This is a genomic window from Mucilaginibacter sp. P1_A3 (assembly GCF_056406855.1).
Genome location: NZ_JBFTZJ010000001.1, coordinates 346,029 through 403,699 on the forward strand (window position 1 = coordinate 346,029; position 57,671 = coordinate 403,699).

The 57,671-nt window shown below is 42.4% G+C and carries 46 protein-coding genes and 2 riboswitches (2 of these 48 cut by a window edge); of the genes, 18 read left to right on the top strand and 28 right to left on the bottom strand.

The genetic code is table 11. From position 1 onward, the window contains the following. Positions 1-36: the start of a RagB/SusD family nutrient uptake outer membrane protein gene (locus tag AC1D0K_RS01475; RefSeq protein ID WP_477462981.1), read on the bottom strand. The gene continues 1,902 nt to the left of window position 1, outside the view; 36 of the gene's 1,938 nt are visible here — the first part of the coding sequence; it begins with the start codon at positions 34-36; the stop codon falls past the left edge of the window. A 20-nt stretch (positions 37-56) separates the two neighbouring features. Next, on the bottom strand, positions 57-3,233 hold the full coding sequence (locus tag AC1D0K_RS01480; protein WP_477441673.1) for a SusC/RagA family TonB-linked outer membrane protein: 3,177 nt from the start codon (positions 3,231-3,233) through the stop codon (positions 57-59). Positions 3,234-3,429: 196 nt separating this feature from the next. On the opposite strand from AC1D0K_RS01480, the gene AC1D0K_RS01485 reads away from it, so the two are divergent. Further along, positions 3,430-3,684, top strand: a complete 255-nt coding sequence (locus tag AC1D0K_RS01485; protein ID WP_477399565.1) for a hypothetical protein — start codon at positions 3,430-3,432, stop codon at positions 3,682-3,684. Between the two features lie 251 nt (positions 3,685-3,935). On the opposite strand, the gene AC1D0K_RS01490 is transcribed toward AC1D0K_RS01485, so the two are convergent. From AC1D0K_RS01490 to AC1D0K_RS01505, 4 genes are read right to left on the bottom strand one after another with little or no spacing between them, the layout of a single operon-like run. Further along, positions 3,936-4,541 carry a flavodoxin gene (locus AC1D0K_RS01490; RefSeq protein ID WP_477399567.1) on the bottom strand — a complete coding sequence of 202 codons (606 nt, stop codon included), beginning with the start codon at positions 4,539-4,541 and terminating at the stop codon, positions 3,936-3,938. Positions 4,542-4,570: 29 nt separating this feature from the next. Continuing rightward, the gene (locus AC1D0K_RS01495) at positions 4,571-5,050 is read right to left on the bottom strand and encodes a nuclear transport factor 2 family protein (RefSeq protein WP_477399569.1); all 480 of its coding nucleotides are present in this window, start codon (positions 5,048-5,050) and stop codon (positions 4,571-4,573) included. 4 nt (positions 5,051-5,054) lie between these two features. After that, positions 5,055-5,516, bottom strand: coding sequence for a cupin domain-containing protein (locus tag AC1D0K_RS01500; RefSeq protein WP_477399571.1), 462 nt, complete (start codon positions 5,514-5,516; stop codon positions 5,055-5,057). A gap of 42 nt (positions 5,517-5,558) precedes the next feature. Further along, positions 5,559-6,521 (bottom strand): aldo/keto reductase, encoded by a 963-nt coding sequence (locus tag AC1D0K_RS01505; RefSeq protein ID WP_477399573.1) that lies wholly within the window; start codon positions 6,519-6,521, stop codon positions 5,559-5,561. Positions 6,522-6,564: 43 nt separating this feature from the next. Between AC1D0K_RS01505 and AC1D0K_RS01510 the strand changes: the two genes are divergently transcribed. The 4 genes from AC1D0K_RS01510 to AC1D0K_RS01525 all read left to right on the top strand — a co-directional run bounded on the left by AC1D0K_RS01510 (position 6,565) and on the right by AC1D0K_RS01525 (position 10,901). Further along, on the top strand, positions 6,565-7,461 hold the full coding sequence (locus AC1D0K_RS01510; RefSeq protein WP_477441677.1) for a helix-turn-helix domain-containing protein: 897 nt from the start codon (positions 6,565-6,567) through the stop codon (positions 7,459-7,461). Between the two features lie 145 nt (positions 7,462-7,606). Further along, positions 7,607-8,080 carry a (2Fe-2S)-binding protein gene (locus AC1D0K_RS01515; RefSeq protein WP_295718963.1) on the top strand — a complete coding sequence of 158 codons (474 nt, stop codon included), beginning with the start codon at positions 7,607-7,609 and terminating at the stop codon, positions 8,078-8,080. After that, positions 8,077-8,712 (top strand): hypothetical protein, encoded by a 636-nt coding sequence (locus AC1D0K_RS01520; RefSeq protein ID WP_477441679.1) that lies wholly within the window; start codon positions 8,077-8,079, stop codon positions 8,710-8,712. Before AC1D0K_RS01515 ends, AC1D0K_RS01520 begins: the two co-directional genes overlap by 4 nt. Positions 8,713-8,744: 32 nt before the next feature. After that, positions 8,745-10,901: a molybdopterin cofactor-binding domain-containing protein gene (locus tag AC1D0K_RS01525; protein WP_477441681.1), complete on the top strand. Its 2,157-nt coding sequence runs from the start codon at positions 8,745-8,747 to the stop codon at positions 10,899-10,901. Positions 10,902-11,032: 131 nt separating this feature from the next. On the opposite strand, the gene AC1D0K_RS01530 is transcribed toward AC1D0K_RS01525, so the two are convergent. Then, positions 11,033-12,313, bottom strand: a complete 1,281-nt coding sequence (locus AC1D0K_RS01530; protein ID WP_477398185.1) for an epoxide hydrolase family protein — start codon at positions 12,311-12,313, stop codon at positions 11,033-11,035. Between the two features lie 538 nt (positions 12,314-12,851). On the opposite strand from AC1D0K_RS01530, the gene AC1D0K_RS01535 reads away from it, so the two are divergent. Further along, complete coding sequence (locus tag AC1D0K_RS01535) at positions 12,852-13,559, top strand: adenylate/guanylate cyclase domain-containing protein (RefSeq protein ID WP_477398187.1); 708 nt, start codon at positions 12,852-12,854, stop codon at positions 13,557-13,559. 90 nt (positions 13,560-13,649) lie between these two features. Here AC1D0K_RS01535 and AC1D0K_RS01540 read toward each other — a convergent pair whose 3' ends face one another. From AC1D0K_RS01540 to AC1D0K_RS01580, 9 genes are all read right to left on the bottom strand, one after another. After that, positions 13,650-15,005 carry a hypothetical protein gene (locus tag AC1D0K_RS01540; protein WP_477398189.1) on the bottom strand — a complete coding sequence of 452 codons (1,356 nt, stop codon included), beginning with the start codon at positions 15,003-15,005 and terminating at the stop codon, positions 13,650-13,652. Continuing rightward, the gene (locus AC1D0K_RS01545; protein ID WP_477398191.1) at positions 15,005-15,739 is read right to left on the bottom strand and encodes a superoxide dismutase; all 735 of its coding nucleotides are present in this window, start codon (positions 15,737-15,739) and stop codon (positions 15,005-15,007) included. Before AC1D0K_RS01545 ends, AC1D0K_RS01540 begins: the two co-directional genes overlap by 1 nt. A 109-nt stretch (positions 15,740-15,848) precedes the next feature. Next, entirely contained in the window at positions 15,849-16,679 is an 831-nt protein-coding gene (locus tag AC1D0K_RS01550; RefSeq protein ID WP_477441683.1) for a DUF4397 domain-containing protein, read from the bottom strand. 10 nt (positions 16,680-16,689) lie between these two features. Continuing rightward, positions 16,690-19,455 (bottom strand): TonB-dependent receptor, encoded by a 2,766-nt coding sequence (locus tag AC1D0K_RS01555; RefSeq protein ID WP_477398195.1) that lies wholly within the window; start codon positions 19,453-19,455, stop codon positions 16,690-16,692. A 105-nt stretch (positions 19,456-19,560) separates the two neighbouring features. Further along, the gene (locus AC1D0K_RS01560; RefSeq protein WP_477398197.1) at positions 19,561-20,523 is read right to left on the bottom strand and encodes a cytochrome-c peroxidase; all 963 of its coding nucleotides are present in this window, start codon (positions 20,521-20,523) and stop codon (positions 19,561-19,563) included. Positions 20,524-20,720: 197 nt separating this feature from the next. Beyond that, positions 20,721-21,389 carry a YceI family protein gene (locus tag AC1D0K_RS01565; RefSeq protein ID WP_477398199.1) on the bottom strand — a complete coding sequence of 223 codons (669 nt, stop codon included), beginning with the start codon at positions 21,387-21,389 and terminating at the stop codon, positions 20,721-20,723. 67 nt (positions 21,390-21,456) lie between these two features. Next, entirely contained in the window at positions 21,457-22,785 is a 1,329-nt protein-coding gene (locus tag AC1D0K_RS01570; RefSeq protein WP_477398201.1) for a peroxiredoxin family protein, read from the bottom strand. A 26-nt stretch (positions 22,786-22,811) separates the two neighbouring features. Next, a complete protein-coding gene (locus AC1D0K_RS01575; RefSeq protein WP_477441685.1) occupies positions 22,812-24,131 on the bottom strand; it encodes a peroxiredoxin family protein in 1,320 nt (439 codons plus the stop codon). Positions 24,132-24,350: 219 nt separating this feature from the next. After that, a riboswitch (SAM riboswitch) is annotated at positions 24,351-24,463 on the bottom strand. Positions 24,464-24,877: 414 nt separating this feature from the next. Further along, on the bottom strand, positions 24,878-25,324 hold the full coding sequence (locus AC1D0K_RS01580) for a protein-disulfide reductase DsbD domain-containing protein (protein ID WP_477391820.1): 447 nt from the start codon (positions 25,322-25,324) through the stop codon (positions 24,878-24,880). Between the two features lie 227 nt (positions 25,325-25,551). Continuing rightward, a riboswitch (SAM riboswitch) is annotated at positions 25,552-25,667 on the bottom strand. A gap of 381 nt (positions 25,668-26,048) precedes the next feature. Between AC1D0K_RS01580 and AC1D0K_RS01585 the strand changes: the two genes are divergently transcribed. The 4 genes from AC1D0K_RS01585 to AC1D0K_RS01600 are packed head-to-tail and all read left to right on the top strand — an operon-like array spanning position 26,049 to position 30,967. Then, a complete protein-coding gene (locus tag AC1D0K_RS01585) occupies positions 26,049-26,969 on the top strand; it encodes a family 2A encapsulin nanocompartment shell protein (RefSeq protein WP_477391821.1) in 921 nt (306 codons plus the stop codon). Next, positions 26,953-28,878 (top strand): family 2A encapsulin nanocompartment cargo protein cysteine desulfurase, encoded by a 1,926-nt coding sequence (locus AC1D0K_RS01590; protein WP_477391822.1) that lies wholly within the window; start codon positions 26,953-26,955, stop codon positions 28,876-28,878. The genes AC1D0K_RS01585 and AC1D0K_RS01590 overlap by 17 nt, the downstream gene beginning before the upstream one ends. Before the next feature lie 9 nt (positions 28,879-28,887). Next, entirely contained in the window at positions 28,888-29,706 is an 819-nt protein-coding gene (locus AC1D0K_RS01595; protein WP_477391823.1) for a serine acetyltransferase, read from the top strand. A 10-nt stretch (positions 29,707-29,716) separates the two neighbouring features. Next, positions 29,717-30,967, top strand: a complete 1,251-nt coding sequence (locus AC1D0K_RS01600) for a cation:proton antiporter (protein WP_477391824.1) — start codon at positions 29,717-29,719, stop codon at positions 30,965-30,967. Positions 30,968-31,030: 63 nt separating this feature from the next. Here AC1D0K_RS01600 and AC1D0K_RS01605 read toward each other — a convergent pair whose 3' ends face one another. From AC1D0K_RS01605 to AC1D0K_RS01625, 5 genes are all read right to left on the bottom strand, one after another. Further along, a complete protein-coding gene (locus tag AC1D0K_RS01605; RefSeq protein WP_477391825.1) occupies positions 31,031-33,085 on the bottom strand; it encodes a histidine kinase dimerization/phosphoacceptor domain -containing protein in 2,055 nt (684 codons plus the stop codon). Between the two features lie 451 nt (positions 33,086-33,536). Then, a complete protein-coding gene (locus AC1D0K_RS01610) occupies positions 33,537-34,469 on the bottom strand; it encodes an alpha/beta fold hydrolase (protein WP_477391826.1) in 933 nt (310 codons plus the stop codon). Positions 34,470-34,501: 32 nt separating this feature from the next. Beyond that, positions 34,502-35,509, bottom strand: coding sequence for an MBL fold metallo-hydrolase (locus AC1D0K_RS01615; protein ID WP_477391827.1), 1,008 nt, complete (start codon positions 35,507-35,509; stop codon positions 34,502-34,504). 28 nt (positions 35,510-35,537) lie between these two features. Next, positions 35,538-37,340, bottom strand: coding sequence for an amidohydrolase (locus tag AC1D0K_RS01620; RefSeq protein WP_477391828.1), 1,803 nt, complete (start codon positions 37,338-37,340; stop codon positions 35,538-35,540). A gap of 13 nt (positions 37,341-37,353) precedes the next feature. Next, complete coding sequence (locus tag AC1D0K_RS01625) at positions 37,354-38,130, bottom strand: alpha/beta hydrolase (RefSeq protein WP_477391829.1); 777 nt, start codon at positions 38,128-38,130, stop codon at positions 37,354-37,356. 450 nt (positions 38,131-38,580) lie between these two features. Between AC1D0K_RS01625 and AC1D0K_RS01630 the strand changes: the two genes are divergently transcribed. Beyond that, a complete protein-coding gene (locus AC1D0K_RS01630; RefSeq protein WP_477391830.1) occupies positions 38,581-39,954 on the top strand; it encodes an alginate export family protein in 1,374 nt (457 codons plus the stop codon). Positions 39,955-40,000: 46 nt separating this feature from the next. Here AC1D0K_RS01630 and AC1D0K_RS01635 read toward each other — a convergent pair whose 3' ends face one another. Together AC1D0K_RS01635 and AC1D0K_RS01640 are read right to left on the bottom strand one after the other, a co-directional pair. Continuing rightward, on the bottom strand, positions 40,001-41,950 hold the full coding sequence (locus AC1D0K_RS01635; protein WP_477391831.1) for a sigma 54-interacting transcriptional regulator: 1,950 nt from the start codon (positions 41,948-41,950) through the stop codon (positions 40,001-40,003). 358 nt (positions 41,951-42,308) lie between these two features. Further along, entirely contained in the window at positions 42,309-43,361 is a 1,053-nt protein-coding gene (locus AC1D0K_RS01640) for an alpha/beta fold hydrolase (RefSeq protein ID WP_477391832.1), read from the bottom strand. 472 nt (positions 43,362-43,833) lie between these two features. Between AC1D0K_RS01640 and AC1D0K_RS01645 the strand changes: the two genes are divergently transcribed. Then, complete coding sequence (locus tag AC1D0K_RS01645; RefSeq protein WP_477391833.1) at positions 43,834-46,527, top strand: GH116 family glycosyl-hydrolase; 2,694 nt, start codon at positions 43,834-43,836, stop codon at positions 46,525-46,527. A 132-nt stretch (positions 46,528-46,659) separates the two neighbouring features. Here AC1D0K_RS01645 and AC1D0K_RS01650 read toward each other — a convergent pair whose 3' ends face one another. Next, the gene (locus tag AC1D0K_RS01650) at positions 46,660-47,250 is read right to left on the bottom strand and encodes a DUF4202 domain-containing protein (protein ID WP_477391834.1); all 591 of its coding nucleotides are present in this window, start codon (positions 47,248-47,250) and stop codon (positions 46,660-46,662) included. 256 nt (positions 47,251-47,506) lie between these two features. Here AC1D0K_RS01650 and AC1D0K_RS01655 point away from each other — a divergent pair, with 256 nt between their 5' ends. Together AC1D0K_RS01655 and AC1D0K_RS01660 are read left to right on the top strand one after the other, a co-directional pair. Further along, the gene (locus AC1D0K_RS01655) at positions 47,507-48,568 is read left to right on the top strand and encodes a sensor histidine kinase (protein WP_477441691.1); all 1,062 of its coding nucleotides are present in this window, start codon (positions 47,507-47,509) and stop codon (positions 48,566-48,568) included. Positions 48,569-48,590: 22 nt separating this feature from the next. Further along, a complete protein-coding gene (locus AC1D0K_RS01660) occupies positions 48,591-49,316 on the top strand; it encodes a LytR/AlgR family response regulator transcription factor (protein ID WP_477391836.1) in 726 nt (241 codons plus the stop codon). 58 nt (positions 49,317-49,374) lie between these two features. On the opposite strand, the gene AC1D0K_RS01665 is transcribed toward AC1D0K_RS01660, so the two are convergent. Beyond that, entirely contained in the window at positions 49,375-50,232 is an 858-nt protein-coding gene (locus tag AC1D0K_RS01665) for a phosphatase PAP2 family protein (protein WP_477391837.1), read from the bottom strand. A gap of 289 nt (positions 50,233-50,521) precedes the next feature. Between AC1D0K_RS01665 and AC1D0K_RS01670 the strand changes: the two genes are divergently transcribed. Further along, positions 50,522-51,109, top strand: coding sequence for an HD domain-containing protein (locus AC1D0K_RS01670; RefSeq protein WP_477391838.1), 588 nt, complete (start codon positions 50,522-50,524; stop codon positions 51,107-51,109). Between the two features lie 87 nt (positions 51,110-51,196). On the opposite strand, the gene AC1D0K_RS01675 is transcribed toward AC1D0K_RS01670, so the two are convergent. The 3 genes from AC1D0K_RS01675 to xth form a co-directional block, all read right to left on the bottom strand. Further along, entirely contained in the window at positions 51,197-52,213 is a 1,017-nt protein-coding gene (locus AC1D0K_RS01675) for an LLM class flavin-dependent oxidoreductase (protein WP_477391839.1), read from the bottom strand. 112 nt (positions 52,214-52,325) lie between these two features. Continuing rightward, complete coding sequence (locus AC1D0K_RS01680; protein ID WP_477391840.1) at positions 52,326-53,492, bottom strand: metallophosphoesterase; 1,167 nt, start codon at positions 53,490-53,492, stop codon at positions 52,326-52,328. A gap of 169 nt (positions 53,493-53,661) precedes the next feature. Continuing rightward, entirely contained in the window at positions 53,662-54,432 is a 771-nt protein-coding gene (gene xth, locus AC1D0K_RS01685) for an exodeoxyribonuclease III (protein ID WP_477391841.1), read from the bottom strand. A 331-nt stretch (positions 54,433-54,763) separates the two neighbouring features. Between xth and AC1D0K_RS01690 the strand changes: the two genes are divergently transcribed. The 3 genes from AC1D0K_RS01690 to AC1D0K_RS01700 all read left to right on the top strand — a co-directional run. Further along, positions 54,764-56,092, top strand: coding sequence for a GntP family permease (locus tag AC1D0K_RS01690; protein WP_477441696.1), 1,329 nt, complete (start codon positions 54,764-54,766; stop codon positions 56,090-56,092). 6 nt (positions 56,093-56,098) lie between these two features. Then, on the top strand, positions 56,099-57,247 hold the full coding sequence (locus AC1D0K_RS01695) for a glycerate kinase (protein WP_477391843.1): 1,149 nt from the start codon (positions 56,099-56,101) through the stop codon (positions 57,245-57,247). Between the two features lie 130 nt (positions 57,248-57,377). Then, a protein-coding gene (locus AC1D0K_RS01700) for a class I SAM-dependent methyltransferase (RefSeq protein ID WP_477391844.1) crosses the window boundary here: on the top strand, positions 57,378-57,671 show its beginning. Its footprint extends 309 nt past the window's final position; the window shows 294 of its 603 coding nt (coding positions 1-294); it begins with the start codon at positions 57,378-57,380; its stop codon lies off the right edge, out of view.

Sequence of the window (57,671 nt, forward strand, 5' to 3'; positions counted from 1 at the left end):
GATAAGAAACCGGTTATATATGTTTAAAAAATTCATATGATTATATTTTACCAGGGTTAAAATTGGATGTTAGCACCTATATTGAATACTTTTTGTACAGGATAGCCAAGACCGTTGCTCCCTTGTTCGGGGTCCCAAAGCTTAAAGCTGCTGAGCAGGAACAGGTTGGTGCCGTTAGCATAGATCCGCAGACCAGAGATATGGTATTTTCTTAACGTTTTTTCCTTAATGTTATAACCTAACTCGGCTGTTTTCATCCTCAGAAATGAACCGTTGCGCATCCACCAGTTGGAAGATTGATTATTGTTATTATTCTGATTCAAACTAAGCCTCGGCCATAGGGAATATAAATTCCGGTTATCTTCTGACCAATGGTCTTTAGCAATGGCATCAAGCAATCCGTGCTGACCGCCACCATTGGTTACAAATGGCGATATTTTGGATGGGTCAATAAAGAAAGAAGATCTGGCTGATCCCTGGAAAAATGTACTGATATCAAAATTTCCGTATCCGAATGAAAAGCCAAAACCATAGATAATTTCCGGCGTGGTTGGGTATCCCAGGCCGTTGATCATATCAAGGTTGGTAATCTGTCCGTCGCCGTTCAGGTCGCGATACTTGATGTCGCCTCCCCTTACCTCACCAAAGTTTTGTTTGGGCGAATTCTTCACATCTGCATCATCAACAAATAACCGTTCAGCTACCAGTCCAAAAGCTTCATTGATAGACTGCCCTACCCTCGACAGGTATCGCATATTTGCAGGATAATTGGGTTCTTCATTAACCAGCAACTTACTGGCCGCGTAGGTAAAGGTGCCCCGCATTTGTAGCCAGGTTTTCCCGAAATTCTTATTATAATCCATCGACAGATCCACACCTTTGCCCTCGGCTATGCCAACATTGGCACTTACAGGCGCGGTAAGCCCCATCGTTGTTGGAATATAGGCACGTTGCATCAAAATATTGGTGCGTCGTTCTTTGTAGGCGTCTACGGTAATATCTAAGGCATTAAATAGGCCAAGGTCCAATCCAAAATTGGTTTTCTTTGCTTTTTCCCAGGTAATACTGGTGTTGGCATATCTTGAAATAGAAACCAATGGCCTCGAATAACCATAGTTTTCTCCAAATACATATGTATTACTTGCATCATTCAGCGATACATTAGACAGGTAGAAGAACCCGTCGTTGGGGTTACCGATCTGGTCATTACCCACTAATCCGTAAGTGGCGCGCAATTTAAGCTTTGACACCACTCTGGATATTGGTTCGAAGAATTTTTCGTTGCTTACATTCCAGGCCACACCTACAGAAGGGAAAAACCCAAACCTGTTATTCTGAGCAAAGCGTTCAGAGCCGTTATAGCCAAAATTACTTTCAAGCAGGTAGCGGTTGTCATACCCATATGTTAAACGGCCGGATACTCCCTGGTTTCTGAAAGGCAATGATGCCTGGAGGTTGCCGGCATTACCGTTTACGTAATTCCGCTGAATACCGATCAGTAAGCCGCTGATATTATGAACCTTATTAAAGGTGCGGTTGTAGTTAAGGGCCACCTCGCCATAAGTAGTGGTATTTACTGTTTTTGATCCTTCACTATAGTTAAGATACTCTGTTGCCGTTTTTTCGTTCAATAACGACAGGGTATATCCTCTTGGATCGGTACTGGAGGGATTAGCCTGGTAAAAAAAGGGATTGTACTGCCGGTTAACATTAAAATAAGAATAACGCTTGGTATAAACCATTCCCCGGGCAGATAAACCTTCTGTAATGAACTTCAGGTCCTGCTTAAATTCAAACTGCACGTTTAATGTTGATGTGCTGTAATGCTGAAAACCGGATACCATGGAGGCAAAGGGATTATCATAAACCTCTCCGTTGAGCCCTCTGGGTGCATTCCCAAATAGTGGGTGTTTTACAAGAGGCAGATCCGAAGCCGGAAAAATAGCCGGAAACAAAACGGGATTGGCATTCAATGCGCTAGAGAATACCCTTCCCCCACCGCTCACGGCATTGCCGTCACTGTCAAATCCACCAACCGGGCCACTATAATCATCAAAGTCTCCGGAAGTTCGTAGAATAGCCTCGGTATTCGGAGTAAGTTTTACGTTGATGTTGGATCGTATCTGGTAACTTTTGAGGTTAACATTGTTATTAAAGTTGTTGCCACTCTGCGTTTTAAGTACGCCATTATCCTGGTTGGCGGTAGCGGCTATATAATATTGCGCCCTGTTAACACCACCTGTTAAATTCAGATTAAGCCGCTGATTGTTGGTATAATTTTTTATCAGTGTTCCTATCCAATCGTTATTAGGATAAAGCAAAGGATTGTCACCCGCCGCGGTGTGGTCAATTTTGTTTTGGGTATACGGCAGCGGTGCAAGAGGATTTCTGGTTAGCGCAGCCTCATTGGATAACTTCATGTAAGTTATATTATCGGCGAGCCTGAAATTCTGAGTATTAGTGGATGTTGAATTTTCGAACCGGACGTTAAGCTTGGTGTCGCCAATTTTGCCCGATTTTGTGGTAATTAAGATCACCCCGTTAGCCCCGCGGGCTCCATATAAGGAAGAGGCGGCAGCATCCTTCAGAATAGAAAAGGCGGCGATATCATCCGGCTGAAGGCGTGCAAGCTCGGTCGACGAAGATTCCACACCATCTATCAGAATTAGTGGGTCAATTTTACCCGAGCCAAAGGACGTGATGCCCCTAATAAAGAATGATGCATTATCTGCACCCGGCTCACCACTACGCTGGTAAGAAATAAGGCCGGCGATCCTCCCGGCGAGCATTGTAGTGAGGTTACTGGTTGGCCCCTTGATTTCCTTTGGACTTATGGTTGTGATGGCACTAACCATGCTCGCTTTGGTTTGCACTCCGTAAGCCACCACCACAACTTCATTCAGGTTGTTCTTGTCGTCCATCAAAACAACATTGACTATACGACGGCCTTTAACAGCGATCTCCTGTTTGGCATAGCCCAAAAAAGAAATGATCAAAGTGTCGGCTCCCCGGGGTAATTTAACAGCATAGGTTCCATCGTTGCTAGTTTGGGCTCCTGTTGTGGTATGCTTTACGGCAACGTTGACACCAGGCATGACCAGTCCCTTACTGTCGGTCACCTTACCTGTCACGGTAACTAATTCCTGCGCATAGGATGTAAATGCTGCGAACAGGATCAATAGAACACAACAAAGGTACCTCACCTTTAAATAGGTAGAAATTTTTCCATTCATAATAATTTTGAGTAAATGTTAAACCATTTATATTGTATGTACATATATACATAAATAATATTATTAATGTTAAATTTATTTGCACTTTATTTAAAATAAGAATGTGGTATTGCATAATATTTACCATTCAGATGGTATATTAATGTAATTTACTTGCTGGTTATGTTAATATTGATTTAATTAAATATTAAGATCAATGACGAAATTATGTTGGTATGTAAATACATTTAATAATGAAATACTTTTTTTTGTATTCCTGGCCTCTCTGATTCCCGGTTTCAGAATTGGATCGGTAACCGGGGCAAGGTTTCATGCTGAGGTCAAAAAGCTGCGCGAGTTTGCGCAAATTCAAATTTTAAAATACAGGAATACGATACAGGAGCATTTTCCGGATACTGTAAAAATAAGCTGCCCCAAGGGTGGCTACAGTTTATGGATAGTGGGGCAATAAATAGCCAATGCATTAAAAATGCTGGAAAAATTGGTTCACGCGCTATCAGACGGGCATTGATCTAACTTTTCGGAGAAAATAAAGCCCAGCCGCGTTCTCATAACCATTTCAGCAATTATGCTGGCAATAAGGGTTAATAATGGCTTTTGCTTGCCTCTTTATCATAGGAGCTAATTTTGGCCAACGGACATCTGAACTTAGGCTTATGGCCAATGCCACGCATACAGAAACGGTTAGTTTGAAGGTGCCTCTTATTGCTTAATGAGCTTTAATTTTTTTAACCATGTTTGAATTTCTGTCTCTGCCTGTTTTCCTTTCTCCCCTTCCATCACGAATAATATGCCGTCCCTTTCTATTCCCCCCTTGATGGTAAAACCATCCAGCACCGTACTGTTAGGACAGAATTCTTTTACGGTTTGGAAGGTGCTGCCAATGCCATAACCGGCATTAGTATTAAAGGGGATGACAGTTTTGCCGCTCAGGTCATATTGCTTCAAAAAGCTTTTCATCGGTGGTGGCAGTTGCATGCCCCAGGTCGGAAAGCCAACAAATACCAAATCATAGGATGACATGTTGTCAATCTTCGTTTTAAGCGGAGGTAGAAACCCGGATTCATTTTCCCGAACTACCTGGGCAACAATGGCCTGGTAGTTTTCGGGATAAGGATTAACAAGTTCTAAAGCGACCAAATCTCCCCCTACGTGCTTCTGAATGATCTGAGCGACGACTTTAGTATTATTTGTCCGGGACAAGTATATGATAAGTATCTTTTTGGCGGAGATGGATTGCGCTTTTGAGCAGGCAGTTGTACCTGCTAAAGCAATCAAAAGCAAGAAAAAGATAATATTTCTACACATAAACTTGTCAATACCGGTTAATATTATTGCTATTTCATTTTAACAGGCCTAAGCAGCGTTGAAAAAGTGAGCGAACCCATCTTCCATTTGCCGTTTTCTTTAAGGTATACCTCAGTCACCATAAACGCATGGGTTACTTCGTTTCCACCTACTACTGCCAGCAAATCGATATCATTTAAAAGGATGGCAGTATTACCGAAAATGTTTACAGACGCGCCATAAACCTCAGCTTTTTTATACCAAATCATCCCCCCTTTAATGGTATTTAGTTCCTGGGTCTTTCCCCAGCTCCCTCCCATATGAACAAATACACAATTCTCAGCAAACAGTCCGTTTAAAGACTCTACATTTTTGTCTGCCATCCATGTCCATTTTGTTTTAGAGAGCTCGAGTATTTCCTGATCTTCTTTCGTCGTGCTTGTGGCTGGTGAATTTGGCAATTTAGCCTGCCCATATGATAGCTGGACAATGGCGACGCACAGGAACATGCCGATAATAGCTTTTTTCATAATTTTAGGTTTTAAGTTTTATATGTTGGTTAATTTTAGCGCTGTTGTATTCCGCATCAGTTACCCGTTGCAGCCATACCGTTTTGTTCTTTGCACTGTTTGCACTTACGGCCAGGTAGGTAAAGGCACTTTTGTGTGATGCGCCGTGCCAGTGTACAATGCCGGGAAGACATTTAATGATATCTCCTTTGTGAACCACCTCGATGGGTTTGCCTTTTTCCTGGTAATAACCTATTCCTTCTGTGCTCATCAGGATCTGTCCGGCGGGATGGATGTGCCAGTCGAGTTTTGCCCCCGGCGCAAATGTTGCATTTGCTACAGCGATATCAATGGTACTGTCTGGTTTGTTGAGTTCAGTAAGCCAAACTGTTCCGGTATGATTATTTACAGTTGCAAGTTCGCCCCTTGGGAAATATTGGAGTGTTTTGAGCAGCCGCACCGAACGTAATCCAGGCAGATAAAGCAATGGTAATCACAAGTGTTTTTTTCATGTTTTTATTCCGTTGTTTTAGTTTTCCAGTTTTCTTTCGCCCAGCCATTTCACCATCACCGGATCGCGGTGATCAAAGAAACTGCTGGCATTAGTATTCAGCGTTTTAATTTTGTCCATCTCATCCGCGCTTAATTCAAAGTCGAGGCTATTTAAGTTTTCCGCCATCCGCTCTTTGCGTACTGATTTTGGAATGGCAACAACGCCTCGTTGGGTCAGCCAGCGTAGGATCACCTGGGCAATTGATTTGTTATGCTTCTCGCCAATAGTTTTCAGCAATTCATTCTTAAAAATATCATTCTTGCCTTCTGCGAACGGCCCCCAGGATTCTATCTGGACATTATTCTCTTTCATGAACAGTTGCGTATCATATTGCTGGTGGAACGGGTGTGTTTCTACCTGGTTAACAGCAGGAACGATCTCATTGTGAATGATCAGATCAATCAGTCGGTCCGGTTGAAAATTGCTAACGCCGATAGCTCTTACTTTACCTTCTCTATAAAGCGCTTCCATCGCGCGCCATTCACCATATACATCGCCGTAAGGCTGATGGATCAGGTAGAGGTCAAGGTAATCCAGCTGAAGCTTCTTTAATGAATTTTCAAAAGCTTTTTTAGTCCCTTTGTAGCCGTCAGACTGTATCCAAAGCTTGGTTGTAATAAACAGATCTTCCCTAGCCACACCGCTACGCCTGATCGCTTTGCCCACTGCTTCTTCATTCATATAAGATTGAGCAGTATCGATTAACCGATAGCCAGTTTCAATCGCATCCACCACACTTCTTTCACATTCTGCCAGGTCGGTCACCTGGAACACGCCAAATCCTAAGATTGGCATTTCGACGCCGTTATTTAATTTTACCTTTTGCATGTTTTTCTTTGAGCTAACATATACAAAGGTCATGCGTTTTATCGGCCCCGATAGGATATAGATTACGGGTATTTCTACCATTATTACTGATTTAGGTAAAGTTGCTGCCAATGCATTGATTAATAATCTAAATTCGAATTAAAAGAAAGCGATTATGGACAGCATGCGACGTTTTAACACCATAAGTGAATATAATACATTCAATAATAACGAAACTAAGCACCCATTAATTAGCGTCGTCGATCTGTCAAAGGCTGCCCGCAGGCAGGGTTCACAAATGTACTTTGGCTTTTACATTGTGTTTTTAAAAGATGTAAAATGTGGCGACCTTGTATATGGCAGAAATACTTATGATTACCAGGAAGGGACATTGGTATTGATGGCACCGGGTCAGGTGGCAGGGGTCAATAGTAATGGCGAATACTACCAACCCAAAGGATATGCGCTTGTATTTCACCCTGATCTGATACATGGCACAACGCTGGGCCGGCGAATCCAGGAATATTCGTTTTTTGGTTACCAGTCAAACGAAGCATTGCACTTATCTGAACGGGAAAGAAATATCGTTTTGGATTGTTTTTCGAAGATAGATTACGAACTGGAGCGTGGTGTAGATAAGCATAGCAAACGCCTGATCGTATCCAATATTGAACTTTTTTTAGACTATTGTGTTCGTTTCTATGAAAGGCAGTTCATCACCCGCGACCATGTGCTGCATGGGGTGTTGGAAAGTTTTGAAAACCTATTAAATAATTATTTCGCGTCGGATAAACCTGAAACCAACGGTCTGCCTTCAGTTGCTTATTGCGCTGATGAATTGAATTTGTCAGCAAATTATTTTGGCGATTTGGTAAAAAAAGAAACTGGCAAAACCGCGCAGGAATATATACAGTTTAAACTCATAAACATGGCCAAAGAAAAGATCTTTGATGGCAATAAGACTGTTAATCAGGTTGCTCTTGAACTGGGGTTTAAATATCCTCAGCATTTTACAAGATTGTTTAAGAAACGGGTTGGGCAAACCCCGCATGAGTATCGCAAAATGAATTAAAAATTATAGCGTATTCCATCATAGCCCGGGAGGCATCACCAACATGAGACTGGTGATTTAGTTGATTACCTTATTATGGTAACGGCGTTCCGGTTTGAGAGCCGGAGCGCTTTTTAAACGATAGATAACTGAATTAAATAGACTTATGATCACAATTACAGTAAACGGGAAACAGCACCAGGTCGATGCTGATCCTAACATGCCGTTACTATGGGTAATCAGGGATGTCATCGGCCTAACCGGCACTAAATATGGTTGCGGTGTAGCGCAATGCGGGGCCTGCGTTGTACATTTGAATGGTGACGCTGTACGTTCCTGCGTTACAAAATTAAGCCGTGCGGCAGGCCAGCAAGTAATTACGATTGAAGGCCTGTCAGAAAATAATAACCACCCTGCGCAGGTGGCATGGAACGAAGAAAATGTACCGCAATGTGGTTATTGCCACTCAGGACAAATTATGTCGGCTGCGGTTTTGTTAAAAGAAAACTCCAATCCCAGCGATGCTGATATTGATAGCGCCATGGCAGGTAATATCTGTCGTTGCGGAACCTACCAACGTATTCGTAAGGCCATACATTTAGCTGCTGAGTTGCAGAGAAAGGAAGCTGCAAGCAAATGAAACATCAAATAAAAATTCCGGTGAAAGCATTCGCTGTGGTCAGCGTTCTGCTAATGACGGTCGGTATCATGGCGTTTGCGCTCCATAGCGATGACAGAAAAAGCAAGGTACCTGTGTCAATGCTGCCAGTTGCCAAAAAAGATAGTATAGCATCCGTTAAGGCATTTAAACAAGTATATACGGTGCTGACAAGTGCCCGATGTATGAACTGTCACCCGTCTGGTAACATTCCTTTGCAGGGAGACGACAGTCATCTGCATACCATGTCTCCCCAAAGAGGAATTGATGGTAAGGGTGTATACGCAATGAAATGTTCCAATTGCCACCAGCCTACCAATACCCCCGGCTTACATACTCCTCCCGGTAATCCCAACTGGCACCTGCCACCAGCAAATATGAAGATGGTTTTCCAGGGCCGCACACCGCGCCAATTGGCTAAGCAATTGATAGATCCAAAACAAAACGGCCACAAAGACTTGAAAAAACTGATTGAACACGCAGATGATGGCCTGGTACTTTCGGGTTGGAACCCTGGCGAAGGACGCAAATTGCCGCCTATGAGCCACGCGGCATTTAAAAAAGCGTGGATCACCTGGCTTACCACAGGTGCGTATGCACCCAAAGGGAAATAAGAACGATTTATTTACACTTAACTCAATACCTTATGAGTACAAGTAACATATCAAGAAGAAATTTTTTAAGGGCCGCCGGCCTTACCGGAACAGCTCTTTTTGTCGGTCTTTACTTCTCTTCAAACGCTGAAGAAGCTAAACTTGCTACCGCAGATTCTGCGATGGCTTCGGATATAGAGATGAATGCCTGGATACATATTGACACAAATGGCAAGGTTACCATATTCAGCCACCGCGCTGAGATGGGCCAGGGTGCTTACCAATCCGTCCCACAGATCGTTGCAGAAGAACTGGAAGTCAATTTGAAGGACATCAATATCCGCTTTGCGCAGGGCAACCGGGAGAAATACGGTAATCAGGTAACCGGTGGCAGTTCGACGATTCGAGGGTCATATAAAAATTTACTTAAATTAGGTGCATCAGCGCGTGAGATGCTCATTTCGGCGGCTGCCGCAAAGTGGAGTGTACCAACATCAGAATGTTATGCACAGTCAGGACACGTGTTACATCGTCCTTCAGGCAAAAAATTCCATTACGGTGAGTTGGTAGAAGCCGCATCAAAACTGGAAGCTCCTAAAGATATCGTGTTGAAAAACAGATCGGATTATAAATTGATCGGGAAACCACTGGCAAGGCTGGATACACCCTTGAAAACCAATGGTGTAGCAGTATTCGGCCTGGATTTTAAACTCCCGGGCATGTTGTACGCTGTTGTTGAGCGAAACCCGCGGTTGCGCGGAAAGCTCAAATCATTTGATGCCAGTGCGGCACTGAAAGTTCCCGGCGTAAAAAAAGTATGTAAGATACAAACCGGAGTATTTCAAACTTTCAGGGATGGTGTTGCTGTGGTGGCTGATAGCACCTGGGCTGCCATACAGGGTCGAAAAGCATTAACGATTGAGTGGGATGACAGCGGATTTGACCACGTGAACACCGCTGACATTTATAAAAAGCAAAACGAGCTTATCAATAATGAAGAAGGCTTATCCGCAAGAAAACAGGGTGATCCTGATTCGATATTAAGCGCTGCTACCCAAAAGCTGGATGTTGTTTATGAAACGCCTTACCAATCACATAGCGCGATGGAGCCACTGAATTGTGTTGCTTTTTATCAATCCGACAAATTGGAGATCTGGGGGCCGATACAGGCGCCTGAATGGGTACAGGATTACATCTGCGCACAGTTCAAGTTACCGAAAGAAAAAGTAATTGTTAATATGACCTTTTTAGGCGGAGGTTTTGGAAGAAAAGCATTCATGGATTATCCGCATGAGGCTTGCTTAATTTCTAAAGAAACCGGTACGCCTGTGCAGGTAGTATGGACAAGAGAGGACGACATGACACAGGGCCCCTATAGGGCCGGGATAACTTACCGGTGCCAGGGAGCGATTCAGGACGGTCAAATCAGCGCACTCAAATTCAGAATGGCCGGGCAGAATATCGGGCACTGGCAGGGTGCACCGAAAGATAAGCCCAACCGTAGTACCACTGAAGGATTTCTTGCTCCTTATTATAAAAGCATCCAGCATATAAGTTTCTCGGATATACCTTTTGAAACGCCCATCCCGAATGTGTGGTGGCGGTCGGTTTATGCTTCTACCAATGGTTTTGCTTTTGAAAGCCTGCTTAACGAAATGGCCCATCTCGCAAAAAAAGACCCTCTTGATTTCAGAAGGGCATATTTAAGGGAAGAGCGGGAACAGAAACTGATCGATAAATTAGAGGAAGTTTCTGATTGGAAATCTAAAAAGAATGGTGACGGATTCGGGGTAGCGATTACCGAATGTTTTTCAACCACCGTTGGCCAGATCGTTAAAGTTTCACGAAAAGCCGACGGGAAAATTAGAATCGATCAGGTATGGGCGGTGGTAGACTGTGGTTGGTACGTAAACCCCGATATCATCCATGCCCAGGTAGAAGGTTCGGTATTGATGGCCCTTGGTGCTGCTACTACTCATCAGATCACCTTCAAAGATGGTTTGGTAGAACAACGAAATTTTTATAATTATCCAATGCCAAGAATCAATGATATGCCATTGGTGGAGGTACACATTATGGAGAATGATGCAAATGCCGGCGGTGTTGGTGAACCGGGGCTTCCACCCTTTGCACCAGCATTAACGGAGGCTTTGTTTGACCTGACGGGTAAACGGATAAGGAAACTGCCATTTGATATGAGCAACATTTAAGGTGGTTAAATGAAAGAATGAATTTACCTGAAAGGCAATGGCGACACAATTCATGGGGCTTACTAAAAGGGATTAGATATATTAATAAAACTAATGAGGGTAAGCCAATGACATCGCCGCTCCCACTAGGATTAACGCATGGATTTGAATGCTGCGCGCATCTCCTGAACAAACAGTTGGGGTTCGCCCCATGCGGCAAAATGTCCGCCCCGGTCAACTTCATTGTAATAGATGAGGTTTTTATAAGCACGGCGTGCCCAGCTTTCCGGAGAAGCATAAACGTCGTTCGGAAATGTGGTAACCGCTACCGGGATAGTAATGTGGTCAGATTTCATTACACTTGCATTGATAATACTATTGTTTCGGTTTTCCCAATAAATTTGGGCGGAAGAAGAAGCCGTATTGGTTAACCAGTAAAGCGAAATATCATCAAGCACCTGATCTTTGGTTGGCAGCTGTTTGGGATCATTGCCATAAGACCAGTCATCGAAGCCGGGATGTAAGAAAATCCACGAAGCAAGCCCTATCGGTGAATCTGTTAAACCATAGCTTACTCCCTGGGGCCTTCGCTCCATTGTTGTTTTATAGATAAACCCACCGGTCTTAATTGCATTGCTAAGGTGTTGGAAAGCTGCACTTTCCTTTTCAGAAAAGCCTGCAGGTATAGTATTGCCTCCCAAAGCCATTGCTGCCTCAATGGGTAACGTTGCCGGTAAATTACTGTGAATACCCAATAATCCATTTGGCGCCTGCAGTGCCATAGCGTGGACAATACCCGCGCCCCAGTCTCCACCCTGAGCGACATAACGCTTGTATCCCAGGCGTTCCATCAGCACAATCCAGGCCTTCGCAATACGATCATTATTCCAGCCTTCCGTGCCCGGTTTGCCAGAAAAGCCAAATCCGGGCAATGAAGGTATAATAACATCAAAAGCATCTTCTGCTTTTCCTCCATAGGCGGTCGGGTTGGTCAGTGGTTCAATAACATTTATAAATTCAAAAACTGATCCGGGCCAACCATGGCTTAAAATAAGCGGCATTGCATTTTTATGTTTTGATTTGACATGGATAAAATGGATATCGACACCGTCAATTTTGGTTTTAAACTGTGGATAAGCATTTAATTTAGCCTCCGCCTTTCTCCAGTCATAGGCTGTTCCCCAATACCTGGCAAGCTCCTGCAGCTTGGCAAGCTTCGCGCCCTGTGAGGCATCTTCCACAAGTTCTTTTCCCGGCCATTTGGTAGCTGTAATACGCTGGCGAAGGTCTCTGACATCGCTATCGGAAATATTTACCTTAAATGGCCGTATACTCTCGTCAGTTTTTGAATTGCCCTGTGCGGCAGCGGTAGCAACTTGGATCATCAATACTCCGGTAGCTACTATTCGGGCAATATTATTTAACATCCTCATTTATTGTTGTATTTCAATTATTAACTGTTTCTGTTCTGCTTTCTAAGGCAAAGGTAGTATCGTAGGGACGGAATGATAAGGATAACATAGCTGAAGTAGGCAAAGTTATGGGCGAAACGGACACGGACGGTGCTGACTTATAATCGTAGCCTAAGGGTGGTCTTAAATGGCATCATGATTAGTTATGCCCCCTATTCGGCAACGCAAATTTACCGCGTACATGAGTGAAACCCTGGTAATCGGTGTACAAGATGAGGGGCAAAACTCCACTGTTCCGAGCGCTTTTAGGCACTGAAAGGAGAAAGACCGAACCCTTTAAAGATCCGGAGAAGTAAAAAGGAAATGAATGGCTATTAGTTTCTATATGCCTGCCTGGTAAGCACTTTGAAGGGTCAGCAAAACTATAAATAAGGTGGCTTGCTCAATCGTTTACCGATTCAATCCCGGTTTTTACCGGTTTCCCGGAACAGTTAACCAGATTATGCTGGTAGCCCTCCCATCCTGCGGTTAATTTCGTCCTGTTAATCAAGCTGATCTTATGAGTAACCGCATAAAATGTTTTAAAAGCTTAATCGTCTATACTACCATGGAGCAGAATTATTTAATCCAGAACCCAGCGCCAACTGTACCCGATCAGGAACGGGAACTGGCGATCTTATTCCTGGATATCCGGAACTTTACCCCCCTGATGGAAGCACAGCCAGGCCAAACCGTTATACAGGTTGTTCGCCGTTTATTCACTACGTTCAACCAGGTAGTGAAGAATTTCGGGGGCCGGGTAGTAGAAGTTGCCGGGGACAGCCTGTACGTGGTATTTGGCTTACAAACCGGGCTGAAAGAATCAGTGGATCATGCTTACCAGGCCGCTAAAGTTATGTTCCAGACCGTTAGCCTTTTCAATGAAGCTTACACCGAACCCTTTTACGGCGGCCCGCTGGAAATCGGCGTAGGCTTACACGCCGGGAAAGTTTTCGTCGGTGAGTTCGGCTTAGATAACGGCCCCCAGTTATCGGTCATGGGGCTGCCCGTTAATATCGCTTCCAGGCTCCAGGCCAAAACCAAGGAGCTGGATAACGACCTGATCATTTCCGAATACGCCTACCAGTTATTATCTGATGATAAGGCCGTAGTCCGGCACGAAACGGTGAAACTGCAAGGCATTAGCCAGGGGCAGCAAGTCCGCTTAGCGGGGAAATCCTACAGCGCCCGGCAAAACATGGATTATTTAATGGCAATATCCGGCTAACATCCTTTAAATTCTCCGCAAACCTGCTGCCAATTTTCAGCCTTGTAGAGCGTTTATATCGAACAACATTTAATATCGGTCCAGTGCCCATTAGTCGCCTGTTACCTTTGTATTTCTTTTTACAGCAAGCGGATATTGTCGATCAACGCGATTGAGCTCAATATAAACCGAATCTTTATGTCCATCTAATCCCTTTAAAATAAATCTGCCAGGCTTTGAGATCGTATAGTTCCATATGGTCTTTTCACTGGTATCTGCGCGGTTCTGCAATGTTAAAGTGTGTTTAATTGTATCAGCCTTATAGCCGTAAAACAGCCTGCCTATGTTACCGTAATACTCGGTAGTACGGATCTTATTTTGTGTGTTAAGTTTAAAAGGCCTGGCTACTTTAATACTGATGGTATTGAATTTTTCAAAAACTACATTTTGCCAGCGCAGGCTATCGTTAGGAGAATATGGGATAAATCTGTTATTTATCCTAAACTCATCCACATTATAAAACCCTGTAAAGCTTTCTACCCCATTATCCAACGGCAGTTTAAATGTTTTACCCGCTGCGTAGAGCTTTCCGTAATGATAACCCCGGTAAACGAGAAAAATAAAAATAAAACCAATTTTAAGTGCAATGCGCCCCACCCTCTTCCATTGCTGCGGAAAAACAGGCGGCCGGATATAGCTAATCGCCGCCTCTTTGTGCTCGATAAGAAGCTGCCAGAATTTGGGTGAATCTTTTGCAAGCAGCAATAGGGATAATAATAACAGGTGCAGGCTCGCAAGCTCCACCCCGGCGTCATAACCAATATTTACAAACCAGATAGGAAGCAGTATAGCGATCATCATCAGGGCCCCCAATGTTGTAGTGCGCCTGAAAAGAATAAGGATAGTGGCAGTCAGCTCAAAGATGCCTGCAAAAACCTCAAAAAACGGAGATACCCCGGTTGTAAGCCAATATAGTTTTCCTGGTGTAAAATCGCCAAGACTGGTGTTCAACTGGCTGATGGTTGGAAAAGGCATTTGAACAGGGAATACTTTAGCAATAGCAAACCACGACATTCTTAAAACAATCTGGTATCTCACTAAAATAAAGAACCAGTTATAAAGGCCTCCATCACCGGTATTGAGATCTGTTACGTTTTTATCCTTATTGATTTGCTTTTCAACCAATAACCAAACTGTACCGGCAACCAAACAAATCAACAAAGTGATAAACCAGCCCGTATAGTTTTTACCTCCCTGGCTGCTGAAGAACCAGGGATTATTCTGGCTTATTACATCCAGCCATCTCCAGGGGTAGTTTGCCACCGAAAAACCTACATCAAAGTCCTGGCTGTAAAATGAAGGAACAAGCGGTATAACAGTTACAGCACCATAAACGATAAATGTTCTTAAAAGAGCCCGATTGTACCATTTCCAGTCGGGGTGGGCGAAATTGCTTATATTTCCCATTAGCCCAATCGTTTATTAACCTCGTTCCAGTTAATTACATTCCACCAACCAGCGATATACTCATTACGCCTGTTCTGATACTTCAGGTAATAAGCATGCTCCCAAACATCCAGAGCCAGTAAGGGAACACCCTTTACCGCAGCATTATCAAATAAAGGGTTATCCTGGTTGCCTGTAGATGCAATAGTTAATTTACCGTTAACATTTACCAACCACACCCAGCCCGATCCAAAGCGGGTTAGCGCGGCTTGCGTAAATTGTTCTTGGAACTGCTCAACAGACCCAAATGCCGCATTCAAAGCATCTTTAATCCTGCCATCAGGACCGGTTGGGTTTGGCGTAAGGCTTTGCCAGAAAAAATTGTGATTCCAGGCACCTCCGCCGTTATTACGTGCTTTGGGCGACAGCTGCGAAGCGTGGTCAAAAAACTCCTTTTCGGTAGTAAAGGTTAGCTTTTCGGCAACAATGGCCTCATTTACATTTTTGATGTAGGTTGCATGGTGCTTAGTATAATGTATTTCGTTTGTGAGCGCATCTATATGTGGCTCCAATGCTTTATAGTCAAAGCCCAGCGGAACCTGTGCAAACTTTAAAACATCGCCAGATATGGTTGCTGCGCTTTTGGGAGATGCTAACGCGTTTTCGCTGTTTAAAATCAGTGGCCCGGTTACGGTTATGGCAACGGTTGCCTTTAATGTATTTTCTATAAATTCTCTGCGACTACTATTTTTCATTATGATGATGTTGAATTATAAATTGATTAAAAAATAAAGCCGCCCGGCAAAAACCGGGACAGCCTTATTGGCACATCTATTAAATCACTGCTATTTGTGCTGTATTTTGTTAGTTATGGGTAATGATAGTAGCGCCAACAGCTGTACTGCCGGGTGTTCCGTTGATATAAATGGTATATATTTTGCCGGATGCTAAAACAACATTACTTAACTTATCATTTAGTATGCTCACGACTGAATGATCTGCAGATTTACTGACAGAAAAATTAACCGTGCCAGCGTCAACACTCACAAAGGGCCCAAGCGACCATGCGTTATACCCTGTACCGGAAAGAATTGATCCACCGGCGCGACCATACACTGTATTGGTAAATAAGGCGGTTTGCCCGGCTATTCCAAAATCAACGGCGGCATTGCCGGGTGCCAGATGTACAAATCTTACTTTGGCTTTGCCAGCAGCCGGCGCACTCAGGTCGTCATAAAACAGGATGAGCGAATCGGCAGTAGCCTTGGTGTTTTTTACTGCGAATACAGTATGATAGTATGTGGCTATAGGGCCGTTAGGGCCGCCGGTTGTCGTAAAAGCGGCACTATTCCCAAACTGGCGTGATGCTTTGTATGAGGTGTTAGTACCCTCCGTAAAATTGATCTGCACATCGCCAAATTGGGTATCAAGGTAATCTGTTTTGGCATTTATGGCTACAGCGGCTTTGGTTACCTGTGTGGTATATGTCCAAAACTGGATACCTGCATTTACCGGCCTTGCATTTACAAAGCCGATATGAGCAGCAAGCGCGGGCCTATTGGCATCGTTGATGTTCAGGTAATCTGTTTTTTTGCAGGAAGAGGCCAATAATAATATGCCCGCAAACAGTAAAGTTAACTTGTATGGTGTCGACCTTAGCACCGACCTGTATATTTTATAATAATTGTTATTCATGATTTGTAGCTTATAAATGAGCAGATAGTTTAATAAATGGCTGGATGCCCGCGCTGCCGTTTTGGATACCAACAACGGTAGGATTGCGTAAACCAGCTATGGATGGATCGGTATACTCTCCCACGATATTGAACAGGTTGTTTACACCGGCAGTGGCCTGTAGTTTGGCCGTGAACTTATAGCCTATGGATAGATCTGTTACCCAGATAGGCTTCAGGTTCTGGTAAAAGTAAACCGGGTTAAGCGGATCGGCAGCGCTCAGCAGCGATGCGGTGGTTACCTTACCAAAGTAAACGGTACGCAGTAAGAAGGTGAACTTATCCAAACTATAAATGCCCTGAAGATTGATCTTTTGTGCTGGGATATTAGTGGTAACCCTCGCCCTTTCTCCCGGGCTTAGTATAACATTCTTATACGCTTCTAATCCCTTTGGAGTATTTACTTTAGTCACCTCGTTTTTGGAAAAGTTTCCGCCGAAAAGGAAGTTGATATTGCCCTTATCTAACAATACCTTATAGCTGCCGGTAAATTCTATACCCCTGGTACGGGTGCTGAATTCATTGTAAAAGAAATTTGCCTGCGCTGCACCTGTCTGTTGAAAAAGGGTTTTTACGTCTGCCGGAAGATTGGCATCAGTGGAGGTAAAGTTACCGGTATTACCTACCCTGTTATCAATCTTGATCAGGTAGGCGTCCACGGTCAGTTCTACATTACTGCCGGGTGCCGAGGTAAGGCCCAGCGCGTATCCTTTTGATTTTTCGGGCGTTAATTTAGGGATACCCAATGCCCTTGCCGCCGCGCTTTGGTTCGACGCTGTTAAAATATCAACTCCCCTGCCCTGCTGAAACGTAGTAGAAACTGAGGTGTAATAAGATTGTGCCAGGTCTGGTGCCCGGAAGCCTGTATTGGCCGATCCACGAATATTCAACCATCTGGCAAAACTGTAACGGGTGGCAGCTTTCCAGGTAAACACATTGCCGAAATCGGAAAAATATTCTGCACGACCAGCACCCGATATCAGCCATGCTTTGGTTACATTCAGTTCCACATCAGCGTAGCCGGCGGTTACAGAACGGCTGACGTTCACCGCATTCTCGGGCCGGAAACCCAGGTGGATCTGCGAACCGGCGGCGAGGCCGTTCAGCGAAGTTACGCCTGCATTTGACAAATAGGGAATGCCACCAACGGTAGTATCAACATCCACAATAGTGCGCTGGTCTGCCTTAGAATAAGAGCCTTCCTCGCCTGCTATGATCTGGAAACTTTCTATCCGGTGCTGCGCGCCAAAGGCTACGTTTAACCCTTTTAAAACCTTTTCAAAGTAACGGCTAAAATCGAGTCCTGTGGTATTTTGGCCTGCGTTATATCTGCCCGCATCAAAGCTGGTCGGGCTTTTCAACCCAAGGCTGGCGTTTAAAGAATTATCCACCCGGTTGGTGAAACTATTCTTTCCAAATACGTTAGATAGATCTACATTCCAATCGCCAACCTTGCCTTTTATACCCACAGCTATTGAACCGTCAACAATGTTATTTTCCATGGCCGGTAAAAAACCATCCGGGTAAATAAAGTTATTGTTCCGCGATGTCCATCCGGGTAAACGGTAAACGGCGGTAAACTGGGAATTACGACTGCTGATGCCACCGAATGCGTATATATCCGTGGTTTTATTTAATGGAAAGCCCGCGTTGAAAGACAGCAATGCGTCCTGGCCTGCATTGGACCCGCCGCCACGCTGATCAAAAAAATGACGGTCAATACCGCGGCTTTTTAAAATGGCATCATCAATTTCTTTGGTATAAATGGCATCATAAGCGCGTGTATTTGCACCGCCGCCATAAATGGGCCCGTTATATAATCCGGCATTGGCTCTTCCTGCTGGCAACGCGATGGCCTGCGTTGCGTATTCAGCAGTGGCATTAATATAACCTCCTGCGCTGCCTAAGCCAACACCATAATTTACGCTGGTACGCGTTGTTGCACCATCACCACGCCTGCGAGTACTTCCTGAGGTATTAACCGCAAGGTCATCTGTTTTTTTCTTAAGTACGATATTGATAACGCCGGCGATCGCATCAGATCCATATTGAGCCGCCGCGCCGTCGCGCAGGATCTCAATCCTATCGATAGAACCTGATGGTATAGAATTTAAATCATACCCGGTAGATCCGTTGCCCAGGCCGCCATAATTTACGTTAGCGCTTTTATGCCTGCGCTTGCCATTTACTAAAACCAATACCTGGTCTGGCCCCAGACCGCGAAGCTGGGCTAAACTAAGTGCCGACCCGGCATCACCGGCATTACTTCCGTTAACGGAGTGGAACGATGGCGAAATATATTGCAGCAACTGCGTTACGCTCACCTGCGGCGCAGATTCCAGCAAAGGCTTGATATCGATAATATCGACAGCCGAAGCTGAATTAAGCTTGGTACGGTTGGCATTGCGCGAACCGATGATCTGCACCTCGTTAAGATCATTACCTGCAGGCTTAAGCACTATTTTAAACTCTTTTAGTCCGTCAATCTCTACTTCCTGGCTTTCGTATCCTAAAAAAGAAAACACCAGGTACTTGCCATTGCGTACTACGATACTAAAAGTACCGTCGGCTTTGGTAACCGCGCCTTCATTTAATCCTTTAATGCGTATAGATACACCCGGTAAAGGGGCTTTATCATCGGCAGCGGTGACTATTCCGCTAACCGTTCGTTTTTGTGCGAATATATTTTGCCCGTAAGCCAGGCTAAAAAATATAAGCAGGAGTACAATTTTCTTCATTTTACAATAGTTTTAGACAAAGCGGTGGCTATAGCAGGTACTTTTCTGACCCGCATACACAATCGATGTCCGTGATTAATTAATTATTTAAAGGGGGAATTATTTTCAGTTTGAGGCGAGTTTCTGTTTAAAACGATCGTCGGTAAGTGCTTTTAAAAATTCAACGATATCGTTTATTTCTCCGTCATTCAAATTCAAAGGCTTATCTAACGACAGGTCGCGGTTGATACCATCCTTAACAATAAGAGACGGATTGTTATAATATTCAACCACACTTTTTAACGTTTTAAACTTTCCGTTGTGCATATAAGGAGCGGTAACTGCAACATTGCGCAGGCTCGGTATCTTAAATTCGCCATCTTCCGTTTTATTTTTAGTGATCTTTGAACGGCCCGGATCATTCAGATCTTTACCATTGTACAGCCCTATGCTTTTAAACCTGTCGGCCGTAAAATCTTCGCCCGAGTGGCAGTTGTTACAATTGGCCTTACCAATAAACAAGAGGCGGCCACGGGCAGCAGATGCGGTTAAGGCGTTATCGTCTCCATTAATATAACGATCATATGGGCTGTTTGAGGTTTCAAGCGTCCGCTCAAAGGAGGCGATGGCCTTCAACAGATTATCTTTGGTGGGTGTTGATTTAAATATCTTTTGAAATGCATCAGCGTAGTATTTATTTTCATTTAATTTCTTTACGGCATCTTCAATAGGAAGCCCCATTTCTGTAGCCGATGTGATAGGCCCCAGAGCCTGTTCTTCCAGCGAAGAAGCGCGTCCATCCCAAAAAAGGTGTGGCCGGCCCGAAAGATTAGTTAATCCGGGTGAGTTTCTTGAAGTAAGGTTACCTTTTATGCCAATGCTAAATGTAGCGGTATCGGCAAATGCAAACTCCGGTGTATGGCATGAGGAGCAGCTGATGGTATTATCACCAGATAGTATCGGGTCAAAAAATAATTTTTCGCCCAATTGCTCTTTGGTTTGCACATCATCTTTGGTGCCCACAAAACTCATAAAGCTTATCAATGTACTGATAGCTATAATAACCAGAAGTATATTTCCTTTTTTCATATCCTTATGCATTCATATTGCTGCCGATAAGTCTGTCCGGATCTTTGCCGGGGTACCCAATGCGCCCCGGCTCCTGATCCATTTCCAAACTTTACGCGAGTTTTTAAATGCTATTTTTAGTCAAAACAATGGCCATCCACCTAAAATGGTGACTATAATTTTATCAGATCTTTAAAATTTGTTAGCTCAGTAAAAGCTTATTGCGCGCTGGCGTTAAGGCTTACGTTTAAATCAAAATCATCGTAGATCACCTTATCACCCAGGTTTTCAAAAAAATTTTTTGAGCGGAATTTGATATCGTACTTAGTACGATCGATAGTGATCTTTGCAGTAGCAGCCAGCTTCTTGCCGTTAACTGTTACGGTTGCCGGGAAGCTCACATCATTAGTGATCCCTTTTATAGTAAGCTTACCTTTAACATCGTATTGGTTTCCTGACGTTTTTGTGGCTGATGAGATCACAAAATTAGCCTTAGGGAATTTTTCTGTATTGAAAAAAGTTTCGCTTTTTAAAGTGCTAACCAGTTTATCGTTTGATGCCTGGTCGGTAAGGTCAGCATCGGTGATGGTATTAAGGTCGATATCGAAGCTGCCGCCTTTAAGCCCGTTATTTTCAATGGCAAAGTTACCGTTGCTTACTTTTACATCGCCGTTATGGTCGCCTGTTGCTTTTTTTGCAGCCCAGGTAAGTTTGCTGCTTTCATTATCGACTTTAAAGGTTGATATTTTAAATTTTTTATTGGATGTAACGGTTTTGATGGTAGCAGCCCTGCCTTTAGTTAGTTTAACACTTTTAATAGTTGACGGTGTAAACGCGGTTAACGATACGAATGCTGTAAATAATACAGCGCCTGATAATTTAGTCATGGTGGTTTGTTTACTTGTTTTAGTGAACCCGGTAAAGCTGTTACCCCTTACCGGGATTTAATTTAGTTTATTTTCCTTTGAGTTCTTTTTGATCGGTACCCGTAACATTACCTGCGCTGGCAGGTGCCGGTTCGGCAATCAATTCATCCAACAATTTGTTGAATTTCTTTTCGTAGTCCTGGTAATATTTACCGGTAACAGTGCCTGTGTAGCCTGTGTATATTTCACGCACATCGCCCTTCCTGTCAATAATGATGGTGGTAGGGAATGCCACAAATTTGTTTAGTGCAGGCAGTTTTTGCGATACCAGCTTTTTATCAGCTAAGCCGCCGAAAACGATATCATACTGGATATTGTATTTATCCCTTAGCTTGCCTAAAGTATATTTGGCATATTCCAGGCTATCTTTCTGCTCAAAACCAATAGCAATGGCTTCTACCCCACGGCTGTGGTTTTTATTAAACCATGGCGAAAGGAATACCGTTTGATCTGTACAGTTGGGGCACCAGGTACCTACAATTTCAATAATGGTTACTTTGCCTTTATACTTATCATCGCTAAGCGATACCGGTTTTCCATTCAGGTCGGGAAAAGTAAAGTCCAGCTTTTTGTAACCTTCTTTCAGATAGGTTAGTTTATACGGATCAGGCAATTCTGCTTTATCATCCTTCACAGCGTCAAACTTGGTGTTATCATAAATACCGGAACCAATTTCGCCGCTTAATGTACCGTCAGCATTGATCTTGCCCTTGTATATCTTTGGACTCGGACCTGTAAAGCCGGATAATTCGAACTCATTCCCCTGAACGGTACCCTCCAATTCGCGGCTGTCGCCGGTTACCTGCATAATTACGCCGGTAAGTTTATTACCTGTTTGTTTCAAAACAGCTATTTTGTTAGGCACCTGGTCTTTTGAATAAACCTTCAGTTCCCATTTTCCGGTCAGGTTCGCTGTCGGAGCAATGTCTTTTCCTGGTTCAACAAAACGGTAAGTTTTTCCATATTCCGCAGTGAAAGGCAGAGAGTTACCACGGAAGCCCGGTACCAGGCTGCGGTATTCACCGCTTAACGTTCCGTCATCTTCCACTTTAGCAACCAGGGCGGCATCATAGGTATTCATTTTGATAAATACAGAGTCCCTGCCAATCTGCTTTACATGAAAGTTGTCCCGGCGGCTGCCATTAATCAGCGTAAATACCGCGTGCTCCGCGTCTTTACCCTTTAATTCAAAGTTAAAAGGAACCTTGGTTTCAGCAACGGTAAATACACCGCGCCATACACCTTGCTTAATAAATTTCACAGGCGGATTTTTATCCGCGGCTAATGCAGCTGCACCGCTAAACAATAAACCTACAGACAGGCATTTGAATGAGGTAATTAAATTGATAGTTTTCATTTGATAAATTATAGGATCAGTTAATGTTAGTTTCCTGGATGGGTTGATGGATCTGCGATAGCCGCTGTTTCCGGGGCAGGTTCAGCGATAAGTTCGTCCAACAGTTTATTAAATTTCTTTTCGTAATCTTCGTGGTATTTACCCGTTACCGTACCTGTGTAGCCTGTGTAGATCTCTCTTACATCACCTTTTCTATCAATGATAATAGTGGTTGGGAAAGCGATGAATTTATTCAATGCAGGTAGCTTCTGCGATACCAGCTTTTTATCGGCCAGGCCGCCAAAAGCTATGTCATAATTGATCTCGTATTTTTCTTTCAGCTTACCTAATGTGTATTTGGCATATTCCAGGCTGTCTTTCTGCTCAAAACCCAGTGCAATGGCTTCTACACCACGTTGATGATTTTTATTGAACCATGGAGATAGGAACACGGTTTGATCGGTACAGTTAGGGCACCAGGTGCCAATGATCTCTACGATCACTACTTTACCTTTGTATTTGTTATCACTGAGAGACACTTGTTTACCATCTATCCCCGGGAAAGAAAAATCAAGCTTTTTATAGCCTTCTTTTAAAAATGTAAGCTTGTAAGGATCAGGTAATTCCACCTCTGTTTTTTTAGCAGCATCGAACTTCAGATTTTTATAGATGCCGAAGCCTTCTTCACCGCTGATAGAGCCGTCGGCGTTGATCTTGCCTTTTATGATGAACGGACTTGGGCCGGTAAAACCACTCAGTGCAAATTCATCTCCCTGAACAGTGCCTTCCAGTTCGCGGGTATCACCAACTACGGTCATCACTACGCCAGTAAGCTTATTTCCTTTTTGTTTCAATAAGGCTATAGATGCAGGAACAGCCTCTTTACTGTAGGTTTTGATTTCCCATTTACCGGTTAAATCCGCTTTAGGGGCTACATCTTTGCCGGGTTCTACAAAGCGGTAGGTTTTACCATATTCTGCAGTAAATGGTAAAGAATTACCCCTGAAACCTGGTACCAGGCTACGATATTCGCCGCTTAGCGAACCATCGTCTTCAATTTTGGCTACCAGCGCAGCATCATAGGTGTTCATTTTAATATAAACTGAATCGGTACCTACAGATTTTACGTGGAAATTATCCCTCCGTGAACCATTAATAAGCGTAAACACAGCGTGCTCGGCATCCTTGCCTTTCAGCTCGAAATTAAAAGGTACTTTTGATTCGCTTACGGTGAATTCACCGCGCCATTTACCTTCTTTTATAAACTTAGGCTTTGGGGTTTCATGGGCCGATAATACCGTAACCCCACTAAGCACTAAAGCGGCCGATAGCAGCCTTGTTTTGGTTAAGTAGTTTGTAGTGTTCATTTTGTATAAGTTTTAATTGTTATTGATTGATGCGATGCCTGAAAATTTGGACATAAGTATTCCATTGGGCTTGATAAGCCTTTGAAAAAACGCTATAAATTTTAAAGGTGCCTGGTTTTTAAAACCAGAAAACATACTGAACCATACAACAACATCGTTTGATGGCTGCGGGTTGTGGTTGTGGGTAATGAATGTTAAATGTGTTCATGACTTTTAGTTAATTTATATTCCGGTGCATAATTACTACCGAAAAAAGTTCAGCACTTATTTCAGGTTTCTGAAAAGTTGCTATAAGATCATCGAGACTTCCTCTCCCTTATTCTTTATAAATCAACTAATTAATGGTGGGGTTAATTAGAATGGTGTAAAGATAGCAATAAATATGATAAATACAATAAAATCTATAGACTTAATAGAATATTTTTTAATTCTTTATGTTTTTAGTAATTATTTATCTTGTAAAACGATATACATCCTGGACTGCACAGCACACGCCTGATTTACCACCATAGCAAAGCAACGCACTTAGTACAGCCAGGATGTATATCTTGATTAAGATTTAAAAACCGGAAACGTAACTACGTTTTTAACAATGGCAATAACAACAGAAAAGGGTGCCACCATTCTGTTTGCGGGCTTTGGTGAATAGATTTGATCTTAGTTTCATGGTATTAGTTTGTAATTCTGCAGATCAATTGGTGGCTATTGAACTGCTTACTAATTAAGTATTTTGATTATATACGATACTATTTTACGGGTATATTAAACTCCACATCATCTGGCGGTAAACATTGCTTGTCGTTACATGCCATAAAATTTACCGTGCCGCTAACCGATGCCTGGCCCGATTTAAGTTTTACTTTTTGCTGAAATATAACTGCCTGTTCAAAATACTGCACGTTCATGCTAAACGACTTTTCATACTTGCTTACTGGCTTGGGCTCGGTTGTATTACCCACTAAAATGTAGTTGTCGTTTTTTTCAAACTTTAGCGAGGTCTTTATAGGTCCGCCATCGGCAAGATGCTGCGAATAAATGTGCCAGCCTTTATCAATGGTAGCTTTTATAAATACTACAGCTTGTTCATTATCAAGCTTTTTGGCAGCATATGACCATTTTACAGGTGTAAGGATCTGTGAAAAAGCAGTGGTGCTGATAACAATTGTTAAAGCGGTAAGTATTACTTTATTCATTTGGTAAATTCTATTTGTAATAATGTGATGTGTAGTAGTTAGCCTGCAAAGGAGGCTGTTGCTTTAAAGGAACATTAAATTAACAACACATTGTTACATCATTACGAAGCGATCTGTAAATATTGGCAGGTAATTGGGGAAAAGTGTTCATGTATTTAGTTGTTTATTTGTGTTCTTTACACTTATCTAAAAGAGAGCCGGAGAGAATACGTGTAGAATTCTATACCAACTTATCTTCCTCCCAACGGGAGCAGGAATTAGCACCTTTTACTAAATCTGAGATTCATGGTACAGGTTGCCAAGACGTCATGGGGCCTTTCCCTCTGTCTTTTCTGGATAAGTATAAAAGAACGTGATGTTGCAAATATATATTAAAAACTATAATTCCTATAGACTTTATATAATTTATTTCATTTTGTTAGTTTTTCAATAAATTGCGGGTGTTCAAGCATTCATTTTTAGGCAATAATACCGGATACAAAATCCAGAACATTTAAACATCCCCAATTTAAGTATCATTAAATCAACGCTGTATCCCCTATCTCTTCAACCTTAAAATAGCTGAACTTTAATATCAGCACTCCACTAAAAATTATTTTTTGTAATAAAATCAAATAGTATATAAAATCTATAGAATTTATATACTATAATTGTATGTCATGTAATTCTGTATTTACGGCACATTAAAATTCATTATTTAAAGCACATTCCTATTATCTAAAAAATGGCAGAGCAAAAAGCAAAACAAACAGCCCTTGGTGATGTAGCCGCCAGGCAGTTAGCGGTAGCAACCCGTACCGTTCCACAATTATCAACCATTACGCCACGGTGGTTAACCCATTTACTCAATTGGATCCCGGTTGAATCGGGCGTTTATCGGTTAAACAAGGTGGTACACGCAAACAATGTAGAAGTGGATTGCTCTTCGCGCGATGAACGTGAACTGCCATCAACCTTTGTTGATTATGAAGAAAACCCAAGGGAGTATAACCTGAGTGCTGTAAATACAGTACTGGATGTACACACCCGTGTATCTGACCTGTATAGTAAGCCTTATAACCAGATCAGCGAGCAATTGCGCCTTACTATCGAGATAGTTAAAGAAAGGCAGGAAAGCGAACTTATCAATAACCCCGAATACGGGCTACTGAACAGTATTTCGCCATCACAAAAAATTAAAACCAGGCTGGGCCCTCCCACCCCCGACGATCTGGACGAACTGATAACCAAAGTGTGGAAAGAGCCCGGCTTTTTCCTTTTGCACCCATTAGCTATTGCCGCCTTTGGCCGTGAATGTACCCGCCGGGGTGTACCACCGCCGACGGTTTCACTATTCGGATCGCAATTTATTACCTGGAGAGGAATCCCGCTTATTCCATCAGATAAACTGCCTATCGTAAATAATAAATCAAAGATCATCCTGTTAAGGACAGGCGAAAGCCGCCAGGGTGTTGTAGGCTTGTTTCAACCTGGTCTTCCGGGCGAGCAGTCACCGGGTTTATCTGTCCGGTTTATGGGTATCAATAATAAAGCAATTGCCTCATACCTGGTTTCGCTTTATTGCTCTTTAGCCGTTTTGGTTGATGATGCTATTGCCGTTTTAGAAGATGTTGATTTAAGCAATTACCATGAGTACAAATATTAATCCGGATAACTTACTTAACCTGCAGGAACTGGAGCAACTGGCTAATCAGTTTTTTAAATCAGGACCTGGTGGCTTAGTAAACCAATTACCTGTGCAACAAGCTCCTGAGCCTTTTTTATTACCCGGCAATATAGGTGATGAAGGCTTGTTTAGTCCGCCCCAACAGGTAAATACGCCTATACACTCCATCCCTTCAAGTACAATTGGAGGTGGTGGTATTGCGCCATCTGCCATTAACCAGAATAATGCTGTTAACCTAAAGGATCCGCAAACCAGTTTTGCAGATCCTAATTTAAGTAATCATCCTAATTCGTCGGCGCCTGTTTCTGGTAGTACCCCCACCGCTTTTGGCGATCAATTGCCGGTGCGACCTGGTTTTAGTTATGACTCTTATTTGGTGAAAACTGATCTTATACCAGATCTTCCCTTAAAGCAAAGCTTCCCCGTTGAGCAACTTTCAACTGCCCCCGAAAGCTTGTTTCAGCTACCATACCAGCAGGACCAGGCTTTTGATATCGAGCTAAAGAAGATATTGAGCAACATTAATACGTCGGGACCTTCAAACGCTTTACCATTTACCGGTGCACCCGCTGCGACCGAAATCCCGTTTTACTTTTTATCTGATAAACATGGCTTACCTGCGGTAAAATCAGACCAGGGAAAAGTTAAACAGGCAGGCATCAGCAATATCATTACCCCGCCGTTTGATGTAAACCTAATTAGGCGCGATTTTCCCATATTACAGGAACAGGTGAACGGAAAACAGCTGATATGGCTTGACAATGCAGCTACTACCCAAAAGCCTAAACAGGTAATTGACCGCATCAGCTACTTTTATGAACACGAAAATTCCAACATCCACCGTGCAGCACATGAACTGGCGGCAAGGGCTACCGATGCTTATGAAGGCGCACGCAAAAAGGTGCAAACTTTTTTAAATGCCGGTTCCATAAACGAGATCATATTTGTTCGTGGCGCAACCGAAGCCATCAACCTGGTGGCCAAAAGCTGGGGCGAGCAAAATCTGCAGGCAGGCGATGAAATTATTGTGAGCCATCTGGAACATCATGCCAATATTGTTCCATGGCAGCAATTAGCTGCTAAAAGGGGTTTGAAAATAAAAGTAATTCCTGTGGATGATGACGGGCAGGTGTTGATAGATGAATATGTAAAACTCCTTGGGCCAAAAACAAAACTGGTTTCATTTACCCAGGTATCAAACGCATTGGGCACAGTAACGCCAGCTGCGCAAATTGTGCATTTGGCTCACCTGGCCGGGGCTAAAGTACTGGTAGATGGAGCTCAATCCGTATCGCACATGCCTGTTGATGTACAGGCCTTAAATGCCGATTGGTTTGTATTCTCGGGCCATAAGGTTTTCGGGCCTACGGGTATCGGCGTCCTTTATGGTAAAGAAGATCTATTAAACGAAACCCAACCCTGGCAGGGAGGCGGCAACATGATCAAAGATGTAACTTTTGAACATACCCAATACCATGATGCCCCCGGCCGCTTTGAGGCCGGCACCGGTAATATTGCAGATGCAGTTGGCCTGGGTGCCGCAATTGATTATGTTAGTCGTTTAGGGATGCCGCTTATAGCGCAATACGAACATTATTTACTGGTTTATGCAACCCAATTGTTAAAAGAAGTAAAGGGAATACGCCTGATAGGTACCGCCCCGGATAAAGCCAGTGTTTTATCATTTGTATTAGATGGCTACAAAACCGAAGAGGTGGGCGCAGCTTTAAACCAACAAGGTATAGCGGTACGGTCTGGTCATCATTGTGCACAGCCTATTCTTAGGAGGTTTGGCGTTGAAAGCACTGTTAGGCCTTCGCTGGCATTTTATAATACCTGTGCCGAAATTGATTTGCTGGTGAACACTCTTCATAGCCTTAAACGATAATATACCGGTATGAAAGACGATAAATTTGACAGCTTTATACAAACGCTTTATCAAACCCATAAAGCTGAATGGGAAGCGACACCAAAGATCAGACAATGCGTTGGTTGGTTATCTGATCTTTTTGAATTCCTGTTTCCAAATAACCATGCCAATAAACTATCAATCTATGGCGGTCATCTTAAAAAGAACCAGATAGACCTTGAAAACATATTGTTAAGTTATCTTGATCCCAATGATATTGATATTGAGGAGGCGGTTATTTTATTTTATGATTCATTGAATGAAATTTACCAGGATCTGCGGCAGGATGCTTCCATGATATATGAAAAAGATCCTGCCGCTACCAGTGTACATGAGGTAATTGTATCTTATCCGGGCTTTTATGCCATCGCGGTTTACCGTATAGCACACCAGCTTACACGATTGGCTATACCTATTTTACCCCGGATATTATCGGAGCATGCACATGGCAAAACCGGGGTAGATATCCATCCAAAAGCTACAATCGACGTACCTTTTTGTATTGACCACGGTACCGGAATTGTTATTGGCGCAACCAGTATTATTGGTAAACATGTAACCATATATCAGGGTGTAACCTTAGGTGCCGCGCAGGTGAGTAAGGAATTATCCGAAACCAAACGGCACCCTACTGTTGAGGATAATGTAGTTATTTACGCCCGTAGTACCATTTTAGGTGGCCGTACGGTAATTGGTCACCACAGTGTAATTGGAGGTAGTGTGTTTTTAACAAAAAGCGTACAGCCCTTTTCGCATGTTTTTAGTACCCATCAATTACGAATTGAGGTAAAAGAAAACCTGCAATAATTTTTTAAACATGGTTTCGAAACTGAACTCATCGGAGATAATTCATTTCCTGCTCATTCTTTTGATTATACTAATCCCAGCGAGGTTGTTAGGCGAGTTATGCCGCAGGTATAAGCTGCCCGCTATTATTGGCGAAATTTTCGCGGGTATCATTGTTGGCCCCACCTTGCTGGGATTATTATTCCCATCTGTTTTTAAAGATATCTTCCTGTCTACCCCTCATGCTTTTGAGGCATTTGATGGTATTGCCAATATTGGCAGTATTTTGCTCATGTTTATTGCCGGCTTCGAGGTAGATCTGAAACAGATAAGGCAGAACGGCAAACAGGCCATCAGCATAAGTCTTACGGGTATTATATTCCCTTTTGCTATTGGTTTTGCCGCGGTATGGTTCCTATACCAAAGTCATTTTGCCAATGGCTTTAATAACCAATTAGTCACCTCGTTATTTTTCGGAACAGCGCTTTCCATTACTGCGCTTTCTGTGATTACTAAAATACTGCTCGACCTGGATATTCTTAACACGCGCATAGGCAACATTGTATTAACTGCTGCTATGGTTGATGATTTTCTGGGCTGGATACTATTCTCCATTATTATCCAACTCATGAATGTTGGCAAAGGTGAAGCCTCATTTTGGTCGGTAAGCATAGTTATACTTTATGCAATTTTCATGTTAACAGGCGGCCGTTGGCTTATACATAAACTATTGGCAATTGCCGGCAAGGGCGAGAAGCCAGGCCGGGTACTTACCATGGCCGTTTGTCTTTGCCTCATCAGCGCATGCATTACCGAAGGACTTGGGGTACGTGGTATATTTGGCGCCTTTCTGGTTGGTGTTGGCATCAACGATTCTGAATATTTTACGGAAAAACATAAACATGTGCTACATCAGTTTACCATTAACGTATTGGCTCCCCTCTTTTTCGCCTCCGTTGGATTAAGATTAAATTTCATAGCCAACTTTAACCTGGAAGTAGTACTTATTATCCTGGTTATTGCCTGCCTGGCCAAACTCATAGGTGCAGGTATTGGCAGCGCGATGAGCGGCATGAGCAAAAATGAATCCATAGCAGTAGCATTTGGTATGAATGCAAGGGGATCGCAGGAAATTGTACTGGGTTTATTGGCTTTACAGGCAAAAATAATAAGCGAACCTGTATTTGAAGGACTGGTTGTGATGACGGTAGTTACCATGATTATCTCAGGCCCTATTATGAAACACTATTTTTTAAAGGAACAAAAGTTGCAATTAACCTAAGCAAATTCCCCAAGCCCATAATGTTATATAAATCATTGTAAGTTATGTGCTTATAAATTTATATCACATGCCGTAGCTGACGGCGTTTTCCGTTTTAAAGGAAACTTTCACTATCACACCATTAAAATTTTCAATTTTAAGTTTGCCACCTAATTGCTTGCTTAAGCCTTTCATCAAGTTTAATCCGAGGGAGCCAACATTTTCCGAATCTAAACCCGCCGGTAAGCCCTTGCCATGGTCAATTATCGTTAGATAATTGAAACCATCATCCATCCGTTTTAAAGCAATTTTTACTATTCCCGTTTCATCGCTTGCATAGGCATATTTAATGGCATTTGTAATTGCTTCGTTCAAAATCAACCCCAGAGGTACTGCCTGCGCTACATCGAGCTTAATTACATCAATTTGCTTTTCAAAATGTATCCGATTGCCCAGGTCATAACTATCTTTCAAATAGCTGATTAACTCGTCAATGTACTCAGGCATGCTGATAAGGTCCAAGCTTTCAGACTGATAGAGCTTTTGATGGATCAATGCTATCGAATGCATACGGTTCTCACTGTTTTTGATAACCTCTAATGCTTCATTATTATTGATATAAGCCGACTGGCGCTGCAGCAGCCCCATAACAATCTGCAGATTATTTTTCACCCGGTGATGGATCTCTTTAATGAGCCATTCCTTATCTCGCAATAACCTGTCTTTTTCATTTAGCAGTTGGTTAAGCGATACATTATTACGTTGTTTAAGCCTGTAACCGTTATATAATAACCCAATAAATAATATCAGCAACACAAGTCCCCCAAGAGTAATGTTCCGCATATTTTCAGACCTTATTACCTTTTCGCGCTGCAATAAACCATCTTTTTTTAACAGCTTAATGTCCCTCTCCTTTTGGTCCGTTTCGTACTTGATCTGAATTTCGGCTATTTGCTTGTTTTTTATGATGCTAAAAAGTGAGTCGCTTGTAGCTTTGTAATTTCTAAGATGATTTAAAGAAGAAAGATAGTCTCCTTTGGCCGAATCTATTTTATACCAAAGGAATTGAAGATCTCTTTCGTAGGATGCAAAAAAACGTTTACCTGCCAGTCCATCCAGGTAAAGATTTGCCTTTTTATATTTTTTTTGCTGAACATAAAACTTAGCGATATCCAGTCTGGCTATATAAAGAAAAACACTTTCGTCCTGTCCCGGTGTAATTAACCTGATCATATCCAGATAGTTCTTTTCGGCAAGGGGAAAGTTTTTTTGTGCTTCGTAACAATACCCTTTAATTTCGGCAATGGTGCCTTTTATAAAATCACTTTCGGGTGGGTGTCGTTTTTCTGCGGCAAAAATTTCATTTAAAGCTTCATTTATTTTTTTTTGTTTTATAAGCCCCTGTACCACGAATCCTACAGTCCGGAAGATGGAAGTTTGGGAATAACCTGGAACTCTTTCCCTTAATTGTATGGTTTTACGATACCAAATGATACTATTTTCGGTTTGACCAAGCTCCTGGTAAACTAAGGCTAATTCGCCGTAAAAACTTTCCCGGCTCAGGGTGTCATTCGTTTTTTTTAAATATTCAATACCCTTTAAAATATAAGGTAGAGCTATATTGTAGTTACCTTCATATCTGTTTGTAGTTGATAACAACATAAAGGCACCCGCAATTTCTTTCCGGCCAGAAAACTGGTAGTTTTTTATTATATCGAGACATTCATTTTCAGATGAATCAGAATGATCAGACAAAAAATAAGCATCGGCCAAGGAGTACCGAACATTAATTTCGGTGGAGGTTTCATTTAGTTTATGGTATATTTTTATGGCATTCTTATAACTCGCAATGCCAAGTGCTAAACTATTACGCGCAGACGAATCGTAACCGGTTCTGTATTGTACGGCAGATAAACCCAGCTTATACCAGGTCCGCGCTTCGAATGCCACTTGTCGCTTTATATGAAAATTACTAATCGCTTTCATATAAAGCTGCTTTCCCCTATCCCTGTTTTTTAAAGCGATATAGACCATGCCCAGGTAGGTGGTAGTTTTATCAATACTGTAGTTGCCGTCGGTTTTATGTAACTGCTGGCTTAAGTTAAGCGCGTTCTTAAAATAAGTGAGCGCAGTATCCATCTTTTTTTTATTGCTTCCTGCTTGGTTAAAGAAGTAGAATCCAATTTCACCGAGTCTTTTTAACTGATTAGTATCCGCCACACTTTTTTTCGCTAAGCGGATATTGTTTCGAAGGTCATGCTCATTGAGGATCTGGCCCCGGCTCGGAATCGCGAAAAGGTATAGTATCAATAATAAAAATATAGCTTTATACATTTGCGCCGGGAGATATACCTTTTGTAAAAATAGTTAATAATAAAATAAGCGATAATCAATTATGGTCCAAAGTACGTTGCCAGATCGCAAATTGCGGCCGAAAAACAATTGTAATCTCAATTTTACCTATTGCCGCTTTAAGGTACGATAAAAGCAGTGGGTAAGATATTTCATGCGCCTTAATTATGGGTTAGATCATTCGTTAAAAGGAGATGCCAGTTTTAATTTAAATCGGCATCTCCAGTAGGCTTGTTTATTAGTTTAAAAAGAAATCCAAAAGATCTTTTTGCACCTGTGCAGTTTGCTCCTGAACCACCCAATGGCCAGAATCTTTAATGATTGCCTCATGTACATCGGTTGCTACCAGTTTACAATGCGCAGCTAAAAACGAACCTGCAAAATGATCAGACCCCATGGCCAGTAATGGCATCGGTAGTTTCTTCCTGGCAAATTCTACATTGTCTTTGGCGTCCTGTGAAAACTGGCCAAACCAATGGAAAGCCCCGGTTGTAGCCCCCGGCACTGAGTAAGCCCGGATAAATTCATTTTTTTCGGCCTGGGTAAATGCATTTTTTTGAAAACCAACTACAGGCCAAAAATCCGTAAAGAACAAACCTACTTTGCCCGATACAATTTCGCCCGAATGTGGTTGCCCAAAGAAGCCAAACCACCAGGCCTGTGCCTTAACCTGGCTCCAAACTGGCTCAATGCCTGGCAACAATGCATCCATGAGGGCTATCTTTTTAACTTCGGCAGGGAATTGTGCTGCATAAGCATAGGCTACCATTAAGCCAATATCATGCCCGGCCAAATTGATATGCTGATAGCCAAGCTTTTTCATCAGCTCGTGCATATCTACGGCCATGTTTTTCTTATCATAACCACCTGCCGGTTTGCCAGATTCACCAACGCCACGCAAATCAGGGGCAATCACGGTAAAGTGTTTGGAAAGTTCGGGTAACAGGCGGTTCCACATATACCAGTTTTGGCCAAAACCGTGCACCAATAGCAATGGCTGGCCTTTGCCGCCAATAACGTAATGAAGTTTTACGCCGTTAACGGTGGCGTATTCATTTTTGAAACCTGCAGGTGGCAAAGCTGGTTTTACGCCTACGGCAAATGTTGCGGTTGCAAAAATGGTTAGCAAACAAGCGAATGCTATACATGTAATTTGTTTTGTTACTTTCATGATCGTTTTATTTGTGTTGGGGTTAAATTTTTTTATTGTTTCTTGTTGTCGCTGATATCTTTATAGGCATTAGGCAAATTGAAGTTGAAATGCAACCAGTTAAACAGCGCATAGCCTTTGTTAAATTCGTTCATTTTTACGGTCTCTTTGGTTTGTTCCAGCGTAAGGCCTTTGTCAACAGCCACTTCTACCTGCTGCTTTAGTGCTTCCACATAATCAATAGTATATTTGATGCCTGCTTTATTAGTCACCCTGCCGTGTCCAGGAATGATTATTGCATCCTCAGGTAAAAAATCATACACTTTTTTAAGGTTGTTGGCCGGTTCCAAAAAGTAGCCATCAAACAACCAGGGAATAGCCGGACTTTCGGCGATAAAGGGATTGCCGGCCCAGAATATTTTTTGTGCGGGCATCCACACAAAAAGATCTGCCGGTGATTGCGCCGTACCCACATTTAAAAGTTCAACTATCTTACCGTTACCTAAATCGAGTTTTAAATTACTATTTTTGGGTATCACAATATCCGCAGGCCGGTAAACCGAGTTTTCGATACCTCGGTTTGCCCCAAATAGTGCAGTCATAAACTGTTTGATATTATCGTAATTTTTAGCAAGATTTTCTTTGGCAAACTCGTTCTGGATGATCGTTGTTGAAGCCGGCAACAGGTAATTACTAAAGCAATGATCGCCATGATCGCTTGTATTAACCGCATAGATGATGGGCTTGTCGGTAACAGATCTAATCAGTGCTACTTCCTGGTTATAAAGCCGTTTGCTTAGCATTACCTCTATAAGCAATACGCCCTTAGCACCAATAATAAAGCCTCCGGTTGTTGCCTGTGGAATGCCCGTTGAGGTTTCTTTTTCGGCTGTTGCAGGAATTATGGCGTAAATGTCGTCGCTAAGCTTTTGCAGCTTTAGTTCTACTTTATTGGCGTCCCAAATAGGCACCTGCGGCGGTAGCGCCATTTGGGCAGATACAGACGCCGCAACTAATTGCATTATAAAAGTTGCTACAATGATTATATTTTGATTTTTCATGATTTTGTTAATTGATGATACTGATAAATTACTTTTGATAGCCACCGAAATATCTAACCGGCGACCAGGCCGGGATTACTTCTGGGATGGAGGGATTTTGAGCCGAATATTTACCCGAAGCATAAACTATTTTGCCATTTACCACGGTTACCAAAGCGTTGATCGCCTTCACTTTTTCAGTACTGGCTGTGAAATAATCATCGGATAGGATCACCATATCTGCATACATGCCTTTTACCAGTTTTCCCTTCAATTTTTGTTCACCGGAGAACCAGGCGCTGCCGGATGTATATAGCTTTAAAGCCGAGAATTTATCCAGTACCTGGTCTTTTGGCCAAAACTGCATCCCTCCAATAGTTTTCCCGGTTAGCAGCCAATGCAATGCCATCCAGGGGTTATAAGTAGAGATCCTGGGTGCATCTGTACCCATGCCAACAGGAATCCCCATGCTGAGCATCTTTTTTATAGGGGGCAGCTGCGTTGCTGGCTGGCCATACATTTTGGTGTACAGTTCACCCTGGAAATACATGCGAAATTGTACAGCCACGCCACCCCCCAGCGCTTTAATACGTGCCAGTTCAGGGTCTGTTATTGTTTCGGCGTGGTCAAAAAACCATCTTAAACCGTTAAATGGCATATCCTTGTTCACTTTTTCAAATACATTCAGCATTCGATCGATAGATTCGCCATAAGTTGCGTGCAGGCGGAATGGCCATCTGTTTTTTACCAGCAAGCGAATAACGGGCTCCAGATCGGTTTCCATGCTGTCTGACAAGACGATTCTTGGCTCCAGGAAATTTTCAAAATCCGCTCCCGAAGCGATTAAATTCTCTCCGGCGCCTTCCATTGCATAACCGTTAGCCATCAGGATATGATCATTTTTGTTAGGATAGGTCTGGGCAATCCATTTTTCATAGTCCGTAAATTCCTTTCCTTTTTTTTGCGCGAATAGATAATAAGCCGTACGCACGGTAAGTTTTCCCGCTTTGGCCAATGCCAGCGACGCCTGGTAATCAGCGTCATAATTTTGGGAGCCACCGGCGGCATCAACCACGCTGGTTAAACCGAAACTGTTTAATTCCCGATAAAAATTCGCTGAGCTGTTAATGCGTTCTTCCGGGGTAAGCATACCGGTAAGCGCCAGGGTTTTGTAAATGGCCATGGGGGTTTCTTTAGCATAAAGCAAACCGGTAGGATTTCCGTCTTTGTCCAGTTCAACAACACTACCCGGATAACTTGTATTTTTATCGTACCCCAACACTTGTATTCCCTTTTTATTCAAAAACGCTTTGCCGTACAGGTAGGTAATAAACACCGGCTTATCCGGCACTGCCGCATTAATCTCATCAATGGTAGGTTGTCTTTTTTCTTCAAATTGAAACTCGTTCCATCCGCCTACAACTTTTACCCATGCACCTTGTGGTGTCCTGGCAGCCTGTTCTTTGAGCATTTCCATCGCCCGTTTAAGCGTTTTAACGCCATCCCAACGTAGTTCCATATTAAAATTAAGGCCCTCCCTTATGGCATGCATGTGGCTGTCATTTAATCCGGGGATCACCGTTTTGCCATCTGCATTAATCAATTTTGTAGATGACGACTTGTAGCCGGCCAATAATTGGGTGGTAGTGCCAGTTGCCAGGATGATCCCATTTTTTACCGCTATAGCCTGTTTAAATTCTCCGGGCTGGCTCATGGTGGCCACTTTAGCGTTATAAATGATAAGGTCGGCTTTTTGCTGTGCATGTGATAGATGGGCTGCTAATGTTAATAGCATCGCCAACATGACCGAAAATCGCCATGCACCTTTTTTTGAGTTATAACTATTTTCCATAATTTTTGTGGTTTTAAGCTTTTATCCAGTTTAAAATGTAATCGGCCTTTTCCTCCCACCCGGGCTGGCCCAATACAAAATGGTTGGCGTTTTCAAATTCTTTGTAATCGGCAACAGAACCTGCGTCCTGGTATTTCTTAAAATTTGAAAAATTGAGAGAGGCCGGGATGAAGTTGTCCTTACCGCCGGCCAAGAATAGTAGCGGCACATGAGGAATGGTAAAATCCACCTTGGCAGCATTGGTGATAGCGTCCCGCACAACCAATTTTGATTCAGGCGTCAGCAGGTCATAATAAGCCCTTTTCTGATCCTCATAGTTCATACCATTGGTAAAAGCATACTGCCATTCGGTAAATGACATCAGGTATGATTTTTTAGTAGATGTAAAAAAGCCTAACGGCCCCCAGCCTGCTTTGTAAAAGGAAAATTTAAAGGTCATGACACCCTGGGGCTGCAGAGAATGAATGGCAATTCCCGCTTCAGCGAGTCCGCGCTGCACCAAAAGCTGGGTAATTAGTCCGCCCATAGAATGACCGATAAGAATTGGTTTTTCCAGCAGTTGCCGAACAATCCCGTCGTAATAATTTGTTAAATCGGCCAGCCGCTGCCTCGCGATCGCAGCATCGGGGTGCCTTTGCCGAAGGGTACATGCCGGGGCATCCTTATGAGGCCATGCAGGAGCATATGTTTTATAGCCCCTGGCTTCAAAAAAAATGCTCCACTGATCCCAGCAGGATGCACCTACAAAGGCCCCGGTGATAAAAACAATAGTTTTGGATGTGGTTTTCATGAGATGAATGTGTTCGTTAATCATTATTTGACCTGACCATTGAACACAACCGCAATACCAATAATATAATGTGTTGTATATTAAATAGATATGATTATCCTTAAAAGAAAACTTACTTCATGTCGTAATCACACGCTCAAAAGCAGCGAAATAAAGTAAAGGTTATAGATATTTTAGAAAATGAACTTGATCATTATGGAGAAGAAAAGCTGATTGATGCCCAATCTGCCTATCCGGTCAATGATATTGTCTGTAATGCTATAAGGGAAAGTGAGCTTCGAATACACCCGTTTTACTATTTTCTTTATTTCGTTGTACAGCCATCAAATCACGACATGAAGTAAAAATTGTTCAAGTAAATAAATTAAAATACTAATAATCAATAATTTAAATAAAAGGCACTCCATTTGGCTATTTACTATCATGTTATTATTCAGAAATCAATTTATCATGAAAAGAAATATATTAAGCCTATTCATTATTTTTTCATCCTGTATTTGCTTTGCGCAAGATGCTTCATTTAAATCACTTAGGTACGATGAAAACTATACCTACCTGGCAAAAGACACCAGCACAAACTGGTATCATCAAATGAAATTTACTCCAGTCAATAGCAATAAAACCACGTATTTTAGCCTCGGCGGCGAGGTGCGTTACCAATATTTTTATTTTAAAAATGAAGATTGGGGCGCCGTTCCTTATGATAAAGACGGCTTTGTACTCACCCGGTATTTAGGCCACGTAGATTTTCATGCAGGTAAACACTTTCGCACATTTGTGCAGCTACAAAGCAGCTTAGCTAACGGACAATTGGAAACCCCGTCGCCGGTTGACAATAACCCACTTGATCTGCACCAGGCTTTTATTGACGTTTCTACCCCATTTGGTAAACATCAAAAACTAACTTTACGGCTCGGTCGACAAGAATTGTCCTACGGATCGCAAAGATTGGTAGCCGTCAGAGAAGCACCAAATAACCGCCAATCATTTGATGCCGCAAAAATGATGTATACTTACGGGCAACTTAAACTGGATGCATTTTATGCCCAATATGTGCAGGCAAAGCCAGGTATTTTCGATGATGGCTTTAATCATAATACACAATTTTGGGGTGGATATGCAACAATAAGCAATGTGCCGTTTATACAAAATGTAGATATTTATTACCTTGGATTATGGAAGAAATCATCTGTATTTGATGATATTGCCGGCCAGGAAACCAGGCATTCTGTAGGAACAAGAATATTTATGAACTCGCCAACCTGGCAATATGATTTTGAAGGCGTTTACCAGTTTGGAAAATTGAGCACCAGTAATATTAACGCCTGGACCTTGTCGTCCAACATCTCCTATACATTTAACAAGGCGGGGTTAAAGCCTCAGTTAGGATTAAAAACGGAAGCAATCAGCGGTGACATAAATTACAGGGATGGTAAACTAAATACTTTTAACCCGCTTTTCCCAAGGGGGTCTTATTTTGGATTGGCTGCGCTTATTGGCCCATCGAATTTATTTGATGCACACCCCTATTTCCAGATATCGTTATCAAAAAAACTGGTACTTGCACAGGATTATGACCTTTTTTGGCGAATGAGCAAAAATGATGGCTTGTATGCCGTAAATGGCAGGTTACTTTATTCGGGTAAAAATACCACCTCAAAAAAGGTAGGCCGGCAGTTAGGCACAGCCCTTGAATATACGCCCAACAAATTCCTGTATTTTAGAGAAGAACTAACCTGGTTTAGCGCAGGCGATTATTTAAAAGAAGTTGGGCCGGGTAAGGATATTTTAATGCTGGGCAGTACAATCACGCTTAAATTCTAATTCTGTTACCGCGCGGTGACAGGCAAAGGCGATATTGTTTAAATAATCATCCGGTATAATCTTTTCTGATACCCAGTTTTTTCATTTTTGAGTTAAGGGTTGTAGGCGGTAGGTTCAGCAGGTCAGCAGCTCCGCCTTCTCCCCATATTTTACCATTACATTTTTTTAGTGCCGACAGAATATGGGCCCTTTCATTTTCGCTCATGGTTTGGATAACCCCGTTTTCAGCAACATGGAAAACCGTTTGAATCGGCATAGTGGGCAAAGCCATTGTATTTATGGTATCATCCCTGGTAAGCAGTACCTCCCGTTCAATCAGGTTTTCAAGTTCTCTGATATTGCCTGGCCAGTGGTAGCTTTTCATCTTCTCCATTACAATGTCTGAGATTCCTTTAATTGCCTTCCCTGCTTTTCTATTGTATATACCTAAAAAATGGGCGGCAAGCGCGAGGATATCTTCTTTGCGTTCCCGTAATGGTGGCATAGTTATCAAAATAACATTCAAACGATAATACAGATCGAGCCTGAAACGGCCTTCGGCCACCTCCTTTTCCAGGTTGCGATTAGTGGCCGCAATTACCCGTACATCAGTTTTAATTGTTACCCTACCGCCAATGCGTTCAATCTCTTTTTCCTGTAATACCCTGAGAAGTTTTACCTGGAGCTCAAGCGGAATTTCGCCAATCTCATCTAAAAAAATAGTTCCGGAGTGAGCCATTTCAAATCTTCCTATTTTTCGTTCATAGGCCCCGGTAAATGATCCTTTTTCATGCCCAAACAGTTCAGAATCAATAAGGCTGGCTGGCAGGGCGGCACAATTTACTTTGACAAATGGCTTCAATTTACGCGGGGAAAGCTGATGGATACGATCAGCTATCTTCTCCTTGCCCGTGCCACTTTCGCCCAATATCAGCACAGACGAATTGTGCGGCGCTACCTGGATAATTTGATCAAACACATTTAGCAACAAATGGCTGCTACCTATAATGCCCTCAAAAAAATTGGGGCCGGGAGCCTGTATAGCCGGCTTTACCACAGTATTATCTATGAAACTTGTGCCAAAAGGATTGCTTCCATCAGCCATCATCGCCTTTATAAAACTCCCCAATAAGGATTGAAAACGATTAATCATCATCAAGTGATCTGCATTATAGGCATCCGGGCGCCGGCTAAAAAAATGAAACTCAAATTGAATGTCATGCCTAATGCTAATCGGTAATACCAAACACGATTTTAAATCATAAGTATTGGCAATGAAATTTATAAATGGGGCATCGCTGCGCAGCTCATTCAGTTCGGGTTCGTTATACCAGGTAGCAATCTTTATAGGTGCCTGCCTGGCTTGCATAGCAGTCAGGTCGCCCATCTTCAACCGGGTGATCACCATTAATTCCTTGGGGCCAATCACCTGATATTCTTCAAATCCCACCCGTAAAAAGCCAAGCTGATTAAAGTGGTGAATTCCGGCCGGTGTCAACCCAACCGACATATATTCAAAAGGGATATATGGCTGTATAGCCTGGCCAAGCAACATTACTTTATCTTCCCAACCCAATACCATTTCCAGTATTTGGGATATCCTTTTCTGAAATACAGCATTTTGGCGTAAACCGTTCTCCAGATTATTCTCATAACGGTATAAGGCGATATCCAAAGCTATCAGTACATCCTTCTCCCTAAATGGCTTTACAACAAACCCATATGGATTTGTCTTTTTGGCTGCTTCTAATACCTTTTGATTAGAGTTGGCAGATATGTATATAAATGGAATATTCTTTTCCGATAAAACATGAGCCAGGTCTATCCCCGTTTTCTTTCCCTTTAAATAAATATCAAGCACCACCAATCCTGGCTTTTGTTGCTCTACAAGCTCCAGGGCCTCAGCAAAAGTGTCGGCTATTCCGCAAACATCATAACCTCCATTCTGCAGTATCTCACGCAAAACATCGGCTATGATGAATTCATCTTCAACTATCAGAATATTTTTTCTGTTCATCTCTTGCTAATTTACTATTAATAAGGGTTGAGTGCTCACGCTGGATAAATCTTTCTGTTTTAAATTTAAAGGCTGTCGCAATATGTAATTCATATTTAAATCTCATGGCATTAAATCATAAACTCTGCCATTAAAACGAAAAAAAGACGGAACAAGCTGATTTTTTCAAACAACCCGCATTGTTGTATTCAGAAAGTTTATACTATGATTTCATTAATTATATAGTTACTCCAAACACACAATCGCCTACAGCGATATATCGTTGTAGGCGATTGTGTAAATAGCTAAATATCGCTGTTTGATATTTTGCTTAAATAACCGTTTTAATTTTAATCCTCACAAATATGGCACGGCAATATTAATTAGTATAGCCGTCTACTTCAACTATCGCGTCAGCAAAGGCCTGTGGTGCTTCCTGGGGTACATTGTGGCCGATGCCATTAAGGATTTTATGGGCATATTTACCTGTGAATTTTTTTGCATAAGCTGCTCCGTCTGCGGCGGCACCGTCAAAATCGCTGCTGATGGTGATGGTTGGTACGGTGATGACCGGGCCCGCGGCAAGCCTTTTTTCCAGGTAGTCATACTTAGGGTCTCCTTTGGCCAGGCTTAGCCTCCAGCGATAATTATGGATCACAATACTAACATGGTCAGGATTGCTGAAGGAAGCTGCAGAACGATCAAAGGTGGCATCATCAAAGCTCCATTTCGGTGAGGCAATTTTCCAGATGAGTTTATTAAAATCGTGCCTGTTGATATCGTAGCCGGTGCGGCCGCGTTCTGTAGCAAAATAATACTGGTACCACCAACCCAGCTCTGCCTTTGGTGGTAAAGGCTGTAGGTTTGTTTGGCGATTAACGATCAAATAACCACTTACAGCAACAAGGGCCTTGCAGCGTTCAGGCCAAAGGGCGGCCATGATGTCGGCAGTTCGCGCTCCCCAATCAAAGCCGGCTATAATTGCCTTTTCTATCTTCAACGCATCCATTAAAGCAATAATATCTAAGGCGATAACTGATTGTTGGCCGTTCCGGAAGGTTTTGTCTGAAAGGAAACGGGTTGTTCCAAAGCCGCGCAAATATGGGATAATTACCCGGTAGCCCTTTGCTGCCAATAAAGGTGCAACTTCAGCATAGCTATGAATATCATAGGGCCAGCCGTGTAACAGAATTACCGGCTTTCCATCGCTTGGGCCAACTTCAGCGTACCCAACATTCAAAACTCCTGCATTAATCTGCTTTATATTGTTAAATGCGTCATTGGCTTCCTGCGCGGCTTTTTTTGCATCAGCGGGCTTTTGGTTGGCGGGTTGTGCATTTGCTGAACCGATCATTACAAACGATGCGACAGCCATGATAACAGTTGTGAAACTTAAAAAGAACCGGCGGCTGTAATTGAGTGGATTTGACATGATATTTTTATTTAGTTGTTTGTTTGATTTGATTATTCAAAAATATCCCCATTTTGTGCATTATTCAATCTTCAAATAGTTCAACCGGACCGAATTGACCGCGAAATGGGCATTTTTAATCCTGAATTTTTTTGTTGGAAGTGTTGCTGCCTGTGCTAAGGAGGATCAATGAACCTGTTAGTGTTCTCTTTTTCAATAAATATATTTTTCTCATTCGCAACTGATTATTTTAGTATGTTAGCTTTTGCGCATTCCGCGTTAATAGACCACCATATTGCGTGCTTTTTTGATTAAAAAAAAATGTAATGACAATTTCATTGTCTACTGACGGACGGTACACTGAAATGGTCATTTTTTTGCCGCATGGTTTTGACCTGATTTTTGGAATGCAATAAGGTTTGACAAAATCTCCAGATCTGGGGATATTGGCGCCTAAAAGAGATTTTATGTATAGTAAAAATATAATCTGGTAATGAAAAATATCAAGCGCCGTGATTTTTTAAAGAATACAGGTCTTATTACTGCAGGTTTGTTGGTAGCTCGTGTACCGGTAATGGCAAGCCCTGTGGTAAGGTGGGCAACAAAAAATGGCCCTTTACAATTAGATAAAAATCTGGATCAGGAATGGGTAAAATCCTTATATAACAGAGGAACGACAACAATCTATCTGAAAACTAAAAACGAACTGCAATACATCGGTATGCCTGTAGGAGGTATCAACTGCGGTACCGTGTATTTAGGCGGCGATGGCCGGTTATGGCTATGGGATATCTTTAATAAAAACCAGGAAGGCATTGAACCTAAGGTGGTTAAATTGGGTCATGATGTTCAGGGGATGGGTGAAAAAGTTCGATCACGTGATGGAGCGTGCTATATACAGCCATCAAAAGATATCCGCCCGTTGGAGCAGGGTTTTGCAATCAAAGTTAAATACCAGGGAAATACGATAACAAAACGCATTCATCAGGATGATTGGGATGAAATAAAATTTGAAGCCACCTACCCCTTGGCCGTTGTTCATTACATAGATGATAAATTGCCGTTAGATATTAAACTGACGGCGTTTTCTCCATTTATTCCGCTGGATGAGGATAACTCTAATATTCCGGTAACTGTTCAGTCTTTTGAAATAAGAAATACAGGAACAGAAATTATCGAAATAGAAATAACGGGGTGGCTTGAAAACGCGGTCAATAAATTTTCAGCAACTGCAAATGGTGATGGGAAAAGGGTAAATACAGTAATTAACAAAACAGACCAGGTGGCGGTGTTTTCTACCTTTAAACCCCTGGATAAAGCAAAGTATAGTGACGCCGGCGATACCGGCTCTATGTGTTTATCATTCATCGGAAAAAATGCCATGGGTATTTCCGCTTTTTCACTTCCTTTTTCTGCTGCATCTTTTAACTCAAAAACAACAAATGAGGCAGTTGTTAATGCCGATGAAAAATTAATTGCCGGTATAGTTTCATCACAACAGCTATCGCCAGGGGAAAGTATAAAAAAAGAGTTTGTCATTAGCTGGCATTTCCCTAATGTAGGCAACCGTATAAATGTTCCTGATGCAAGATCAGGGCATTATTATTTGAATAAGTTTTCTGATGCCCTGGCCGTTGCCGATTATGTGGCCAGCCGGTTTGTAGATCTAACATCTCAAACAAAACTATGGAATGATACCTGGCACAATTCAAGTTTGCCACATTGGTTCCTGGAACGAACATTTTTGAATATCTCTGCATTAGCCACTACTACCTCCCATCGGTTCAAAACCGGGCGTTCATGGGCATGGGAAGGCGTTGGGGCCTGTGAGGGTAATTGCACGCACGTATGGCAATATGCACAGGCCATCGGCAGGATATTTCCCGGCATTGAACGGGACAACCGCCAGCGGGTAGATCTGGGCATCTCCCTTCAGGAAGATGGTGGTATATGGTTTAGGGGGGAATATAATAAACGACCCGCTATTGATGGGCAAGCCGGCAGGATTTTAGGCTGCCTGCGCGAACACCAGATGAGTACCGACAGCACATTTTTAAAAAACAATTGGGCCAATATTAAAAAGGCGACGCAGTTTATCATTAACACCGATAAGAATGGTGACGGCATGACGGATACCCCAATGGAAAATACCCTGGATGCAATTTGGGATGGCGAAATTGCCTGGATCGTAGGGCTGTGCATTGCTGCTGTAAAGGCAGGCGGTGTGATGGCAGAAGAAATGAACGACGCTGTTTTTGCTGCCCGATGCAAAGCATATGCTGCAAAGGGAATAAAAAACATGGATGATCTTTTATTTAACGGGGAGTATTACATCCACAGACCTGATGCGGTGAAAGGGCGGGCAGGGATCGGGTCATACAATACCTGCCATATCGACCAGGTGCTGGGGCAAAGTTGGGCATGGCAGGTGGGGCTGGGTCGGATCAACAATAAAGAAAAAACGCTCAGCGCCTTAAATGCACTCTGGAAATATAACTTTATGCAAGATGTAGGTCCGTTTGAGAAACAACATTCGGGTTGGCGACCTTATGCTTTACCTGGCGAAAGCGGCATGGTGATGAATACGAACCCCAAAGATGAACCCCATCCCTATGGGGGATCAGCAACCTGGCAAATGGGCTATTTTTATGAATGCATGACCGGATTTGAACATCAGGTTGGAAGTCACCTGATGGCCGAAGGAATGACAGACGAAGCCCTGGTTTTAACAAGGGCGGTTCATGACCGATACCATGCTTTTAAGCGCAATCCCTTTAATGAAATTGAATGTAGCGACCATTATGGCCGGGCTATGGCCAGCTATGGTACTTTTATTACAGCTTGTGGTTTTGAATACCATGGCCCGAAAGGCTTTATTCGTTTTGCGCCAAAATGGGATAAGGAAAATTTCAAATCTCCCTTTACTGCGGCCCAAAGCTGGGGCACTTATTCCCAAACGAAGACAGGTGGCAAACAGGAGCATCTTTTTGAAGTAAAATATGGTTCGTTGCAATTACAGAAAATTAGCCTGGAAAAAATGGACGAACAAAAAGTAAACCACATTTTGGTAATGATGAATGGACAAAAAGTCTCCGCTGATTTTATCCAAACGGGCACAACTATTTTGGTGACACTACCACAAGCAGCAAACATAAAAACCAACGAACTTTTAATGATTTCAATTTAATTATATCAGTCTACCATTGGGGATCAGTTTTATGCCATCAGTAATTGCCTTCAACATGAAGGAAATATGATCGCGGCCCATAATAGACCAATATTCCGCATTGCAAATCCAGGTTTTACTTACATAGAATAACTACAGACTGCTTAACGCTTTATTGAGCAGGTAAAGTCCGTTTTCCGAATAAGGTAATTTCAGTGCAAGCCGATGCCCGTTCTCATCCATTTTTAATAATGATTTCCGGAGAATGTTTATTATTTTCTCTGGTTCATGCTCGTACTTTTTACTAAAGTCTTCATATTGTAATTGCAGGAACACCAGGCAAAGTGCATTCTCCATCGTTTGAACATCAGGATCAACTTTAATTCTTTGCTTAAGGATGATTTGTTTAACCCGATCCAATGTTTCTTCCTCATATCCGGCTTCTTTCATTAAACGACCGGCAATGGCAGCATGGTGCTGGGCAAGATTCTTGCGCCATTTAAGATAGTGTTCACGTCCGTCCGGATAATCTTCACGCGGGATTTCCCATCTCCCGATATGCTGACTTCTGGATGCTAATAATAATTCGTCAGTAGCATTGGGGTTTAGTTTTAAAACCCATTCATATAATTTAACAGCGAAAAAATATTCCTGTGGTTGGTTTTCACTTTCCCATGTAAAACTGCGGGGATCTTGTTTATTGTAAGCGTCAAAAAGCTCAAATGCCTTACTTAATCTACTCATCGGTTGAAAAAAAAGTTAATTATTTATAAAGCTACTATAGTTTACCGACTGCCAAAACCATTTATAAAGATAACTGTGATTTTCGGCCAATACCACAGGCAAAGATTGAAAGGCATGCTCCTGACCAACAACCGGAATAATAGACATCAGCCTTTTTATCCTTATATTCCTCTACTATTTGTGCCGTTTGTCGATATAATTTTGTGGATCGAACGCTTTTAGTTTCTTTTATGATGAATGATAATGACATATCAAAATGGATGTTCTGGATAAACAGCTTAAGCTGCCGTTTTCAAAACGCAGCATCACATTAAAGCATGCCCTGATGCATGGCGCCTATTGGGTGCTCATCACTGGGTTCTTCATTTATGAGAAAAAATATCTCATTTACAAAGCAAGCATGCCTTATTTTGTAGCCTGTGTTACCGGCCGGATTGTGCTGCTCATCGTGATCGCTTATCTTAACCTGCAATACTTTTTACCCAGGTACCTGTTAAAGAAGCGGTACCTTGCCTATTTTACGGCAATTATCATTTCTGTGATGGGGTATTTAACCGCTCAAAGCCTGTTTGATTTTTACCTCTATGGCTATGTGGTGGGCCCAATGCGTAGCAGCCATTTAATGGAAGCATTATCCTATAACTTTTTTAGCACCTTATGGTATCTTGGATTAATATTGGCACTCAAATTAAGCATCGATTGGTATGGGCAGCAACTCGTTATTCAGAAAATTACGGTGGAAAAGCTGAATGCTGAGGTTAATTTTCTTCGCGCCCAGGTAAACCCGCATTTTTTATTCAATATATTAAACAACCTGTATGCGCTAACGCTTAAAAAATCAGAACTCGCTCCGGATGTGGTGCTCAAGCTGTCAGAAATGATGGAATACATGTTGTATGACAGTACAGCCGAAAAGGTGTTGCTGGAAAAAGAAATCACCTACCTCCACAATTACATTGAGTTAGAAAGGCTTAGGTTTAGTGCTGACTCTGCTATTGAACTAACTATTCCGGCTGAATTGAATGGGCAGGAAATTGCTCCGCTGCTCTTATTGCCACTGGTAGAAAATGCTTTTAAACACGGATTGAGCAAACAGACTGAAAATGGCTGGTTGAAGGTAAACATCGGGTTGGATCAGTCAATATTGACGGTAACTATAGAAAACGCAAAATCACCTTTATTTGTTCGTAATAGTAAGGGAGGAATTGGGATCGATAATTTACAAAAGCGCCTGGATCTGCTCTATCCGGCCCGACATTCTCTTGAGCTTGAAGACAAAAAAAATACCTTTTTTGCCAAACTGGTAATTGAACTGTAAAGACGGACTTAATTTGAAAACGATGTTGAAATTTGTAGTGGTAGACGATGAGCCGCTCGCGCTTGAAATATTAGATGGTTACTTAAAAAGAATGGACTATGTACAATCCGTGTCACTGTTTCGACATGCGGGAGAAGCTTTGCATTATATGGAAAATCACCAGACCGACGTATTGTTATTGGACATTGAGATGCCGGAAATGACAGGGATTCAATTTCTGAAAACACTTTCAGACCCGCCCCTGACTGTATTTACCACTGCCTATCGCAACTACGCCTTTGAAGGTTATGAATTGGGTGTGATTGATTTTTTATTAAAACCTATATCCTTTAAACGTTTCGAACAGGCCATCACAAAAATCAGGGAATTCCTGGCTTTGAAAGCGCAGCATGTCAATATAGAGGGTATGCCTGCTGGTGAAGACATGGATTTTATTTTTGTCAAAAGCGGTGTTCAGCGCATAAAACTTCACTTTAATGAGGTTACACACATTCAGGGACTGAAAGATTATGCCATTATTTATACGCACTCAGAAAAAATCTTATTGAAAGGTTCAATTAAAGCGATGCTGGATATTTTCCCACAGAAGCGTTTTGTACGGGTACACAAATCTTTCATTGTATCCATTCATCAGATCAAACGCCTGGAGAGTAACCGCATTGTTTTAAATGGGCATCAAATCCCAATCGGGCGAAACTTTAAAGATGATTTGGAGCAAGCGCTAGCTGCTCAATCAGGTAATAAATGAAAATTCAGATTGCTACATTATGAACCATCAAAACAATGATAAAATATAGTGATAGGTGTTACAGGGTTTTAACAAATGCTAAACCAATAACATGATCCTGGTACGTAGGGATAATTATTGTCCCCACTCCTGGATTTTGTTTGCCATGGGTAAATTGCCTTTTGATAACCGGATATATCAAATAAGCAAGTTTGGTAGATAAAACACCTACCCCCGCTCCTGCTACAACATCGCTAAACCAGTGTTCATTATTATATATTCTTAAAACACCCGTTGTAGCTGCAATTGTATAACCTGCAATGCTATACCATGGCGAAATATCCCCGTACTCCTGGTTAAGAAATTCTGCTGATGCAAAAGCGTTGCCTGTGTGTCCTGATGGAAAGGAATATCTGTCGGCAGCGTTTGGCCTTAAACGGTTGCTTGTTTTCTTGGTAATAAATGTGGACCCTGCAAAAATTCCCTCTGAGAGTACGTACAGCGCAGTCCTATCGGCAAAATTATGCTTTCCTTTTACTCCTGCTATATTTAGACCATAAACCATAACTGCGGGTAAAAACTGGCTGATATTATCCAGATTTGTTTTAAATCCAGGATGATCAGCTTGTCTGTCATTATGTATATCATAATCAATTTGCCTAATTCCATTAACATGGAAAGAAAGTACACCATAGGTGATAAAGGCGACCGGAGGGATATATGAAATAAAAGATTCGTTAAACCGGGTTATCGGGGTTTTAGGGCGTGCAGATACCAGGGAGTCGCTGGCTGGCAATTCTTGCGCAAGTAAAGCTGTAGGAACGGTTAAAATGATAATAAAAAGTATCTTTCTTAGAAACATGGTTGCCAATATCAATGGGTGAATACCAATTTTACCCCGTAATCCTGAATATTTTCTGTAGAATTTCTTAATCAACAGGATATGACTTAAATCTGATGAATATCGGCCTGGATCACGTTAATCCAATATATTCAAATTGCCATGGCCGTTATCGTCATAGGCCAAAACTGCTAACCGTATTTATCTTAATAAAGTCAACAACTGGTCTTGATTTCAAATTGACCCCCAAAAAGACAAAGGCACATCAGACCCCGTTTTTAGATAGGATCAGGAAGTTATGTGCAGGCGGTGTAAAAATAGGTCACACTATATCGGTTTTAAAGTAAAATATCCAACATTTCTACAGAATTAAACAGTATAATACTTGCAATTTATTTTTATGCTATCATTGATCGAACAGAAAGCAGGGGAATATATAATTGAACTTTTTAGTGCCAGGCTTCCTAAAGAACTCTGTTTTCATGACAAAGCTCATACCCTGGATGTTGTTAAAGCGGTAACCTTGATAGGAGAACAGTCAGGATTGGCCGAAGAAAACATAAAACTATTACAGATAGCCGCATGGTTTCACGATAGCGGTTATACCATCAGCTACCACGATCATGAAGCTGAGAGCATTATTATTGCCGAAAACTTTCTTCAACCGCTACATTGCCCGCAAGAATATATTGTGCAGATATGTGCTTTGATCGCTGCAACACGGGCACCTCAAAACCCACAAAATCTGGCAGAATGTGTAATATGTGATGCGGATCTTTTCCACCTTGCCAAACCCGATTATAAGAGATATGAACAAAAGCTCCGTGACGAATGGGCATTTTATCTCCATAAAACACTTTCAGACAAAGACTGGAAATTACTTAATATCGACTTTTTAATTGAGCACCGCTATTTCACCACTTATGGTCAAACTGTTCTGCAGGATCTAAAACTAAAAAATATAAAAATTTAATTTCAAAAAAATATCAGCGCAGCTAAATTATAATGCGTCCTCTCTCCGACAACATAATTTACCTTTCTCAATATCCCCTACTCTAAATTAAGATAAAGGCAACTTTAAAGCCTCGGCAAATAAACGGTAGGAATTTAGTTTGGCCTCATGGTCATAAATATGGGAAGTTGCCATTACTTCATTTATGCCTGTCTTTTGTACAAAGTCCACCATCATGGCTTTGATCTTTTCTTTGCTGCCGATAAAGGAATAGGCCAGCATCTGCATAACTGCTTCCTCCTCAAATACATTCCAAACCTCTTCCATACTATCTACGGGCGGCGGCAGCAATTGCCTTTTACCAGTAACTATTCCCATAAACAGCTGTTTTACTGAAGTGGCCAGGTACTCCGCTTCTTCATCTGTTTCCGCAGCAACCACATTCACACAGGCTATTACGTAAGGCTCCTGTAGTTGCGCAGACGGTATAAAGTTTTCCCGATATATTTTAATTGCTTCCATGAAATAGGCAGGAGCAAAATGACTGGCAAAAGCATAAGGCAGGCCTTTCGCCGCAGCCAACCTGGCGCTATCGGTGCTGGATCCCAATATCCATATAGGAATTTCAATTCCTTCGCCGGGAATTGCCCTCACTTTGCCGTCAGCATTTTCGGTAGAAAAATATTTTTGCAAACTATCCAAATCCCGCGGAAAATAAAATGAAGCATTCATATTTTCTCCCCGGATAGCCATTGCAGTTGCCTGGTCTGAGCCTGGTGCCCTGCCCAAACCAAGGTCAATCCGGTTGGGGTATAAAGTAGCCAAGGTACCAAACTGCTCAGCAACTACCAGCGGCGAATGGTTTGGCAGCATAATTCCGCCTGAACCGACCCGGATGGTATTTGTATTTCCTGCGATATAGCCAATTAGCACAGAAGTAGCCGAACTGGCAACATTGATCATGTTATGGTGTTCGGCGAACCAATAACGCTTATAACCAAGCTCCTCTGCCTGCGTGGCATTTTCAAGGCTTTTGTGGTAAGTATCTGCAATGGTATGCCCCTCAACAACAGTTGCCAGGTCGAGAACTGAATAGGCCAGCTCATGGATTGATTTTGAACTCATGCCCAAAATTAAAGCTTTAATCGTGGCGGTACACGCAGGCTACAGAGATATGACGTTGCTTAAACAATCAGCGAAATCCTATACCTACGCCAAATGCATTGGCGGTTGATTATCAGGATTTGCGTTTTAAAGTTAGCACTGAGATCTCTGGCCAGATACCCACACGACCCTTCAGGCCAAGGAAACCAAAGCCACGGTTCACGTACAGGTAAAGGCCACTTTTCTCATAAAGTCCAGCCCATTGTTTATAGATATATTTAATGGGACTCCACTTAAAGCCAAATAACTCAAAGCCAAACTGCATGCCATGTGTGTGGCCAGACAATGTGAGGTGAACAGGCTGATGATGATCTAATGTAACCGCATCCCAGTGCGAAGGATCATGTGACATCAATACCTTGAAGGCATCGTCAGGGACGCCTGCAGTTGCCTTTTTAAGGTCGCCATATTTATGGAAACCGCCCTTGCCCCAATTTTCGACACCAATGAGCGCGAAAAACTGCTCATTCTTCTTAATAGGCATAGCCTCGTTCAGCAATAACCGGAACCCGATCTCCTGGTGTACTTCTTTTAACCTATCCAGGTTAGCCTGTTGGGCTGCTTCACTTTCCCAGCGCATATAATCGCCGTAATCATGGTTACCTAACACCGAATATTTTCCGTATGGCGCTTCCAGTTTTGCAAATGCAGAAATCCACGGGTCCATTTCGTTAGCCTGGTTGTTCACCAGGTCGCCGGTAAAGAGGATCATGTCGCTTTGCTGTGCGTTAACCAGGTCAAGCCCTTTTTGTACCCCGTCTTTGTCGCTAAAACTGCCGGAATGAACGTCGGATATTTGCGTAATGGTAAATCCGTCAAAAGTTTCGGGCAGGTCATCAAAATAAAGGGTTTCCCGGTGTACCTTATAGTAATGACGTCCGCGCGTAATGCCGAATAGCAGTAAGCCAAAAAGCAGTGTGGCTAAGATCAATATAAACTCGCTCACAGCATAGCTGCGTGGCGGAAATCCCCTGAATGCGCGGGTAACATCTTCAAGCACCAATATTGTGGAGCCCAATAGCTTGGGTATAAAAGAGAGCAGTACCGGCGCCATAAGCCAGGAAATTAGTTTGGTCTTCCCGGTCATTGCGCCGTATAAGATGGTACCGGCGAGAAAGATGTCAACCATCCAGTACGCCAGGTATAGGAAAGTGTTAGATGTCAGCGTTTCAACAGCTGAAAAAAAGTAAATGTCAATAATCATCCATAGCAGTAGGATGGCTGGAATTCTTGTCTTCATATAAAAGCTAAGACGAGCAGGCTCGCAAAACATTTTAACGACCTGAACATGATGTCATTTAGATGACAAATGGCTTTTAGTCCGGTTGTTCACCAAATAATTCTCCACAACTATCGCAGCTTTTCCTGCCGTCAAAAGCATTGTGCTCATAGATAATAACCACGGATTATTAAGTTACTTCGATCCAGACCGGGCAATGGTCGCTGGTTTTTTCCCAACCGCGAACATTCCGATCTACGCCGCCGCCTGTTAGCCGGTCCTTTATATTAGGGCTGAGCAGGAAATGATCAATACGTAGCCCGGCATCGCGCCCGTAGGCATTGCGGAAATAATCATAAAAAGTATAGATCGTTTCAGTGGGATATAATTTCCGGATGGCATCAGTCCAGCCTTGAGCCAGCAGGTTATGAAACGCTGCGCGGGTCTCGGGCCGGAAGAGGGCGTCATTAACCCAGCGTTCTGGTTTGTACACATCCTGTTCAGTGGGCATCACGTTATAATCCCCGCATAAAACCACAGGAATATCATGACTCAACAGTTGGGCGGCATGAGCGGTGAAGCGATCAAACCATTGGAGCTTATAGTCAAATTTCGGTCCGGGTGCCGGGTTGCCGTTTGGGAGGTAAAGGCAGCCGATTAATACACCATTCACAATGGCCTCTATATAGCGGCTATGCAGATCTTCAGGGTCGCCCGGCAGTCCACGCCTTGACTCTTTAATATCTCCATTGCGTGATAAAATTGCTACGCCGTTCCAGCTTTTCTGCCCATGCCAGATAGATTGGTAACCTGCATCCTTAATAGCCTGTTCGGGAAATTTTTCCTGGGGGGCTTTAAGCTCTTGCAGGCAAACAACATCGGGGGCGCTTTCTTCCAGCCAGCGCAGCAATACGGGCAGGCGTCCGTTAACACCATTCACATTATAGGTAGCTATTTTCATGTCAGCTGATTTAACGAAAACTAAGTTATAAAAATTCCTCCCTTTCTGGGCGTGCGTCTTCGGATTTTGCCAGACCAGGTGTTCTTGCCCAAGATGCGGATACTCAGCATCAACCCAAAAAAATCCTTCATTTTAATATAAACAAAAAGATTAATTGATTATTATATTTTATTGAATATTAAATATATACTTAATTTATATAAAGCATAATTGTAGTTTTATACACCTATAACCAATAGTTATACTACCTGCAAAAGAACATTTTTGATTACTTAGAACGACGCTGATTTAATTATTCGGCGTACATTGTGATCCTATAAAAATAATATTTATGGATACTTTTCTTGCGCGCGTTTTGATTTGCCTTATCATTGGTATCGCGGTTATTGTAGTGCTTACAGCAAAATTCAGGATACACGCTTTCTTCGCCCTGATAATAGCTTGTTTGCTGGTGGGCCTTGGTGTTGGCCTATCACTGAACAGCGTGCTTACTGCTATAAAAGAGGGTTTCGGCAATATTTTAAAATCACTCGGTGCACTTATTATATTGGGTACTACACTCGGTGTTATACTGGAGCATACCGGCAGCACGCGGGTAATGGCAAACGCTATCCTGAAAATTGTTGGCAAAAAGCAAGCTGCGCTGTCCATGAGCATTACCGGCCTTATTGTGGGCTTACCCATATTTTGTGATTCGGGCTATATTGTTCTCAGTGGTTTAAACAAATCATTGGCAAAAAGCACTGGAATCTCCATTGTAATTATGGCCGCTTCACTGGCTACCGGGCTATATGCTGTGCATTGCCTCGTTCCACCCCACCCTGGCGCCGCTGCTGCTGCCGGTATTATTGGCGTTGATTTAGGCAAACTAATCATGATTGGAACAACAGTTGCCATTCCAGCCATGATTGCGGGTTACCTATGGGTTGGTTATGCCAGTAAGTCGATACCCCAGCCGGTTATTACAGATGATGTTTTAAGCGGGGAATCTATAGGTCAACCATCGGTAATAAAGGCTTTTTTACCTGTATTGCTACCGATATTTTTAATCACCTTGAAATCTTTTTTTGTGCTTGAGTCGGGCACAGTCAACAATGGGTTAAATATCTTACTTGCCCTGGGCGATCCTGTTATCGCCCTTGCCATAGGGATATTACTTGCCTTTAACGCGTCCCGTTCATGGAAAAAGGATGTGGTTGCCAAACTATTACAAGATGGTGCAGAAAAAGCAGGTGGTATATTGGTGATCATAGGTGCGGGCGGGGCATTTGGGGCCGTTTTGGCGGCTACACAAATTGGGAATCATTTAAGTAATGCCTTGCCGCTGGCCGGCATGGGTATATTTTTTCCATTTTTACTTACTTTTATTCTAAAAACAGCTCAGGGCTCATCAACAGTAGCTATTATCACAGCTTCATCAATTGTGCTGCCTTTATTAACTTCTTTGAGGTTAAATACTGATAAGGGACATATACTTTGTGTTTTGGCTATGGGTGCAGGTTCTATGATGATATCACATGCCAATGATGCTTATTTCTGGGTCATTGCAAAGTTTTCCGGACTCGAAATGAAAACCATGCTGAGGGTGTATTCATTAGCTACGGTATGTATGGGGGTAACTTCTTTTTTGGTTGTATATCTTTTAACCTTTATTATATAATTTGTTATGCACATCCTGATAGCGCCAAATGCTTTTAAAAATAGTTTGACTGCATCGGCTGCCGCTTTAGCCATTGAAAAAGGATTACAGCAAAGCATGCTCTCCTGTACCACCGAATGTTTCCCGATAGCAGACGGTGGCGATGGTACTGCCGCCCTTATTATCCAAAAGCTGCAGGGTAAAATTATTGCCGTTGAAATACAGGACCCTCTGGGCCGGAACATAGAAGCCTCATTCGGTTTGATTGACAGCGGCAAAATTGCTGTAATTGAAATGGCAGATGCATCAGGCTTAAGATTGCTGAATCAACATGAACTGAATCCTTTAATGGCGTCATCGTACGGAACAGGTCAGGTGATTAAAAAAGCTCTTGATTTTGGAGTGAAAACAATTTTAATAGCGATGGGAGGCACCGCTACGATTGATGGTGGAACTGGTATTTTAAGAGCACTTGGCGTTCGTTTTTTGAATGAGGCCGGCGATCAATTAGTGCATATGCCCGAAATTTTGACAGAGCTTGCCAGGGTCGATGTTTCTGCTATTGATGAACGTTTACAACACACCTCTATCATTGTACTTTGCGATGTGGACAATAAATTATTGGGTACGCAGGGTGCGGCCGCTGTATTCGGTCCGCAAAAGGGGGCTGATTCGCAAGCTGTAGAAATTCTTGATACCGGACTTTCCAGGTTTAATGATATTACACTAAAACAGCTCCATATAAATATGGCTGCAACCCAGTACGGAGGTGCAGCCGGCGGGGCGTCAGCCGCGCTTTATGCCTGGATAAACGCAAAACTGGTAAATGGCATAGATTATTTTATGGAACTTACCCGTTTTGATGAAGTACTGCAAAAAAGCGACCTTGTAATAACCGGAGATGGAAGCATTGATGAGCAAACACTACAGGGAAAAGGGCCCTTTGGGGTGGCCAGCAAGGCAAAAGCAAAGGATGTACCTGTAATTGGTTTGGCAGGTAAAATACCACTTCATGATAACGACAAATTAAACGAGTACTTTGATGTACTAATGGCCATTGGAAATGGACCTTCAGATATCCCGGCCGCCTTAAATTACACGGAACAAAATTTAATAAGAACGTCCAAAAACATTGCTTCACTATTGATGATGGGAATTTACAAAAGGATCATTTAGGAAAAAGACTAATGCCAGCCGAGACAATGATTGTCAATCCACAATTGTTAACTAGTCGATCTACTACCCCAATATTTGTAACAAAATGATATATTGGTGTTTTATTATATTGGCGTACAAATATTGATGTATGAATACTGCTGCAGATTCACAAGCTATTTTTGATTACCATAGAAACATGATCTTCTTTCATGGCAACCAGGGAACTGCGGCACTGGGATGGAAAGATCAGGAAAGTCAGTTGATACGGTTTAAAGTGTTAGCCAGGATAGCGGATCTGAATGGATGTTCGGTATTAGACACTGGTTGCGGACATGGGGATCTGCTGGCATACCTCCTCCCCTTATATCCTCAAATAACTTATATGGGCCTTGAACAAATACCTGAACTTTTGGTGGAGGCCAACAGAAGGTATGGCAAACTG

Bases quoted from the DNA above. Each gene is read 5' to 3' on its own strand.
- AC1D0K_RS01480 (WP_477441673.1), bottom strand. From the start codon at position 3,233: ATGAATGGAAAAATTTCTACCTATTTAAAGGTGAGGTACCTTTGTTGT.
- AC1D0K_RS01615 (WP_477391827.1), bottom strand. From the start codon at position 35,509: ATGAAAAATCAAAATATAATCATTGTAGCAACTTTTATAATGCAATTA.
- AC1D0K_RS01695 (WP_477391843.1), top strand. From the start codon at position 56,099: ATGCACATCCTGATAGCGCCAAATGCTTTTAAAAATAGTTTGACTGCA.
- AC1D0K_RS01545 (WP_477398191.1), bottom strand. From the start codon at position 15,739: ATGAAAAATAGTAGTCGCAGAGAATTTATAGAAAATACATTAAAGGCA.
- AC1D0K_RS01640 (WP_477391832.1), bottom strand. From the start codon at position 43,361: ATGTCAAATCCACTCAATTACAGCCGCCGGTTCTTTTTAAGTTTCACA.
- AC1D0K_RS01525 (WP_477441681.1), top strand. From the start codon at position 8,745: ATGAGTACAAGTAACATATCAAGAAGAAATTTTTTAAGGGCCGCCGGC.
- AC1D0K_RS01520 (WP_477441679.1), top strand. From the start codon at position 8,077: ATGAAACATCAAATAAAAATTCCGGTGAAAGCATTCGCTGTGGTCAGC.
- AC1D0K_RS01660 (WP_477391836.1), top strand. From the start codon at position 48,591: ATGTTGAAATTTGTAGTGGTAGACGATGAGCCGCTCGCGCTTGAAATA.
- AC1D0K_RS01590 (WP_477391822.1), top strand. From the start codon at position 26,953: ATGAGTACAAATATTAATCCGGATAACTTACTTAACCTGCAGGAACTG.
- AC1D0K_RS01555 (WP_477398195.1), bottom strand. From the start codon at position 19,455: ATGAAGAAAATTGTACTCCTGCTTATATTTTTTAGCCTGGCTTACGGG.
- AC1D0K_RS01560 (WP_477398197.1), bottom strand. From the start codon at position 20,523: ATGAAAAAAGGAAATATACTTCTGGTTATTATAGCTATCAGTACATTG.
- AC1D0K_RS01510 (WP_477441677.1), top strand. From the start codon at position 6,565: ATGGACAGCATGCGACGTTTTAACACCATAAGTGAATATAATACATTC.
- AC1D0K_RS01550 (WP_477441683.1), bottom strand. From the start codon at position 16,679: ATGAATAACAATTATTATAAAATATACAGGTCGGTGCTAAGGTCGACA.
- AC1D0K_RS01630 (WP_477391830.1), top strand. From the start codon at position 38,581: ATGAAAAGAAATATATTAAGCCTATTCATTATTTTTTCATCCTGTATT.
- AC1D0K_RS01620 (WP_477391828.1), bottom strand. From the start codon at position 37,340: ATGGAAAATAGTTATAACTCAAAAAAAGGTGCATGGCGATTTTCGGTC.
- AC1D0K_RS01655 (WP_477441691.1), top strand. From the start codon at position 47,507: ATGGATGTTCTGGATAAACAGCTTAAGCTGCCGTTTTCAAAACGCAGC.
- AC1D0K_RS01515 (WP_295718963.1), top strand. From the start codon at position 7,607: ATGATCACAATTACAGTAAACGGGAAACAGCACCAGGTCGATGCTGAT.
- AC1D0K_RS01645 (WP_477391833.1), top strand. From the start codon at position 43,834: ATGAAAAATATCAAGCGCCGTGATTTTTTAAAGAATACAGGTCTTATT.
- AC1D0K_RS01585 (WP_477391821.1), top strand. From the start codon at position 26,049: ATGGCAGAGCAAAAAGCAAAACAAACAGCCCTTGGTGATGTAGCCGCC.
- AC1D0K_RS01565 (WP_477398199.1), bottom strand. From the start codon at position 21,389: ATGACTAAATTATCAGGCGCTGTATTATTTACAGCATTCGTATCGTTA.
- AC1D0K_RS01675 (WP_477391839.1), bottom strand. From the start codon at position 52,213: ATGAGTTCAAAATCAATCCATGAGCTGGCCTATTCAGTTCTCGACCTG.
- AC1D0K_RS01540 (WP_477398189.1), bottom strand. From the start codon at position 15,005: ATGGGAAATATAAGCAATTTCGCCCACCCCGACTGGAAATGGTACAAT.
- AC1D0K_RS01650 (WP_477391834.1), bottom strand. From the start codon at position 47,250: ATGAGTAGATTAAGTAAGGCATTTGAGCTTTTTGACGCTTACAATAAA.
- AC1D0K_RS01635 (WP_477391831.1), bottom strand. From the start codon at position 41,950: ATGAACAGAAAAAATATTCTGATAGTTGAAGATGAATTCATCATAGCC.
- AC1D0K_RS01605 (WP_477391825.1), bottom strand. From the start codon at position 33,085: ATGGATACTGCGCTCACTTATTTTAAGAACGCGCTTAACTTAAGCCAG.
- AC1D0K_RS01610 (WP_477391826.1), bottom strand. From the start codon at position 34,469: ATGAAAGTAACAAAACAAATTACATGTATAGCATTCGCTTGTTTGCTA.
- AC1D0K_RS01495 (WP_477399569.1), bottom strand. From the start codon at position 5,050: ATGAAAAAAGCTATTATCGGCATGTTCCTGTGCGTCGCCATTGTCCAG.
- AC1D0K_RS01490 (WP_477399567.1), bottom strand. From the start codon at position 4,541: ATGTGTAGAAATATTATCTTTTTCTTGCTTTTGATTGCTTTAGCAGGT.
- AC1D0K_RS01625 (WP_477391829.1), bottom strand. From the start codon at position 38,130: ATGAAAACCACATCCAAAACTATTGTTTTTATCACCGGGGCCTTTGTA.
- AC1D0K_RS01530 (WP_477398185.1), bottom strand. From the start codon at position 12,313: ATGAGGATGTTAAATAATATTGCCCGAATAGTAGCTACCGGAGTATTG.
- AC1D0K_RS01600 (WP_477391824.1), top strand. From the start codon at position 29,717: ATGGTTTCGAAACTGAACTCATCGGAGATAATTCATTTCCTGCTCATT.
- AC1D0K_RS01680 (WP_477391840.1), bottom strand. From the start codon at position 53,492: ATGAAGACAAGAATTCCAGCCATCCTACTGCTATGGATGATTATTGAC.
- AC1D0K_RS01535 (WP_477398187.1), top strand. From the start codon at position 12,852: ATGAGTAACCGCATAAAATGTTTTAAAAGCTTAATCGTCTATACTACC.
- xth (WP_477391841.1), bottom strand. From the start codon at position 54,432: ATGAAAATAGCTACCTATAATGTGAATGGTGTTAACGGACGCCTGCCC.
- AC1D0K_RS01595 (WP_477391823.1), top strand. From the start codon at position 28,888: ATGAAAGACGATAAATTTGACAGCTTTATACAAACGCTTTATCAAACC.
- AC1D0K_RS01580 (WP_477391820.1), bottom strand. From the start codon at position 25,324: ATGAATAAAGTAATACTTACCGCTTTAACAATTGTTATCAGCACCACT.
- AC1D0K_RS01485 (WP_477399565.1), top strand. From the start codon at position 3,430: ATGACGAAATTATGTTGGTATGTAAATACATTTAATAATGAAATACTT.
- AC1D0K_RS01570 (WP_477398201.1), bottom strand. From the start codon at position 22,785: ATGAAAACTATCAATTTAATTACCTCATTCAAATGCCTGTCTGTAGGT.
- AC1D0K_RS01690 (WP_477441696.1), top strand. From the start codon at position 54,764: ATGGATACTTTTCTTGCGCGCGTTTTGATTTGCCTTATCATTGGTATC.
- AC1D0K_RS01575 (WP_477441685.1), bottom strand. From the start codon at position 24,131: ATGAACACTACAAACTACTTAACCAAAACAAGGCTGCTATCGGCCGCT.